At 44.7% G+C, this 57,671-nt stretch carries 49 protein-coding genes and 1 pseudogene (1 of these 50 running past the window's edge); 15 read left to right on the forward strand and 35 right to left on the reverse strand.

The features are described 5' to 3' along the window. Together FZ952_RS04100 and FZ952_RS04105 are read right to left on the reverse strand one after the other, a co-directional pair. The coding region (locus FZ952_RS04100) for a transposase (protein ID WP_148880708.1) at positions 1 to 932 on the reverse strand (932 nt) is incomplete at its 3' end. A 201-nt stretch (positions 933 to 1,133) separates the two neighbouring features. Further along, positions 1,134 to 4,916 (reverse strand): pullulanase, encoded by a 3,783-nt coding sequence (locus tag FZ952_RS04105; protein ID WP_148880709.1) that lies wholly within the window; start codon positions 4,914 to 4,916, stop codon positions 1,134 to 1,136. A gap of 272 nt (positions 4,917 to 5,188) precedes the next feature. Between FZ952_RS04105 and FZ952_RS04110 the strand changes: the two genes are divergently transcribed. Next, positions 5,189 to 5,401 (forward strand): helix-turn-helix domain-containing protein, encoded by a 213-nt coding sequence (locus FZ952_RS04110; RefSeq protein ID WP_262366325.1) that lies wholly within the window; start codon positions 5,189 to 5,191, stop codon positions 5,399 to 5,401. A 42-nt stretch (positions 5,402 to 5,443) separates the two neighbouring features. Beyond that, positions 5,444 to 5,595 (forward strand): annotated as a pseudogene (locus tag FZ952_RS11740) (IS30 family transposase); the annotation flags it as partial. Positions 5,596 to 6,161: 566 nt separating this feature from the next. Here the strand turns inward: FZ952_RS11740 and nusB are convergent. The 5 genes from nusB to uvrA form a co-directional block, all read right to left on the reverse strand. Continuing rightward, positions 6,162 to 6,587 (reverse strand): transcription antitermination factor NusB, encoded by a 426-nt coding sequence (gene nusB / locus FZ952_RS04115; RefSeq protein ID WP_148880710.1) that lies wholly within the window; start codon positions 6,585 to 6,587, stop codon positions 6,162 to 6,164. Continuing rightward, positions 6,580 to 6,969, reverse strand: a complete 390-nt coding sequence (locus FZ952_RS04120; protein WP_148880711.1) for an Asp23/Gls24 family envelope stress response protein — start codon at positions 6,967 to 6,969, stop codon at positions 6,580 to 6,582. Before FZ952_RS04120 ends, nusB begins: the two co-directional genes overlap by 8 nt. 30 nt (positions 6,970 to 6,999) lie before the next feature. Next, entirely contained in the window at positions 7,000 to 7,560 is a 561-nt protein-coding gene (efp, locus tag FZ952_RS04125) for an elongation factor P (RefSeq protein ID WP_037617878.1), read from the reverse strand. Between the two features lie 61 nt (positions 7,561 to 7,621). Beyond that, positions 7,622 to 8,683 carry a M24 family metallopeptidase gene (locus FZ952_RS04130; RefSeq protein ID WP_148880712.1) on the reverse strand — a complete coding sequence of 354 codons (1,062 nt, stop codon included), beginning with the start codon at positions 8,681 to 8,683 and terminating at the stop codon, positions 7,622 to 7,624. A gap of 153 nt (positions 8,684 to 8,836) precedes the next feature. Then, entirely contained in the window at positions 8,837 to 11,668 is a 2,832-nt protein-coding gene (gene uvrA, locus FZ952_RS04135) for an excinuclease ABC subunit UvrA (protein WP_148880713.1), read from the reverse strand. Between the two features lie 122 nt (positions 11,669 to 11,790). Here uvrA and FZ952_RS04140 point away from each other — a divergent pair, with 122 nt between their 5' ends. Next, the gene (locus FZ952_RS04140) at positions 11,791 to 12,735 is read left to right on the forward strand and encodes a magnesium transporter CorA family protein (RefSeq protein ID WP_037617873.1); all 945 of its coding nucleotides are present in this window, start codon (positions 11,791 to 11,793) and stop codon (positions 12,733 to 12,735) included. 18 nt (positions 12,736 to 12,753) lie between these two features. Continuing rightward, positions 12,754 to 13,428, forward strand: coding sequence for a DUF1129 domain-containing protein (locus FZ952_RS04145; protein ID WP_148880714.1), 675 nt, complete (start codon positions 12,754 to 12,756; stop codon positions 13,426 to 13,428). 33 nt (positions 13,429 to 13,461) lie between these two features. Here the strand turns inward: FZ952_RS04145 and FZ952_RS04150 are convergent, their stop codons facing one another. The 7 genes from FZ952_RS04150 to zapA form a co-directional block, all read right to left on the reverse strand. Then, complete coding sequence (locus tag FZ952_RS04150; protein ID WP_148880715.1) at positions 13,462 to 13,971, reverse strand: GNAT family N-acetyltransferase; 510 nt, start codon at positions 13,969 to 13,971, stop codon at positions 13,462 to 13,464. 82 nt (positions 13,972 to 14,053) lie between these two features. Further along, positions 14,054 to 14,368 carry a thioredoxin gene (gene trxA, locus FZ952_RS04155; protein ID WP_148880716.1) on the reverse strand — a complete coding sequence of 105 codons (315 nt, stop codon included), beginning with the start codon at positions 14,366 to 14,368 and terminating at the stop codon, positions 14,054 to 14,056. 84 nt (positions 14,369 to 14,452) lie between these two features. Further along, on the reverse strand, positions 14,453 to 15,871 hold the full coding sequence (locus tag FZ952_RS04160) for a C69 family dipeptidase (RefSeq protein ID WP_148880717.1): 1,419 nt from the start codon (positions 15,869 to 15,871) through the stop codon (positions 14,453 to 14,455). A 100-nt stretch (positions 15,872 to 15,971) separates the two neighbouring features. Then, a complete protein-coding gene (locus tag FZ952_RS04165) occupies positions 15,972 to 16,616 on the reverse strand; it encodes a GNAT family N-acetyltransferase (protein WP_148880718.1) in 645 nt (214 codons plus the stop codon). Between the two features lie 10 nt (positions 16,617 to 16,626). Continuing rightward, positions 16,627 to 18,960 carry an endonuclease MutS2 gene (locus FZ952_RS04170; protein ID WP_148880719.1) on the reverse strand — a complete coding sequence of 778 codons (2,334 nt, stop codon included), beginning with the start codon at positions 18,958 to 18,960 and terminating at the stop codon, positions 16,627 to 16,629. A gap of 60 nt (positions 18,961 to 19,020) precedes the next feature. Further along, a complete protein-coding gene (locus tag FZ952_RS04175) occupies positions 19,021 to 19,572 on the reverse strand; it encodes a CvpA family protein (protein WP_148880720.1) in 552 nt (183 codons plus the stop codon). A gap of 10 nt (positions 19,573 to 19,582) precedes the next feature. Next, a complete protein-coding gene (gene zapA, locus FZ952_RS04180; protein WP_062200136.1) occupies positions 19,583 to 19,873 on the reverse strand; it encodes a cell division protein ZapA in 291 nt (96 codons plus the stop codon). Between the two features lie 140 nt (positions 19,874 to 20,013). On the opposite strand from zapA, the gene rnhC reads away from it, so the two are divergent. The 3 genes from rnhC (at position 20,014) to FZ952_RS04195 (ending at position 23,973) form a co-directional block, all read left to right on the forward strand. Next, positions 20,014 to 20,898 (forward strand): ribonuclease HIII, encoded by an 885-nt coding sequence (rnhC, locus tag FZ952_RS04185; RefSeq protein ID WP_148880721.1) that lies wholly within the window; start codon positions 20,014 to 20,016, stop codon positions 20,896 to 20,898. Positions 20,899 to 20,901: 3 nt separating this feature from the next. Continuing rightward, positions 20,902 to 21,534, forward strand: a complete 633-nt coding sequence (gene lepB, locus FZ952_RS04190; RefSeq protein ID WP_148880722.1) for a signal peptidase I — start codon at positions 20,902 to 20,904, stop codon at positions 21,532 to 21,534. Between the two features lie 78 nt (positions 21,535 to 21,612). Beyond that, positions 21,613 to 23,973 carry an ATP-dependent RecD-like DNA helicase gene (locus FZ952_RS04195; RefSeq protein WP_148880723.1) on the forward strand — a complete coding sequence of 787 codons (2,361 nt, stop codon included), beginning with the start codon at positions 21,613 to 21,615 and terminating at the stop codon, positions 23,971 to 23,973. Positions 23,974 to 24,173: 200 nt separating this feature from the next. Here the strand turns inward: FZ952_RS04195 and dinB are convergent, their stop codons facing one another. Then, complete coding sequence (gene dinB, locus FZ952_RS04200; RefSeq protein WP_148880724.1) at positions 24,174 to 25,238, reverse strand: DNA polymerase IV; 1,065 nt, start codon at positions 25,236 to 25,238, stop codon at positions 24,174 to 24,176. An 18-nt stretch (positions 25,239 to 25,256) separates the two neighbouring features. Then, positions 25,257 to 25,916, reverse strand: a complete 660-nt coding sequence (locus FZ952_RS04205; RefSeq protein WP_148880725.1) for a hypothetical protein — start codon at positions 25,914 to 25,916, stop codon at positions 25,257 to 25,259. A 227-nt stretch (positions 25,917 to 26,143) separates the two neighbouring features. Here FZ952_RS04205 and pflB point away from each other — a divergent pair, with 227 nt between their 5' ends. Further along, entirely contained in the window at positions 26,144 to 28,459 is a 2,316-nt protein-coding gene (gene pflB / locus FZ952_RS04210; protein WP_148880726.1) for a formate C-acetyltransferase, read from the forward strand. Positions 28,460 to 28,539: 80 nt separating this feature from the next. Here the strand turns inward: pflB and FZ952_RS04215 are convergent. Then, a protein-coding gene (locus tag FZ952_RS04215) for an ISL3 family transposase (protein WP_262366326.1) occupies positions 28,540 to 29,821 on the reverse strand; the annotation gives its coding sequence in 2 pieces (ribosomal slippage) (positions 28,540 to 29,350 and positions 29,349 to 29,821; 1,284 coding nt in all). Between the two features lie 221 nt (positions 29,822 to 30,042). Between FZ952_RS04215 and FZ952_RS04220 the strand changes: the two genes are divergently transcribed. The 4 genes from FZ952_RS04220 to FZ952_RS04235 all read left to right on the forward strand — a co-directional run bounded on the left by FZ952_RS04220 (position 30,043) and on the right by FZ952_RS04235 (position 34,003). After that, positions 30,043 to 30,801: a threonine/serine exporter family protein gene (locus FZ952_RS04220; RefSeq protein WP_148880775.1), complete on the forward strand. Its 759-nt coding sequence runs from the start codon at positions 30,043 to 30,045 to the stop codon at positions 30,799 to 30,801. 4 nt (positions 30,802 to 30,805) lie between these two features. Further along, on the forward strand, positions 30,806 to 31,261 hold the full coding sequence (locus FZ952_RS04225; RefSeq protein WP_148880727.1) for a threonine/serine exporter family protein: 456 nt from the start codon (positions 30,806 to 30,808) through the stop codon (positions 31,259 to 31,261). Positions 31,262 to 31,544: 283 nt separating this feature from the next. Then, entirely contained in the window at positions 31,545 to 32,723 is a 1,179-nt protein-coding gene (locus tag FZ952_RS04230) for a hydroxymethylglutaryl-CoA synthase (RefSeq protein WP_062200115.1), read from the forward strand. Continuing rightward, entirely contained in the window at positions 32,720 to 34,003 is a 1,284-nt protein-coding gene (locus FZ952_RS04235; protein WP_148880728.1) for a hydroxymethylglutaryl-CoA reductase, degradative, read from the forward strand. The genes FZ952_RS04230 and FZ952_RS04235 overlap by 4 nt, the downstream gene beginning before the upstream one ends. A gap of 57 nt (positions 34,004 to 34,060) precedes the next feature. Here FZ952_RS04235 and fni read toward each other — a convergent pair whose 3' ends face one another. From fni to gla, 7 genes are all read right to left on the reverse strand, one after another. Continuing rightward, a complete protein-coding gene (gene fni, locus FZ952_RS04240; RefSeq protein ID WP_148880729.1) occupies positions 34,061 to 35,080 on the reverse strand; it encodes a type 2 isopentenyl-diphosphate Delta-isomerase in 1,020 nt (339 codons plus the stop codon). After that, positions 35,064 to 36,083 carry a phosphomevalonate kinase gene (locus tag FZ952_RS04245; protein WP_148880730.1) on the reverse strand — a complete coding sequence of 340 codons (1,020 nt, stop codon included), beginning with the start codon at positions 36,081 to 36,083 and terminating at the stop codon, positions 35,064 to 35,066. Before FZ952_RS04245 ends, fni begins: the two co-directional genes overlap by 17 nt. Then, complete coding sequence (mvaD, locus tag FZ952_RS04250) at positions 36,073 to 37,020, reverse strand: diphosphomevalonate decarboxylase (protein WP_148880731.1); 948 nt, start codon at positions 37,018 to 37,020, stop codon at positions 36,073 to 36,075. The genes FZ952_RS04245 and mvaD overlap by 11 nt, the downstream gene beginning before the upstream one ends. Further along, entirely contained in the window at positions 37,002 to 37,880 is an 879-nt protein-coding gene (gene mvk, locus FZ952_RS04255) for a mevalonate kinase (protein ID WP_148880732.1), read from the reverse strand. The genes mvaD and mvk overlap by 19 nt, the downstream gene beginning before the upstream one ends. A gap of 122 nt (positions 37,881 to 38,002) precedes the next feature. Then, on the reverse strand, positions 38,003 to 38,938 hold the full coding sequence (locus tag FZ952_RS04260; protein WP_148880733.1) for a serine hydrolase domain-containing protein: 936 nt from the start codon (positions 38,936 to 38,938) through the stop codon (positions 38,003 to 38,005). Next, positions 38,935 to 39,669, reverse strand: a complete 735-nt coding sequence (locus FZ952_RS04265; protein ID WP_148880776.1) for a CppA N-terminal domain-containing protein — start codon at positions 39,667 to 39,669, stop codon at positions 38,935 to 38,937. Before FZ952_RS04265 ends, FZ952_RS04260 begins: the two co-directional genes overlap by 4 nt. Before the next feature lie 211 nt (positions 39,670 to 39,880). Beyond that, the gene (gene gla / locus FZ952_RS04270) at positions 39,881 to 40,750 is read right to left on the reverse strand and encodes an aquaglyceroporin Gla (RefSeq protein WP_148880734.1); all 870 of its coding nucleotides are present in this window, start codon (positions 40,748 to 40,750) and stop codon (positions 39,881 to 39,883) included. Between the two features lie 103 nt (positions 40,751 to 40,853). On the opposite strand from gla, the gene FZ952_RS04275 reads away from it, so the two are divergent. Both FZ952_RS04275 and FZ952_RS04280 read left to right on the forward strand, forming a co-directional pair. Then, positions 40,854 to 43,139 carry a Xaa-Pro dipeptidyl-peptidase gene (locus FZ952_RS04275; RefSeq protein ID WP_148880777.1) on the forward strand — a complete coding sequence of 762 codons (2,286 nt, stop codon included), beginning with the start codon at positions 40,854 to 40,856 and terminating at the stop codon, positions 43,137 to 43,139. A gap of 34 nt (positions 43,140 to 43,173) precedes the next feature. After that, positions 43,174 to 43,473 (forward strand): YbaB/EbfC family nucleoid-associated protein, encoded by a 300-nt coding sequence (locus FZ952_RS04280; protein WP_148880735.1) that lies wholly within the window; start codon positions 43,174 to 43,176, stop codon positions 43,471 to 43,473. 138 nt (positions 43,474 to 43,611) lie between these two features. Here FZ952_RS04280 and FZ952_RS04285 read toward each other — a convergent pair whose 3' ends face one another. The 4 genes from FZ952_RS04285 to FZ952_RS04300 form a co-directional block, all read right to left on the reverse strand. Continuing rightward, entirely contained in the window at positions 43,612 to 45,366 is a 1,755-nt protein-coding gene (locus FZ952_RS04285) for a glycerophosphoryl diester phosphodiesterase membrane domain-containing protein (protein ID WP_148880736.1), read from the reverse strand. Between the two features lie 206 nt (positions 45,367 to 45,572). After that, a complete protein-coding gene (locus tag FZ952_RS04290) occupies positions 45,573 to 46,067 on the reverse strand; it encodes a DUF536 domain-containing protein (RefSeq protein WP_037618543.1) in 495 nt (164 codons plus the stop codon). A gap of 113 nt (positions 46,068 to 46,180) precedes the next feature. Continuing rightward, positions 46,181 to 46,909, reverse strand: a complete 729-nt coding sequence (locus FZ952_RS04295; RefSeq protein WP_148880737.1) for a pseudouridine synthase — start codon at positions 46,907 to 46,909, stop codon at positions 46,181 to 46,183. A 9-nt stretch (positions 46,910 to 46,918) separates the two neighbouring features. Further along, positions 46,919 to 48,070 carry an MFS transporter gene (locus FZ952_RS04300; RefSeq protein ID WP_148880738.1) on the reverse strand — a complete coding sequence of 384 codons (1,152 nt, stop codon included), beginning with the start codon at positions 48,068 to 48,070 and terminating at the stop codon, positions 46,919 to 46,921. A 196-nt stretch (positions 48,071 to 48,266) separates the two neighbouring features. On the opposite strand from FZ952_RS04300, the gene def reads away from it, so the two are divergent. Further along, positions 48,267 to 48,899: a peptide deformylase gene (gene def / locus FZ952_RS04305; protein ID WP_148880739.1), complete on the forward strand. Its 633-nt coding sequence runs from the start codon at positions 48,267 to 48,269 to the stop codon at positions 48,897 to 48,899. A gap of 67 nt (positions 48,900 to 48,966) precedes the next feature. Here the strand turns inward: def and FZ952_RS04310 are convergent, their stop codons facing one another. The 7 genes from FZ952_RS04310 to rseP all read right to left on the reverse strand — a co-directional run. Further along, entirely contained in the window at positions 48,967 to 49,197 is a 231-nt protein-coding gene (locus FZ952_RS04310) for a GlsB/YeaQ/YmgE family stress response membrane protein (protein ID WP_148880740.1), read from the reverse strand. 94 nt (positions 49,198 to 49,291) lie between these two features. Next, positions 49,292 to 50,533, reverse strand: a complete 1,242-nt coding sequence (locus FZ952_RS04315; protein ID WP_148880741.1) for an aminopeptidase — start codon at positions 50,531 to 50,533, stop codon at positions 49,292 to 49,294. Positions 50,534 to 50,554: 21 nt separating this feature from the next. After that, positions 50,555 to 50,707: a hypothetical protein gene (locus FZ952_RS11565; RefSeq protein ID WP_187423865.1), complete on the reverse strand. Its 153-nt coding sequence runs from the start codon at positions 50,705 to 50,707 to the stop codon at positions 50,555 to 50,557. A gap of 19 nt (positions 50,708 to 50,726) precedes the next feature. Further along, on the reverse strand, positions 50,727 to 55,115 hold the full coding sequence (locus FZ952_RS04320; RefSeq protein WP_148880742.1) for a PolC-type DNA polymerase III: 4,389 nt from the start codon (positions 55,113 to 55,115) through the stop codon (positions 50,727 to 50,729). Positions 55,116 to 55,232: 117 nt separating this feature from the next. Beyond that, positions 55,233 to 55,616 (reverse strand): PH domain-containing protein, encoded by a 384-nt coding sequence (locus FZ952_RS04325; RefSeq protein WP_187423866.1) that lies wholly within the window; start codon positions 55,614 to 55,616, stop codon positions 55,233 to 55,235. 87 nt (positions 55,617 to 55,703) lie between these two features. Next, the gene (locus FZ952_RS04330) at positions 55,704 to 57,554 is read right to left on the reverse strand and encodes a proline--tRNA ligase (protein ID WP_148880743.1); all 1,851 of its coding nucleotides are present in this window, start codon (positions 57,552 to 57,554) and stop codon (positions 55,704 to 55,706) included. Positions 57,555 to 57,599: 45 nt separating this feature from the next. Continuing rightward, positions 57,600 to 57,671: the end of an RIP metalloprotease RseP gene (gene rseP / locus FZ952_RS04335; RefSeq protein WP_148880744.1), read on the reverse strand. The gene runs 1,185 nt beyond the window's last position; 72 of the gene's 1,257 nt are visible here — the last part of the coding sequence; the start codon falls outside the window, past its right edge — the gene reads right to left on this strand; the stop codon is at positions 57,600 to 57,602.

Below are 57,671 nucleotides of genomic sequence, written 5' to 3' on the forward strand. Positions count from 1 at the left end.
GTCGGATTTGAGAAGACATCATAGTGAAGAACAAATTGGTTTTCAGTAGCGATTTGAAGATTATAACCAGCTTTGAGCTGACCATTCTTCATGTGGTCTTCTTTCATCCGCATAAAAGTGGCATCTGGATCTGTTTTAGAAAAGCTGTTACGCCCGTCAAATGTCTCTTGATAGCTCTCATATTTTCTAGCACGTACTGAAAAATCATCCTTGACTTTACGCAGGACTTTCTTGAGTTTACGACGTTGAGTTTTACGTTCATCCTTTCCTTTAACGGGTATCTCCTCAATGTCTTGGCTCAGTTTTGCCAATTCTTCTTCAAGGACTTGAGCAAACTCGGTCAACTGTTCTGAGGTAATCGATTCTTTTTCATCCAGCGCAATCGCCTGATAGATAAGGGGTGTGATTTCTTCTTGGAAATAGACCTGTATCTGTTCTTGAAGTTTGACGGAAAATTTGTCTGTGGCCTTTTTCCATACGAAACTATACTTGTTGGCGTTGGCTTCAATCTTAGTGCCATCAATAAACAGACAATCTAAAGTCACTAACTCTTCCATTTTCAAACGAAGATTGAGGTCGATGAAAAGATCACGAATGAGGTCTTCCATTCCTTCAGCGACTCGAAAGCGATTGATGGTACGATAGCTGACAACCAACTGCCCTGTTAGGTACTGCATAGCCAGATTTTCAATCATCATTTTTTCGATTTTTCGACCAGAGAAAATCCCTTGTGAATAGGCAAATAGAAGAGCAGATACAAGCATTTTAGGGTGATAAGACGGCCGACCGAAGTTATGATAGAAAGCGTGGAAGTGACGTTCCTCCAATGTATTCACCACTTTTTCAATGGTAAAGACGATGTGGCCTTGTGGTAAAATGCAAGCAAGTTCTAGTGGTAAAGTCGTTTGATTTGTGTTATAGTGAATGTGCATGGGATAGCCTCTCTAAATGGTTTATTGGGCAATTCTATTTTAGCAAGACTATCGCAACCATGCAAAAAGCAACGGCAAATCCGTTGCTTTTTTTGTAGCAAAGGGACTATTGTCCCAGACTCTTCTTTATCTATCGTTTCTTCGAAACAGCGATTTCTCACAAAGCTACACAAGGAAGCATTGTACTGCAGAGTCGAATGGTTACTGTCTCTTTCTAAAAGTTAGCAGGCCGGCTAAGAATATCAGGAAGCCACCTAGAACTGCCAATAGAGAAGCTCTTGTGCCAGTTTTTGGCAAAGTATTTTCGGCCTGACCAGTCTGACCGGTCGCTTCTTTTACCTCTGAAACCCCTGAAGCAAGAGGTTTTTGTCCGTTTGATGATAAAGCTTGGGCGCTGTTTTTAGCTGAAGCAGCAGACTGTTCTTGTTGAATGTCTTTAGCGGTGTCTTGAGGTTTTTCTTCTTGAGCTGGATTCGCCTTTTTAATCCGCAAAATTGTCGCTGTCAGCGGAGCTAGAGTCAAGCCATTACTGTTTCTAGTGACACCAGCTGGATTCGAAATAGCTGTGACTCCTGCGGTATTGCCATCAGCCACAAGCTCTGCGCCTGCTAGATGTTTGTAGGCTTCACCAAAGTTGAAGTTTCGCTCCTTTTTATCCGCATTGACAAAGACTGCATAAATATCGCCATTCGAAGCAACTACTTGGTAGCCAAGGACAAGATCTTCTTTCTCAATGCCATCCTTGCCAGGCTGGGTAATGAGAGTCACATTTTGATCCACTTCTGCTTTGGAGCCGCGGGTAAAGGCATCCGTTGATTTGCGCAGGGCAATCAAGCCTTTCATATAGGCACGGCTCTTGGCATTTTCAGGGAACTTCTCCGCATCAGTCGCCTTGATCCAGTCAAAATGATTGACCGCGTCACTTGAATCATAGGAATCATGAATGAAATACGGGTAGTCAAAGGGCGTGCCGTCCTCATTGGTCAACAAATGCGCTTTATTTGGAACCTTGTCTTCGGAAACAGGATATTTATAGGCAGGATCACGGAATTGCTTGGTCCGGCCGTATTCTTGACCAGAGTGGATGAATGGAGTTCCTTGCGAAGTCAGCATCATCAGATTTCCCAGACGCAGACGGCGATGAATCTCTTGATTATTAGCAGCGACTGCCGGATCTTTCTTGATTGACTGGGCAATGATATCAAAGAGTGTCAGATTATCATGGGCCGCAATGTATTGGATCACGTCCCCTGGGCTATCCGCCTCAAAATTGGTTGGCTGCGCCTTGATGTTTTTGAAGACATTTTCCACATTGCGTTTACCGCCAGTGATAAAGGCTGGTGTTCCCTCATTTGGATAACCCGATTTCAAGGTATTGCGAATATCATCTGAGAAGACCGCTACCGTGTCTGTTGACTTCATCCAAGTTTGGTCAGCAGGTTGGACTGCTTTATTTTCATCACCTGCATAAGTCTTCCAGCCCTCACCCAGCATAATGAGGTTTGGATTGAGCTTTTTAGCTTCTTCAAAGGCTTTTTGGATGGACTCTGCGTCATGGTCCCCCATCATATCAAAGCGGAAACCATCTATCTTGTACTGCTCTGTCAGGTACTTGATCGAATCCACCAAGACCCGTCTGCTCATATAGTGGGTAGTCCCCAAGCGGCCACCACCAAAGCTGGTTCTCGGTGTGCCATCCGCATCCATAAAGTGGTAGTAATTGGGCTCCAAATCTTCAAAGATAGAGGTCTTAGCCGTATGATTATAGACCACATCCATGATGACGCCCATACCACGTTTATGAATTTCATTGACAAGATTTTTAAATTCCTCAATGCGTTTAGCTGGATCTGTCGGTGTGCTGGAGTACATGCCCGTCAGCGAGAAGTAGTTTTGCGGATCATAGCCCCAGTTATAGTTGCTGTTGCTGGAAGCGTACTTGTCCATGCGCTCAGCATTTTTCAGCTCATTTACAAAGTAGTAACTCAGAACTGGCAAGAGCTGAACGTGGGTCACTCCTAGTTCTTTTAAATAATCCAATTTCTCAATGAAAGCTGAGAAGGTTCCAAACTGAGATTTCAAATCCTTGGATATAGTTGGATCTGAAGTAAAATCACGGACATGTGCCTCGTAAATCAAAGCATCTTCCCGCTTCTTAAAGTTCGGAATATTGGCATAAGTTAAGTCTTTTGGTCCATATTCACTTGGATCTACAAAGGCCGCCTTGGCAATCTTGTAGGCATCTCCCTTGTCCGCATCTTCACTGTTCCAAGCGGCTAAAGACTTAGCATAAGGATCCAGCACAAGGAATTTTTTGCCGCCGCGAGTAATTTCATAATGATAGAAGTACCCACGATAGTCAGAAATTCCTAGACCGCTCTCAGGCGTCAGGCTGCTGGTCCATGTGCCAGACTCACCTTTCTGCATAGCCAGGCGACCAACAACCTTATTCTGATTTTCTTTGTCATAGACTACCAAATCAACTTGGTCCGCACTTGGTGACCAGAAGGTTAGGTCCACTTGTTTGCCCGCTTGAGAAACACGCGCTCCCAATTCGCCATCATACTTGTAAATACTGTCCTTCAGTTGCCAATTCATGCTGGTTTTGAATTGGTCGTTGCCATATTTGATGAGATAAGGTGACTGAGCTTGGTTAAAATCACCGATCAATTTTGCGCTTTTATTCTTAGGATCCAGAACCACATCTTTAACAGCGACTTCTCCGCCATCTTTGTTGGTAATTTTTAGGTTTTTCAGAATATCTTCTTTTTTAGCATTTTCTAAGGTAGAGAAGGTCGCCTCAATCTCTGTCAAGCTAACATGCTGGGCTCCTGTCATGCGGATATCATTGACAAAGTAAGGGTTGGTATAAACCGTTGGATCCGCATCACGCAAGAAAATCTGGCTGGTCTTCCCCAAATTTGCAAAATTATAATCCTGATTTTGAATCTTTACATCGTCACCGGACTTGCTTTCATCTAAAAGCAAGAAACCAATCATCTTTGCAGCTTCTTTCAAGGGAACATCAACATAGCGACCGTATTTCCCAGTCTTTTCAAAGTCTACGCCATCTGGCCAATTTTGACCTGGATGTTGCACATCTCCCCAGAGCCAGAGGGATTTCTTATCATACTGACCATCTGTGCGATAGTAGTTAATCCGAAGCATTCCTTCTTTCAAAGGCTCGGAGGTATGAGGATTATAATCTTTGTCAAACCAAACCTCATTCATTTGCGGGCTGAGCAGTTCAACTGTCTTATCACCCGTAATATTCTGACCTGCTGTATTATTGATTAGAAGGCTGATTTTGCTTCTTTTCTCAGCCATTTTAACATCAAGGTAATAGCCATAATCATCTTTTTTGGCTGTTGCAAAGCTGGTCGCTCCGGTCGGCCAGCCTCCCTTTTGACTAGAAGGCGTTTCAACATCATCCCAAGTCCACAGACCTAAGCTATCCAGATTCTGCGATGGTAAGGTTTTGAAATGGAAACGAATATGACCTTCTTCAATAGCAGTTTTTGCAGAAGCTTCCGAAACAAGTGGCTGACTAACAGCCTCTTGTTTGTCTTTTTCACTAGACGCTGCAACTTCCTTTGCTTCCTGCCCAGTTGCTTCTAAAGCTGCACTAGCACCTGTCGACTCCTGTACCTCTGTATTTTCAGGAGACTGACTTGGCATCGCCTCTGCTAAAGCAGCTTGCCCTGAATCTCCCTGTTCTGAACTTTCTTTCTTGGTTGAACTATCCACTTTCTCGGCTTTTGCTTCATCTGCTGACTTAGGCAAAACTTCCGAATCCGCTGCTGAGACTGCTTCTGTTAGTGGGGTTGCTGAAGCACTTGTCTCATCAGCTTTGGCTAACTGGGCACTTCCAAAGAGGAAGCCAGAAGCAATCACAACAGATGCGACTCCGACTTTTAAGCGACGAATCCCAAAATAATGACGCTTTTCACTCGTCCGAGACTGTAGATGATAGTTTCTTTTCATAAATAAAAAAACTCCTTTATTTTTTCCTATAGAAAATACGTATGCAAACGTTTTCTGTATTTATTATACAGATTATCTATTGAAATGTAAAGGTTTTCAGATATTATTTTTTATTCCAAAACTTTATGTATGATTTCAGATTCCTTTCAAAGGATAAGCAAGTATCATTTGAAGTTTTAACTCTTGAATATACAATATAAGTGCACAATAAAACACTCATAAGATTTTCTAGTAAAATAGAATTGAACCAACTAGTTACGAACGGAAATCTTATGAGCTATCACCATTTTACCATAGATGAGCGTGAAATTATTCTGATTTACCGTACAAAAGGACTAAATTTTTCTCAAATCGGAAAATTACTTCATCGTCATCCTTCCAGCATTAGTCGGGAATGGAAACGTCATACTAAACTCCCAACAAAGCATAAGCAGCTTATAAACTTGCAAAATCACATTGTGGACGAAAGAGAAAGCTTGAAATAGATCATCATTTAAGTAATACTGTCAAACACCTTTTTCTCGATCGCCAATAGTCTTCTTCGTGAGTGTTTCCCGAAGAAAACTGATTTGGCAACAATTACTGAAAAATCACTTAATGATACCTACTGGCTATTAATCATCCTCCCAGAAAATGCCTGAGTCACAAGACAGCATTTAAAGCACTTAGAGATAAAGTTTTAAAAAGGTTGTACTTTTTATTTCAATTTATCCCCAAAAAATATATCCTCCTGCTAACTCTTCCTCCTCTCCTTCAAAAGGAAAAGACACAAAATTTTCCCCTCATCCGACACTTACTTTTGACGACAGGTTGACCGAAGAGCGATTTATCCTATAAACAGATATGAAAAGAGTGTTCGAGGTCTAGATTGTCATGAATTTATAGGAAAAGTGACCAGCCAAGACCTAGGTTACCATGAATCTATAGGAAAAGTGAGCAGCCGAGACCTAAGTTACAATGAATCTATAGGAAAAGTGACCAACCGAGGCCTAGATTGCCATGAATCTATAGAAAAAGCGACCAGCTGAGGCCTAGATTGCCATGAAACTATAGGAAAACGGCCAGCCGAGGTCTAGGTTGCCACAAAACTATAGCAAAAGTGCCCAGCCGAGACCTAGGTTGCCGTTAACATATAGCAAGATAGGCTGTTCCAGCCATAGACCTCTATAACGGAAGCTTTTCTACAGTTTGTCTGCAACTACAACTGGCAAAAAGTAAAAAAGACTGAGGCAGGCACCCCAATCTTCATTCTTCAGTTATAAATTGACTCAAAATCCCATTGATAAACTTACTTGATTTTTCATCTGAGAATTTTTTTGCTAATTCAATCGCTTCGTTGACAGCGACAAGCTGCGGAGTTTCATCATATTCCACTAGTTCATACAAACCTAAGCGCAGAATATTTTTTTCTACTAGAGTCAAGCGATCCAGGGTCCAGCCAGCCTTCAAATACCGACCAATCTTGTCATCTAACTCACTCTTGGATTGCATGACGCCATTGACCAGATTGAGCAAGAAGAGAGGGAGTTCAACTTGCTCCTCTTCTTCCTTATCGTGTAGATAAGCAAAGCGGCAAGCCTCAACTGTATCTCCATCATATTCCAAGCTCATTAAAGCCTGAAATGCTCTCTCCCGTAAATCACGTCTTGAATCTACAACTACCTTACTCATTGAGGAAATCCTCATCAAATAGATCTTTCAAATCTGGTTTTGGAGATTTTTCTGGGACAATGCCTGCAACGTGAATATTCACCGCTGACAGTTCCACCTCAGCCATATCATTAACAGCGCTTTTGACCGCTTTTTGAATCGCAACTGCAACTGTTGGCACACTGATACCGTACTCCAGATACAGGTAGATGTCAACCGTCACATCGCCACTTTCATCAGTATGAAGAGCAACACCGCGTCCGAGCGTGCGCATAGAGAGGCTGTCTGACATGCTTTTATTCGCAAAAGAATGAACGCCCTCCACCTTTGCCGTAGAAATGGCAATGATTTTTTCCAAAACTCGTGGCGCAATGACGATTTCGCCTAATTGTTCGTTTGCCATAAGAATTCCTTTCTATCTGAAAGAGTGAAATTACGCACGAGAAACGTAAGTTCCTTCTGCAGTGTTGATAATCAGTTTTTGACCAACTTCGATGAAGTCAGGTACGTTGACGACAAGACCCGTTTCAAGAGTAGCTGGCTTACCAGAACCTGTTACAGTTGCGCCCTTGATTGACGGTTGTGTGTCTGTTACGACCAATTCAACAGTTGTCGGCACTGTTACACCAATCACTTCTGTTCCGTAGAATTGGATTTTCACGTCTGAGTTTTCAAGGATGAATTTCAGCTCTTCTTCTACATTGACTACTGGAATTTCGTATTGGTCATAGGTCTCAGTATTCATGAAATAAGCTGTATCATCCATTTGGTACAAGTATTGTGCTGGTACTGTTTCGATAATCGCTTGTTCAAATTTTTCTTCTGGACGGTAGCTAGTATCAAAAGTAGAGCCTGTACGGACATCACGCAATTTCATACGCATGATTGTATTTCCCTTACCTGGTTTGTGGTGACTTGCTTCCAACACGCGGATGAGTTTTCCATCTGCTGTTTCAAAAGTCATTCCAGCTCTCAGCTTGCTTGCTTCAATCATTTGTTTTTTACCTCTTTAATAAATAATTTACTCTTTATTGTACCATAAAGCCTGACAATTCTCAAATAACAATCAACTCTTTCGGCGCAAGAGTTAGGACTTCGCAGCCTGTTTCGGTGATGAGGAGATCGTCTTCGATGCGGACACCGTATTTCCCATCCAGATAAATCCCTGGCTCATCTGTCAGAACCATGCCCGCTTCAATCGGCTCTTCTGACTTGCCAAAGTAAGGAATCTCATGAATGTCCAGACCGATACCATGGCCAATCCCGTGGCTGAAGTAAGGACCGTAGCCAGCATCGTTAATAATCTGCCGCGGAATCCGGTCAAAATCAATTCGGCTAAGCCCAGCCTTGGCTGCTTCTATCAGGGCTTGATTACTGCGCAGGACAATATCATAAATCTCCCGCTCCTCATCCGTCACCTGCCCCACATGAACAGTCCGCGTCATATCGCTGACATAATGATTGTAGTAGCAGCCAAAGTCCATGGTCAGAGTTTCACCCTTCTGAATCACCTTGTCACTGGCCACACCATGAGGCATAGCAGAGCGGTAACCCGAAGCAATGATAAAGTCAAAGGAGGCACCTGAAGCCCCTAGCTGGCGCATGCGAGCGTCCAAAAAGTTCATGACAGCCAACTCCGTCGTCTCACCAGGCTTGATAAAGTCCAGCACATCCAAGAAGGCTTGGTCCGAAATCTGGCAGGCCTTGCGAATGGTCTCGATTTCCTGGGCATCCTTAATCATGCGCAGCTTTTCAATAAAACCTGTCATCGGCACCAGTTCATGACCAGCAAAAACACTTTCCAGCATTTTAAAGTAAGCATAGGAAATCTCATCATCAAAACCGATTTTTTGCAGCTTGTCGTCCGCAACGATTTTGGCAATTTCCCCAATCGCATCGCGCGTTTCCACAATGTCAAAGCCCTGAACTACTCCTTTAGCAATCAGGGTATAGCGCGCATCCGTCAAGAAAATTCGGCGCTTTTTACTGATGAAAACCGTCGCTTCTGTCCCGCTGAAACCAGTCAGATAGTAAATATTCTTCAGATTTGTCACTAGGACAGCATCACATTCCGTCTGAGCTAATGCAGCTTCAAACTTTTCAACTCTTGATATCATTCAATACCTCCATGAAATAACTAAGCTTATTATATCAAAAAACAAGTCAAATAGGGCATTTTTTATAAGCCTTATCTAGGACTTAGAATCCAACGAGCATTCTCCGACACGGAAAATCCCCGTCTTTAGAAAAGAACAGGGATTTTTGATGAATTATTTTATGTGTAGCTTACCTTTCAAATATTGGCCAGTATAGCTGGCTGGGTTGGCTGCGACTTCCTCTGGTGTACCCGTCGCAATAATTGTACCGCCACCGACACCGCCTTCTGGTCCCAAGTCAATGATATGGTCAGCTGTCTTGATAACATCCAGATTGTGCTCAATGACGAGGACTGTATTGCCATCGTCCACAAAGCGTGATAGCACATGAAGGAGCTTGGCAATGTCTTCGGAATGAAGACCCGTAGTCGGCTCATCCAAGATATAGAAGGACTTGCCAGTTGAGCGCTTGTGAAGCTCACTGGCCAGCTTCATCCGCTGGGCTTCACCACCCGACAAGGTTGTGGCTGGCTGCCCCAGAGTCACATAGCCTAGCCCCACGTCCTTGATAGTCTGGAGTTTGCGGGCAATCTTCGGAATATGCTGGAAGAATTCTACCGCATCATTGACCGTCATGTCTAGAACCTGAGCGATATTCTTCTCCTTGTAGTGGACTTCTAGAGTCTCGCTATTATAACGGGTGCCGTGACAGACCTCGCAGGCCACATAGACGTCAGGCAGGAAGTGCATTTCAATCTTGATAATCCCATCACCCGAGCAGGCCTCACAGCGACCGCCCTTGACATTAAAGCTGAAACGACCCTTCTTGTAGCCACGAATCTTGGCTTCATTGGTCTTGGCAAACAGATCGCGAATATCGTCAAAGACTCCAGTATAGGTAGCCGGATTAGAGCGCGGTGTACGTCCAATTGGGCTCTGGTCAATATCAATCAGCCGATCCACATGTTCAATACCGCAGATTTTCTTGAACTTACCTGGTTTGGCAGAATTGCGGTTGAGTTTTTGTGCAATGGCCTTTTTAAGGATAGAGTTGACCAGCGTTGACTTACCAGACCCAGAAACTCCTGTCACAGCGATAAATTTGCCCAAGGGGAATCTGGCCGTGATATTCTGCAGGTTATTTTCCTGAGCCCCTGTCACTTCAATAAAGCGACCGTTACCTACACGGCGTTCCAATGGTACTGGGATTTCACGTTTACCTGACAGGTATTGGCCTGTGATGGATTTCTTGTTCTTAGCCACTTGTGCAGGAGTGCCGGCTGCGACGATTTCACCACCGAAAACACCGGCTCCTGGTCCCACGTCAATCAGCCAGTCGGCCTCCCGCATGGTGTCCTCATCATGCTCGACCACGATGAGGGTATTGCCCAGGTCGCGCATCTTCTTGAGGCTGGCAATCAGGCGATCATTATCACGCTGGTGCAAGCCAATAGAGGGCTCGTCCAGGATATAAAGGACACCGCTCAGATTAGAGCCAATCTGGGTCGCCAAGCGAATCCGCTGACTCTCACCCCCTGATAGAGTCCCAGCCGAGCGAGACAAAGTCAGGTAATTGAGCCCAACATTATTAAGGAAGGTCAGGCGGTCATGGATTTCCTTTAGAATCGGCCGAGCAATCGTCGCTTCATTGTCAGTCAAGCTAAGCTTGTCCAACCGAAGCAAATGATCTGCAATGGACAAGTCTGAAATCTCACCGATGTGCAATCCATCTTCGCCGCCAACCTTGACAGACAAGGCCTGAGGACTGAGTCGGTAGCCGTGGCAAGCCGCACAAGTCAGCTCATTCATATAAGTCCTCATCTGCGTCCGAGTAAAATCACTATTGGTTTCATGGTAGCGACGGTTGATATTAGTGACAACCCCCTCAAAAGGAATGTCAATATCGCGCACACCGCCAAATTCATTTTCATAGTGGAAATGGAACTCCCGCCCATCTGAACCAAAGAAAATCAGCTGTTTTTCTTCCTCCGTCAGCTCCTCAAAAGGCTTATCCATATCAATGCCAAAGGCTGCCATAGCCTGCTCCAGCATCTGCGGATAGTAGTTGGAGGAGATGGGATTCCAAGGCGCAAGCGCTCCTTCGCGCAAGGTCTTGCCAGCTTCTGGCACAACCACATCTAGATCCACCTCCAGCTTAACCCCCAGACCATCACAGTCCGGACAGGAACCAAAAGGCGCATTAAAAGAAAAGAGGCGCGGCTCTAGCTCTGGCACCGTAAAGCCACAAACTGGACAGGCATAGTGCTCCGAAAAGAGCAGCTCTTGACCGTCCATCGTGTCAATCACCACATAACCCTCAGCAATCCGCAGAGCTGCTTCGACCGAGTCAAAGAGACGGCTGCGCACCCCTTCCTTGATAACAATTCTGTCTACCACGACCTCAATATCATGCTGCTTGCTCTTAGAAAGCTCTGGCACTTCCGTCACATCGTAGACATCCCCATCCACGCGCACACGTACATAACCGTCTCTCTGAATCTTATCAAAAACGGTCTTATGCTGACCCTTTTTCTTGCGGATGACCGGCGCCAAAATCTGCAAACGCTGACGCTCTGGCAATTCCAAAACCTTGTCAACAATCTGCTCAACAGACGAAGCGGTAATAGCTCCGTGACCATTGATACAGTATGGCGTCCCGACACGAGCATAGAGCAGGCGCAGGTAGTCATTGATTTCAGTCGCAGTTCCTACCGTTGAGCGGGGGTTCTTACTGGTCGTCTTCTGGTCAATGGAAATGGCTGGACTAAGACCATCAATCGAGTCCACATCCGGCTTTTCCATATTGCCCAAAAACTGGCGAGCATAGGCCGACAGGCTCTCTACATAGCGGCGCTGCCCTTCGGCATAGAGGGTGTCAAAAGCCAGACTAGACTTGCCCGAACCAGACAAACCGGTCACCACGACCAGCTTGTCCCGCGGAATTTCGACATCAATATTTTTTAAATTATGAGCTCGCGCTCCATGAATCACAATTTTATCTTGCATTTATTCCACACTTTACCTTTAAACTTCCTCTATTATAGCAAAATTTTCTGCAATCTTTTGTCCCAAAAATCGGAATTTGTAGTATAATAAGACGGTGTGTAAAAATAATTCTAGGAGGAGACATGAAACAAGTATTTTTATCAACAACAACCGAATTCAAAGAAATTGATACACTTGAAGCCGGAACTTGGATTAATATGGTCAATCCTTCTCAGAGTGAATCTATAGAAATTGCTAATGCCTTTAACATTGACATTGCAGACCTGCGGGCTCCGCTCGATGCGGAAGAAATGTCTCGGGTTACCATCGAAGATGACTACACACTGATTATCGTAGACGTCCCTATCACAGAGGAAAGAAACAACAAAACCTACTACATCACCATTCCGCTTGGTATTATCATCACCGAAGAGGCCATTATCACCACCTGTTTAGAAAAATTGCCTCTGTTGGATATTTTTATCAGCCGCCGCTTGCGCAACTTCTATACCTTTATGAAGTCACGCTTTATCTTTCAGATTCTTTACCGCAATGCCGAACTATACCTGACAGCCCTGCGCTCCATTGACCGCAAGAGCGAACAGATTGAGAGCCAGCTGCACCAATCCACGCGAAATGAAGAGCTGATTGAGCTCATGGAGCTTGAAAAGACCATCGTCTATTTCAAGGCCTCCCTCAAAACCAATGAGCGCGTGATTAAGAAGCTGACTAGTGCCACCAGTAATATCAAGAAATATCTGGAAGACGAGGACTTGCTGGAAGATACCTTGATTGAGACCCAGCAGGCCATTGAGATGGCCGATATTTACGGAAATATCCTCCACAGCATGACAGATACCTTTGCCTCTATCATCTCCAACAACCAGAACAATATCATGAAAACACTGGCTTTGGTGACGGTTGTCATGTCCATCCCGACTATGATCTTTTCAGCCTACGGCATGAACTTCAAAAACAATGAGCTCCCTCTAAATGGCGAACCGCATGCCTTTTGGATTATCATGTTCATCGCCTTTGCTATGAGCGGTTCTCTAACCCTTTACCTTTTCCATAAAAAATTATTCTAATCATCAGAAAGGATACCTATGTCACAAGTATCATTAGACAAACTCAGTAAGAAAAACAAGGAATTTATCCACATTGCCACCCACCAGTTGCTCAAAGATGGCAAGTCGGACCAAGAAATTAAAACCATCTTAGAAGAAATTATTCCAGAAATTTTGGAAAATCAAACCAAGGGAATCACTGCCCGCGGCCTCTACGGAGCCCCAACTACTTGGGCCTCTTCCCTAACTGAAAAAGAACGTTACGATGCCGAACATCCAAAGGAAAATGACGATCCAAAATGGATGATGTTGGACTCCGTCCTCTTCATCTTCGGTTTCTTCACCGTTCTGACTTCCATCGTCAACTTAGCATCTTCTCAACCATCTGTTTATGGGATGACAACCCTTGTATTTGGAAGCCTTGTCGGTGGCCTCGCTTTCTATGCTCTCTATAATTTTATTTACCGCTTTTATGGACCAAATACAGAGCGCAGCCAAAGACCACATCTGCTAAAGTCTATCTTAATCATGGTAGGAGCCATTGCCCTTTGGACTCTTTCAATCGTTGGTTCTAGCCTGCTCCCTGACTTTCTCAACCCACATTTCTCAAACATCGTAGTTGCTATCATCGGAGGAATCACTCTAGCACTCCGTTTCTACCTCAAAAAGCGCTTCAATATCAAGAGTGCGACGATGGGGCCAGCGAGATATTAATCAGCATATCAAAAAGAGGTTTTACAACCTCTTTTATTTTGCCCTTTTTGAAAAGTATAATACCAACTCATCGTTATTCTCGCATGGAGCATAGGGAGCGAGCGGTTGATTTTGAAACCAAACACCTGAGCCATCTGGAATATAACCGCGGCGTACATACAGCCGTTGCGCCGGACCATAGCCTTTATGCAAACCAACACCCAAGCTAACCACATCTGAATAATTCTGAGCCACTTGCTCTGCTTTTTCCAATAAAGCCGTGCCAATGCCCTGTCTTTGGAAACTTTCAAAAACATTAAAATCAGTTAACTCAGAATAAAGGCCTGCAAAGGACCCATGCTTGGCTGATGGGATGACTGTAATGTAAGCAGCTAGAAATGTCCCATCAACAGCCACCAAAACTTGGCGCTCACCCGTCGCTTGCTCCAGAAAGTAGTTTTTCAGAGTCTCTCTACGGTCTGGCCAGCCTCGCTGAATAAAAGCATTCGCTAACTTTTCTATATCCTCAAAAAGCATTTTCCTGATGATTCGTTCTTCTGTCATGGTGCGTCTCCTATATCTTGACCTTTTTCCTCTATTCTGGCACTTTTGAATAGGCAAAAAAAGAAGCCCTCAGGCTTCTTACTTAGCTCAATTCCGCGATAATAGCCTTGAGCTGGTCTTTGGTGTGAACACCTGCGACTTGCTTAACGACTTGACCGTCTTTCTTAAACAGAAGGGTCGGAATGGACATAATGCCAAATTCACGGGCAGTATTTGGATTTTCATCCACATCCATTTTAAGGATTTTCAATTCGTCCTCATGGACTTCCCCTGCCAGTTGCTCTAAGATAGGCCCCTGCATCCGACATGGACCGCACCAAGCTGCCCAAAAGTCAATCAGAACCAATCCGTCTTTTGTTTCTTCTGCAAATGTTGCATCTGTAACTGCTGCTACCATAAATCTTCTCCTTTTATTGCTTACTTTTGATAACATTTTACACCAAAAGCAAGAGAAAGAAAAATATTTGCTACGGCTAAGACCTCAGTCACTCAGTGAGAAATGATTGGTCATGAGATTGCTGGCATCCAAGAGAACTTTCTCCAAGAGCTGGTCTGTCGCTTCTTGTACCTTGTCGCTCATGGCTTGATTTTCAGCTTCAAAGTCCACATCCTCGCCCTTGGCCAGAGCTCGGTCTACCCGATCGATCATTTCATGGCCCCAAGCCATAGTCTTTTCCTGATAATCATCCAAGTCTCCGACATGGCTGCTAAAATGAGCATCAGCCAACCCAGCAATCAGTCGATTGGCCCAGTAGAAAGAATCCGTCGAAACCTTGTCCATCGTGTTGGCAAAGTAGTCTGGCGTTGTCGAGACTTGAGTAAAGAAAGGAACGGCTGTATTGTAAGGCATAGAGCCGTAGGACAGCCACTGGATCCCTGTTGTTTCCTGCGGTTGATTAGGGCGCAACTGCAAGATAGCCGTCTGACTAGTTCGATTAATACCGATAGTCCGAAAGGCCCGTCTGCTGTGGTGGTCCCCTTCTGCTCCATAAGGATCATAAGGCGAATCCTGATAGTGACTGCTCAGGACATACTTGACATCTTCGATCGTGATCTTGCGGTAAGGCTTGCGACACCATGGAATGAAGAAACTCCTTGGATCTTGCTCCACTTCTGGATTGAGAAAACGCTGGATATCCCAAGCTCGCGGTGTATTGTAATGGCGGTCCTTATCCTTCTGGCTGCCAAAAGCATAGCGTGGATTGAAGCCCTCATCTGAGTAATTCAGATTGAGATGGTTTTCCTTGATAAAGTTTTTGAGATTTGGATGACAGAGGAAATACTCTGGATTGTCAAATTCAAAATAATCACTGCCCAGCTGATTGGGGTTGGTCACATAGGCATCATCTGGCACGCGCCGCGCCATCCAATGGTGGCCACCGATGGTTTCCAGCCACCAGATTTCATTGACATCTGAGATAGCAATCCCATTGGACTCATAAGTGCCGTACTCCTCTAGGATTTTCCCTAAGCGTAGAACCCCTTCTCGAGCTGTTTTGATATAGGGAAGAACCAGCGTAAGGATGTCTTCCTCGCTGATACCTGACTCTACCAAAGGATCAGCTCCCAGTACGCGGCTATTAGTCGTAATCGTTTCCGTTGCGCTGACAGCAACATTGTAGCTGTTAATTCCAGCCGCTCCCCAAATCCCGTCCTTGGGAATTGCATCTGGTACTGCCGTATAACGGACTGGATTGTCCGGCAAATCCATCTCAAAAGAAGTCAAAACTGACTGATAATAGCGGGGCTGGTCTTGTGGCTCCACTACGACAAATTTCTTGGGCGTAAAGACCCCGTTTTGTGAATCCTCTGTACGAGCCACAATGGTTGATCCGTCGTAACTGGCCTTCTTGCCTACCAAAATAGTCGTGCAGGAATCTGATGCATGTTTAAATCTCATTATTTTCCCTCCGAAACACTTTATGCTGCTTCCATTATAGCAAAAAGCAGGCCCTCATAAAAGAACCTGCTACTATCTCTTCGCTGAAACTTCCAATGCCTTATTTGATTTTCAAGACATAGGTATGTTCTTTGTAAAGTTCATCAATCTCAAAATGCTCCAAATCTTCTTTCCTTGAGACAATATAATGCCCTTCTCTTTGATAATAGCCTAAGGAATTTCCTGACTTGTCTGTCAGACAGATTGTCTGCTGTTTCCTATCAACACTGAAAGAAAAGGGTATTTGATCTTTGGGGCGTCCAACAACTAAATAGTCTTGACAAATCAGCTTGCCGCCCCACTTCTGATAGAGGTGATTTGCCTGCTTCCCGTCTCTGGTAAAGATGATCAAGGCCTCAACTTTCTTTTCATGCAGTTTCTCTCGAGCAGTTTGAAAGAGTTGGCCGGCTATCCCTTGATTCTGAAAATCAGGATGGACAGCCAGATTAGCGAAGTAAGCTATCTTTTCTCCTGGATAATATGCATAAGAATGACTTGCTTCTTCGGTGTAAATCCCAATATCCAGAAGCCCCACAACCTGATCATCTTCCACTGCTATGAGCTCAACCGAATCTTGGTAAGGCTCTTCAGTAAACTCATCCTTGCTGCGGCTCATATCATCAAAGAAAGGCGAAAAGAGATAACTCAAAGCTTTTGTATAAACCCAACTTTTCTCATAAGTCGAGTCATAGATTTGTATTTTCATTTCTGGCCTCTTACTTAAAGATCACAATCGTCGCGCCACTGCCGCCGGCATTTTGCGGGGCATAGCCGAAGGACTTGACATGCTTGTTGCGGCGGAGGTATTTAGTCACCCCTTCGCGGATGACGCCGGTCCCGATACCGTGGATAATATCCACCTGAGCCATGTTATTGAGGAGGGCCTGATCGATAAAGGCATCAAGCTCTTCCATAGCCTCTTCATAGCGTTTGCCGCGTAGATCCAGCCTGGCTTTCGGTCCAGCAGTATTGGCTCGCTTGACCACATTGACCTGCTTGCGCTTAGGTTGCTGCTCCTTTTCAGCCTTGAGTAAGTTGAATTCCTGCTCTTCCAGAGTCATCTTGATAAGACCGACCTGAGCTTCCCAGCGGCCGTCCTTGAGCTGCTTGACCAAGGTTCCCCGCTGACCATAGCTGGTGACCAGGATATCATCTCCCACCTTGGGCGCCCGATTTTTCTTGGCTTGCTGCAGCACCTTATTCTTTGATAAATCAACCGTTTCTGGTGCCAACTTTTTAAGCTGAGCCTTGGCTTCAATAATCTCATGCGGTTTAAGACTAGACTTATCATGGAGATTTTTGAGAATACTCTCACTCTCTGACAAAGCCAAATCAACGATTTCCTGGGCTTCCAAGCGCGCCTTATTGAGCTCGGTTTCCTTTTCTCGGTTAAACTCATTGTAAAGCTTTTTGAGGGCTCGGTTAAATTTGAGATTTTCCTGCTCCACCTCGCGGATATTATCCAAGCGCTTGCGGCTTTCCAGTGTCTGCTCCTCTAGGCGCTCAATGATCCGATTGACATCGCTGTCTGTGTTGGTCTGCTCTTGGGCATGGCCAACAATGACTTCCGACAAGCCCAAACGCCGAGCAATTTCAAAGGCATTGGAGCGGCCAGGCACTCCCTGCATAAAGCGATAGGTCGGCCTTAAACTATCTGTATCAAATTCCATGCTGGCATTTTCCACCCAGTCCGTCTCAATCCCATAGGCTTTGAGCTCAGGATAGTGGGTAGTCGCCATGGTTTTAATCTGCCTCAACCGCAAATCTTCCAAGATGGCAATAGCCAGAGCTGCTCCCTCCTGCGGGTCAGTCCCAGCCCCCAGCTCATCCAGCAGAACCAGACTCTCGCTATCGACCTGCTCTAAAATAGAGACGATATTGGTCATGTGACTGGAGAAAGTCGACAAACTCTGCTCAATCGACTGCTCATCACCAATGTCAGCAAAGATTTGGTTAAAAATCCCCACCTGACTACCCTTGTCTGCCAGAATCGGCAGGCCTGACTGGGCCATGAGCTGAGCCAAACCCAAGGTCTTCAGCATAATGGTCTTACCACCCGTATTAGGACCTGTAATGACAATTTCTGTCAAATCCGGCCCGAAATGCAGGTCATTAGCCACCGCATTTTCAATCAAGGGATGGCGGACACTGAGAAGTCGGATATCCTGCTCCTCCGATATGTTTGGCACTACCGATCTTGTCTCCTGCATAAAGCGGACTTTGGCACGCACCAAATCCAGATGCCCGATAATCCAAGCATTGTTGGCAAGTTCAGTCGCATGTGGCCGGATACGGTCAGACAGCTCCTGCAAAATCCGCTGGATTTCATAGCGCTCATCAGCTCGAGCATTGGTGATTTCCTCGTTGAGATTGACAACTGCTCTAGGCTCGATATAGACGGTATTCCCACTGGCTGAAATATCGTGAACCACACCAGAAATGCGGTTGCGATAGGTATTTTTGACCGGCAGCACATTGCGGCCATTTCGACTGGCTACCACTTGGTCCACCAGCATGTCTCCCTTAGTCTTGAGGATTTCCTGCAGAATTTCCCGCACCTGGTTTTCATTTTCTTGAATTTTTCGGCGGATGCGGGCCAGTTCCTCACTGGCAAAGCTTTCAACAAAGCCACCGTCATTAATCGCCTGCAGATTGCCTTGGATGCTGGGAAATTCAACCAGATTGTCAAACAGCCGATTCAAACGTTCCAGTTGGACATTTTCCAAATCCTCGTAGAAAGATATCAGCTCATGGGTCACAGCTAAGACTCGCTTGAGAGCTAGAAATTCCTCAATATTAAGGTCGCTATCTAACTCCAGCCGCTTGGTCAGACCCGTAATATCTTGGATAGCTCCCAGACTAAAATGAGGCTGCTGGACAAAAATTTGCTGCATATCTGTCATTTCTAAAAAAGCGGCAGCAAGGGTCTCTTTTTTACTGGTAGGCTGCAACTGGCTAAGCTCCAAGTGGCCCTGCTCAGTTAGCAGATAGGGGGTGAAAAGCTCTTTAATCTTGCTAAATTCTAAGGTTTCTAAAATTTTTTTATTCATAACTTCTTTTCTAACTATTTCAAAAGAAACTCAGCTAGCTCTGCCAACTGAGTCTTTCTATTATCCGATAACGTTCGTCACCCAGAAATGTTTTAAAACACTGGACGTAATAGGGGTATAGTTGATGATAAATCGGATCAAGGCACTGCTATTGAGCCGTTCTTGAACCTCAGCCAGCGGCATTGTTGCCAAGATTGTCAAGCACATTTCAATCCCAAAAAGAGTAATGAATGCAGCAATCGCTCCGCTGATTACATTATACCGCGGTGTGTCAAGCTTGTTGGGATACGGAACTAGATTAACAAAAATTCCTATAAAGCGCGCAAACACATAAACAACTGTAAAAACAAAGAGATAGGCTAAACCAGCATAAAAAACCTTGTCCAAATGAAACAACTGTGAATTGGGGAAGAAATATGTCGATGAGCCTTGAGTAGCGCTGGCATAAGGAATCCACAGACTGATTGCTTTCGCTACTCCCTTATAAAAATAGCCCGCAATCAGCATCGCCACAAGGGCCGCTGCAGTATAAAATCCTTGTAAAACAATACCTCGTGAATACCCAATATAGAAACTCCAGGCTAAAACTAGCAAAATAATTACTGAAAACATTATTTCTCCTCTATTTAGCCGACTTTTCTCTTAGTTCATTCAGCATTTTGTGCCGGAAATTTTCCAATTCCTTTTCTTTATCATCAAATTCAATCTCGCGGCTCAGCTGAGTTGACAGGCTGTTGATAGCTAAGAGAATGGCCAAAACTTCGTCATCTGCTGCAGGCATCTGCTCTTTGATGGCCTTATATTTTTCCTTTGCAACCCGCTCAACTTCTTCCATAAATAAATTATCATGCTCCGTTGTTAAGGTCAATGTTTTGTTACCAAATGTAAACTTATATCGATTCAAATTTGCCATAAAATCACCTCATGATATTATACCAAAAAAAATACGCTTTGTCAGTCTTAAAGTTACTACTTAAAAACATGAAGAAAATATCTTAAAATCTTACATTCTTATGGCTTTCCTCTTTTCCTTTTTATGGTACAATAGTGACTATGGAAAGTATTACTTTAAGTCCTAAACGAGAAGAAATTCAGGCTTTTATCCAGAAATATCAAGACTGCCTGACACCTAGCAAGAATCAATACATTCAATATCTGCTGAAATTGAATCAGGCAACTGTCAGCATCTATACTTCTGGCAAGGTTCTTTTTCAAGGAGAAAAAGCTGGCCACTATGCTGCTTTTTTCGGCCATCAAGCCGAGGAAACAGTCAACACTTCCCAGAACTTTCCCCTTATTGGTACTGATGAGGTCGGAAACGGCTCTTATTTTGGTGGTTTAGCAGCGGTGGCTTCCTTTGTCAGTCCAGAACAGCATGCTTTCTTGCGCAAGTTGGGTGTAGGCGACTCGAAGGCCTTGACCGACCTTAAGATTCGGCAGCTGGCACCGATTTTGAAAAAAGAAATCCAACATCAGGCCCTACTCTTGTCTCCAGAAAAATATAATGAAGTAATTGCCTCTGGTTACAATGCCGTATCTGTCAAAGTGGCTCTTCACAATCAAGCCATTTATCTGCTACTGCAAAAAGGTTTGACACCGGAAAAAATTGTCATTGATGCCTTTACCAGTCAGCAAAATTATGACAAATACCTGCAAAATGAAAAGAATCATTTCCCAAATCCCATTAGCCTCATTGAAAAAGCTGAAGGGAAGTTTCTAGCTGTCGCTGTCAGCTCCATTATCGCCCGTGACCTCTTTCTGGAAAATCTAGAAAATCTGAGCCAGGAGCTTGGTTACACTCTGCCAAGCGGAGCAGGAAGCAAGAGCGATCAGGTTGCTAGCCAGATTCTCCAAGTATACGGAATGGCCGGTCTCCAGCATTCAGCCAAACTCCATTTCAAAAATACAGAAAAAGCAAAAAAGCTTTTAGAAAGGTAAGCCATGAAAAACAAACACTTTGACTTCCGAGCCTTCCTCAAGGAATGGGGACTCTTTTCCCTGATTATCTCAGCTATCCTAATCTCCCGCTGGCTCCTCTGGGCACCTGTCAAGGTTGACGGTCACTCTATGGACCCGACGCTGGCCAATGGTGAGTATTTATTGGTTCTCAAGCACCAGTCGGTTGATCGCTTCGATATTGTTGTAGCCTCTGAAAAAGATGATAACGGCAAAACGAAAGAAATCGTGAAACGTGTCATCGGCCTGCCTGGTGACACTATCCAATATGAAAACGACACTCTCTATATCAATGGCAAAAAGACTGATGAACCCTATTTAACGGAGTATATCAGGAAATTCCAAGAGGACAAACTTCAGTCCACTTATATCGGTGAGGACTTTGAGGACAATGGGGAATTTTTCCGCAAGCTGGCTTCTCAGGCTCAGGCCTTTACAGTGGATAAAGACGGCAGTCCTGTCTTTACCATCAAGCTCCTAGATGACGAGTACCTGCTTTTAGGTGACGATCGGATTGTTTCCAAAGACAGCCGTCAGGTCGGTGCTTTCAAATCCAGTCAAATTCAAGGCGAAGCCAAATTCCGCTTCTGGCCGCTGCTGCCTTTTAAAACTTATTAATACTTAAGGAGTATAGCCTGTCCAAACTCAGTTGACTTCTCAGCTGGGTTTGATTTTTAGAAATACATGAATGAGGAAATGTTAGAATTTTATTTTTCAGGCACCATTGAGCGCATCATTTTTGAGAATCCCAGCAATTTCTTTCGCATCCTCCTCTTGGACATCCAAGACACGGATTGTGAAAATTTTGATGATTTTGAGATTATCGTTACCGGCACCATGGCCGATGTTATTGAAGGCGAGGACTATACTTTTTGGGGAAATCTAGTTCAGCATCCCAAGTACGGACAGCAGCTCAAAATTTCCCGCTATGAGAGAGCTAAACCGACCAGCAAGGGGCTGGTTAAATATTTTTCCAGTGACCACTTTAAAGGTATCGGGGTCAAGACTGCCCAGAAAATTGTCGAGCTCTATGGAGAAGATACCATTGATAAAATTTTAGCCGAGCCAGAAAAGCTCAAAGAAATCACTAGTCTTTCCGCCAAGAATCGAGAAGCTTTTGTAACCAAGCTGCAACTCAACTATGGAACGGAGCTGGTTCTGGCCAAACTAGCCGCCTACGGGATTCCCAACAAGCTAGCCTTTCAGATCCAAGACACCTACAAGGGAGAAACGCTGGAAATCGTTGAACAGTATCCCTACCAACTGGTTGAGGACATCCAAGGTATCGGCTTTAAAATTGCCGATCAACTAGCCCAGCAGTTGGGCATTGAGAGTGATGCCCCTGAGCGTTTTCGGGCTGGTTTGATTCATACCCTTCTGACCCAGTCCATGGAAACTGGCGATACTTATCTGGAGGCTAGAGACCTATTGGCTCATACCATTGAACTCTTGGAGAATTCGCGCCAAGTAGAGCTAGATCCCAGTCTGGTAGCCGATGAATTAGCTCACCTGATTGAAGAAGACAAGGTCCAAAACGTCGAAACCAAGATTTTTGAAAACAGCCTCTTCTTTGCCGAGGAAGGCATCCGTAGCAATCTAGTCCGTCTCTTGGAAAAAGGCCATCAAGATCGCTTTGAAGAGGAAAAAATCCTCGATGCCATCAGCCAAGCTGAAGATGACCTAGGCATCCACTATGATGGTATTCAGAAACAGGCCATTTTCGACGCTATCACACAAAAAGTCTTTATCCTGACTGGCGGACCAGGAACAGGCAAAACAACCGTCATCAATGGTATCATCGCCGTCTACAGCCAGCTTCGAGGCTTGGATTTGAAAAAGAAGGCAGATTTGCCCATCCTTCTTGCTGCTCCTACTGGTCGGGCTGCTCGCCGTATGAATGAGCTGACTGGACTGCCCAGTGCTACGATCCACCGGCATCTCGGTATGACTGGAGATGATGATACCAGTCATTTGGATGATTATCTGGATGCTGATTTTATCATTGTGGACGAGTTCTCCATGGTAGACACTTGGCTGGCCAACCAGCTCCTCAGCAACATCTCCTCCAATACCAAATTGCTCTTGGTTGGTGATGCGGAGCAGTTGCCCTCTGTCAGTCCTGGTCAGGTATTAGCTGACCTACTGCAAATACCGAGCATTCCCCAAACCAAGCTGGAAAAAATTTACCGTCAGAGTCAAGATTCGACCATTGTCACCTTGGCTAGTCAGATCCAAAAAGGACTGCTGCCAGCAGATTTTACTGAGAAAAAAGCGGATCGCTCTTATTTTGAAGCTCGAAATGAACACATCCCGCCCATGATTGAACGAATTACCAGCGCAGCTATTCGCAGCGGCATCCCAGCTCAGGATGTGCAAGTGCTGGCTCCCATGTACCGCGGACAGGCTGGCATTGACCAGATTAACAGCCTCATGCAAAATCTCATCAATCCTGTGGAAAAAGACCAGCTGACCTTTGAAGCACCTGACTGCCAATATCGACAGGGAGATCGGGTCATCCACCTCGTCAATGACGCTGAAAATAATGTCTTTAACGGTGACTTGGGCTATATCACCGACCTGCTGCCAGCTAAGTACACCGAATCCAAACAGGACGAACTGACCATCAACTTTGACGGCAACGAGATTAGCTATCAGCGCAGCGAATGGTACAAAATCCGCTTAGCCTATGCCATGAGCATCCACAAGTCTCAAGGCAGCGAATTTCCTGTGGTTATCCTCCCTATTACTCGAAGCAGCCACCGCATGCTCCAGCGCAATCTGGTCTACACAGCTATCACCCGAGCCAAGAGCAAACTGATTCTGCTTGGGGAAAAAGCGGCCTTTGACTATGCCGTAAAAAATACCGGAACAGCCCGCAAAACTTATCTGATTGAGCGTTTTGGAGACATAGAGGGTTCTCAAGAACTTATCCACACTCCTGTGGATAATGTAGAAAAGATTGTGGAAAACCATGTCTTATCAACGGAAAATTTCCTGAAAATTGACCCTATGATCGGGCTAACTGAGGAAGATATCCACAGTATCTTCGGCAGCTAAAAGGGACAAAAACAGAAATCGGTAAATCTATCATTTCTATGCAATGGCTGCAAAAGTTCATTTAAGCTGTCTTTGAACCTTTCTCGACAGGCCTATCAACATCGTTCTTTAGGTACATCTGACAAGGACTTCCTTATCAAATATTCCCCTTTAAAACAGTAGGAGTCTGAGACAGTTATGTCCCAGACTCTTTTACATTCTTATCCAAAGCCTGTCACCGTCAGCCCTAGCAGGCGGACCCCTCGTGGTTGTTCCTCCAAACTATCATAAATTTCATGGGCGACCCGCTCAATCAATTCCGCTTCTCTAGTCTGTTGATCCAAGGTCCGCCTTTTGGTTAGAGTTGAAAAATCAGCGTAGCGGATTTTGAGGACAACCGTCTTACCAGCTTTCTGGTGCTTATCTAAGCTGAGAGCTACCTTAGCCGCCAGGCGAGTCAGCTCTTTTTTAATATCCTCTTCGCTATAGAGCAGCTTGGCATAGGTCCTTTCCTTTCCGATAGACTTACGAATACGATTTGTTTTGACAGGAGAATTGCTAATCCCCCGTGCCTTTCGATAAAGGTCAAAGCCAAAGCGGCCGAATTTATCAATCAAGGTCATTTCCGGTATCTTGAGTAGATCCGCTCCAGTATAGACGCCCATCTCATGCAGTTTCTCGACACTCTTCTTGCCAACCCCGTGAAACTTGGCAATGTCCATGGGGGCTAAAAACGCCTCTGCCTCATCAGGCAGGATGACGGTCAGACCATGCGGTTTTTGGTAATCACTGGCAATTTTGGCCAGAAATTTATTGTAAGAAACGCCTGCTGAAGCGGTCAGCTGCAGCTCATTCCAGATATCAAACTGGATCAGTCTAGCAATCTTGACAGCTGATTTGATACCCAGCTTATTTTCCGTCACATCCAGATAAGCCTCATCAATTGACATCGGTTCGACTAGGTCAGTGTAGCGCTTAAAAATTTCGCGAATCTGTAAACCAACAGCCTGGTATTTTTCATAATTCCCCGAGATGAAAATCCCCTGCGGACACCGTTCATAAGCTTCCTTGGAGCTCATGGCCGAATGAACCCCAAACTTTCTGGCTTCATAATTACACGTCGAAACTACGCCACGCCCACCCGTCTGACGAGGATCGCTACCTATGATCACTGGCTTACCCTTAAGCTTGGGATTATCCCGCTCTTCCACCGAAGCAAAAAAAGCATCCATATCAATATGGATGATCTTTCGCGATGTGTCATTGATAAGCGGAAAAATTAACATGCCATCTCCTAGAATCTTTTAAAGCATAAATAAGCAAGTCACAATGACGAGAGTCTTCTTGTAATCTTTATTCACTAGGAGATAAACACTACCGAATAGAAAGCCAGCTAAACAAGTTAATATTCCTGTTAAGACACTTCCCTTTGACAAGATATGCATCAAGCCCCATGTCAAACCTAAGAGAATACCTCCATAGGGAATTTTATCATTTTTAAACCAAGTCTCAAAAGCTTTTTGTCCGAAAACCAATACCAGAGAAATCAGGAAACTTTCAGCAGCATAGTAGATATATTGAAATAGAAATTTCAACCAACCCAAATGCTGAAATTCAAGCAAAATTTTGAAGCCCTTCCAATCCCAGTATTGGACAAGTGTAATAAGGATAAAACTCAAGACAACCGCCAACCATTGCCAAACAGATACAGTTTTTTTCTCCGTTTTCAAAAGGTCAAAGCCAGTTTGTTTTTTAGCTAGAGCAATAATAGCGAATCCTAAACCTAACCAGCCCAGACTAGTTACTATCCAGTGAGCAATCATCTGAAACTTTGTGGCGTGATAAATTGAAATCCCCAAAAATCCTTCCACTGTCACCAGTAATAATTCAAATAAAAAGGCAGCAATAGTATACAAGGCTAACCACAGAAAATCAAAACCCGTAATATTTTTACTTTTTTCCATGATAAGCCCTCCCTTAACTTTGTAAACTATCTAAGTTTATTAGACTCTTTTTCTGTTTTCATTTAATTTTTCAAAATTATAACACAGTTTCCCTCTGTTTGTCAAACTGTATTATAAAAGAATGTCCAATTTCTCTATGAAAATCGTTTGTGAAACCGATTACCTTGTGATATACTTTAAATATAAATGTAACAGATGCTTGTTACTAGAATTAAGAGGAAAATCAAATGGTTGTTAAAACAGTTGTTGAAGCTCAAGATATTTTCGACAAAGCTTGGGAAGGCTTCAAAGGTGTAGACTGGAAAGAAAAAGCAAGTATTTCTCGCTTCGTTCAAGCTAACTATACGCCTTATGATGGTGACGAAAGCTTCCTAGCAGGACCTACTGAGCGTTCTCTTCATATCAAGAAAATTGTTGAAGAAACTAAGGCTCATTACGAAGAAACTCGTTTCCCTATGGACACTCGTCCAACATCAATCGCTGATATCCCTGCTGGTTACATTGATAGAGACAACGAGTTGATCTACGGTATCCAAAACGACGAACTCTTCAAATTGAACTTCATGCCAAAAGGTGGTATCCGTATGGCTGAGACAACTTTGAAGGAAAATGGCTATGAACCTGATCCAGCTGTTCACGAAATCTTCACAAAATACGTGACAACTGTTAACGATGGTATCTTCCGCGCTTACACTTCAAACATCCGTCGCGCTCGTCACGCCCACACTGTAACTGGTCTGCCAGATGCTTACTCACGTGGACGTATCATCGGTGTTTATGCTCGTCTTGCTCTTTATGGTGCAGACTATTTGATGCAAGAAAAAGTAAACGACTGGAATGCAATCAAAGAAATCGACGAAGAAACCATCCGTCTCCGTGAAGAAGTAAACCTTCAATACCAAGCTTTGCAACAAGTTGTTCGCTTGGGTGACCTTTACGGAGTTGACGTTCGTAAACCAGCTATGAACGTGAAAGAAGCGATTCAATGGGTGAACATCGCTTTCATGTCAGTCTGCCGTGTTATTAACGGCGCTGCTACATCACTTGGACGTGTTCCAATCGTATTGGATATCTTTGCAGAACGTGACCTTGCTCGCGGTACATTTACTGAGTCAGAAATCCAAGAATTCGTTGACGATTTCGTTATGAAACTTCGTACAGTGAAATTCGCTCGTACAAAAGCTTATGACCAATTGTACTCTGGTGACCCAACCTTCATCACAACTTCTATGGCAGGTATGGGTAACGACGGTCGTCACCGTGTTACTAAGATGGACTACCGTTTCTTGAACACACTTGACAACATCGGTAACTCTCCAGAGCCAAACTTGACAGTTCTTTGGACCGACAAATTGCCATACTCATTCCGTCGCTACTGTATGCACATGAGCCACAAACACTCTTCTATCCAATATGAAGGCGTAACAACTATGGCAAAAGACGGATACGGTGAAATGAGCTGTATCTCATGCTGTGTATCACCACTCGACCCAGAAAACGAAGACCAACGTCACAACATCCAGTACTTCGGTGCTCGTGTAAACGTATTGAAAGCTCTTCTTACTGGTTTGAACGGTGGTTACGATGATGTTCACAAAGACTATAAAGTATTTGACATTGACCCAATCCGTGACGAAGTTCTTGAATTTGAATCAGTTAAAGCAAACTTTGAAAAATCTCTGGACTGGTTGACTGACACTTATGTAGATGCTTTGAATATCATCCACTACATGACTGATAAGTACAACTACGAAGCTGTTCAAATGGCCTTCTTGCCAACTAAACAACGTGCTAATATGGGATTCGGTATCTGTGGTTTTGCCAACACTGTTGATACATTGTCAGCTATCAAGTACGCTACAGTTAAGCCAATCCGTGACGAAAATGGCTACATCTACGATTACGAAACAATCGGTGAATACCCACGTTGGGGTGAAGATGATCCTCGCTCAAACGAACTGGCTGAATGGTTGGTTGAAGCTTACACAACTCGTCTGCGCAGCCACAAACTCTACAAGAATGCAGAAGCTACTGTATCTCTTCTGACTATCACATCTAACGTTGCTTACTCTAAACAAACTGGTAACTCACCAGTCCATAAAGGAGTGTACCTCAACGAAGACGGTAGCGTGAACTTGTCTAAATTGGAATTCTTCTCACCAGGTGCTAACCCATCTAACAAGGCAAAAGGTGGATGGTTGCAAAACTTGAACTCACTTGCTAGCTTGGACTTCAGTTACGCAGCTGACGGTATCTCATTGACAACTCAAGTATCACCACGCGCTCTTGGTAAGACTCGTGACGAACAAGTTGATAACTTGGTAACAATCCTTGATGGTTACTTCGAAAACGGTGGACAACACGTTAACTTGAACGTTATGGACTTGAACGACGTTTACGAAAAGATCATGAGTGGTGAAGACGTTATTGTTCGTATCTCAGGTTACTGTGTAAATACTAAGTACCTCACTCCAGAACAAAAAACTGAATTGACACAACGTGTCTTCCACGAAGTTCTTTCAATGGATGATGCACTTAGCTAAGCCTCTTTCCTAATCTTAAAACCAGCTGAAAATCAGCTGGTTTTATTGGCTCTTTGTCAACTGTAGTGGGTTGATATCAGCTAACATCTGGAGAGGACAAAATTGGTCCTCTCCTTTTTGATATTCAAAGTGATGAGAATTCTAGTTCTAAAGTTGTCAAAGTTCCGAAAGCCAAAAGCGTTGCGCTTGATAACCTTGATGAGGTTGTTAGTAGCCTCCAGTTTTGCATTTGAGTAAGGGAGTTCAAGAGCGTTGATAATTTTATCTTTGTCCTTGAGAAAGGTTTTAAAAACAGTCTGAAAGATAGGATTTATACAAGAAATTGTTTCTTCAATGAGTCCAAAGAAATGCTCCGCTTGTTTCTCTTGAAAATGAAAGAGTAAGAGTTGGTAGAGCTCATAATGTTCTCTGAGTTCTTGAGAGTAAGAGAGAAGCTTTTCCAGAATCTCTTTGTTGGTCAAATGCATACGAAAAGTCGGACGATAAAAGCGTTTATGACTTAGTTTTCGACTGTCTTGTTGAATGAGTTTCCAGTAACGTTTCAGTGCCTTATATTCGTGCGATTTTCGATCCAATTGATTCATGATTTGAACACGAACACGCCTCATAGCACGGCTCAGGTGTTGGACAATGTGAAAACGATCCAGAACGATTTTAGCGTTTGGAAATAGTTTTCTGGCAATATCGTAATAGGGACTGAACATGTCCATGGTAATGGCTTTAAGGCCGTTTCGGACCTGTCTGGAATAGCGCAGAAAGTGATTGCGAATGGTTGCTTGGGTCCGTCCGTCTAAGATAGCTACGATTTTTCTGGAATCGAAATCCTGTGCAATAAAGCTCATCTTTCCCTTCTTGAAGCCAGCTGAAACAGTCTCTCCCCAGACTGTTTCACTCCCAAGACATGTGTTCTGGAAGCCAGTTGAGGTCAGTCTTGAACTCGAATTCTTTCAATTTGCGAATGACGGTTGACGTGGAAACTGCTAAGCTTTCAGCGATGGCCGTCATAGAGACTTTCTCGATCAATTTTTGAGCGATTTTCTGCTTGACGATGGTTGCAATTTGGTGATTCTTCTTGACCAGAGAAGTCTCAGATACAGCCATTTTTCTACAGTCTTTACAGCGGAAACGTCGTTTCCTTAGACGAATCAATGTCTTGTATCCCGCGCACTCTAGATAGGGAATTTTCGATTCTTTCTGGAAGTCATATTTAGCCATTTTTCCTTGGCAGTGAGGGCATTTAGGTGCGGGATAATCTAGCTTAGCGAGGATTTCTTTACGAGTCCCCGAGTCCTTGTAATCTAGAATGATGATATTTTTGTCTTTAATTTCGAGTAGGTTTGTGATAAAATTTAATTGTTCCATAAGATTCTTTCTAATGATGGTTTCGTTGCTTTTCATTATAGGTCTTATGGGACTTTTTTTCTACAACAAAATAGACTCCATAATCCCTGCGGTGGATTTACCCACTACAGAAATTATAGAGCCGTTTTATTTTGATTTATTGCGATAGCTTTGCCCATTTGTGATATAATAGAGTTATTGTGAAGTGAGGAAAAGGGGATGAAATGGCTGAGAACATTTCTATGAAAGAGGAAAAAGATCTTAATCTGGCCGTGGATGTCATTATGCTAGCGGGCACACTTCTATTGCAAAGTGGCTCAGAGATTTACCGAGTTGAGGACACGATGATCCGCATCGCCCATTCGCAGGGAATCATAGACTGCAATGCCTTAGCTATGCCTGTCGCTATTTTCTTTTCAATTGAAAATACCAATATTTCGCGAATGAAACGTAACATTCATATGAACTATAATATCGAGAAGGTCTGTGATGTCAATCAGGTTTCTCGTCAACTAGTCAGTGGTGCAATCAGTCTCGGAGAGGCTTTTGAGCAGCTGAAGGTACTCAAATCAAAGAAAGTTCCTTATAATAAAAAAGAGCTGATTACGGCTGCAACGCTTAGTGCCCCCTTCTTCTCCATTATGTTCGGTGGAAATTTCTACGATGCTATTGGGGCTGGAGTGGCAACATTATTTGGATTTTCCTTCTCCCTTTATGTCGACAAATATATTCGGATTCCTTTTGTCTCGGCCTTTGCTGGAGCCTTCGTCTTCGGATTATTGGCCCAGATCTGGGCCCGTTACTCAGGTTTCGACTCAACAGCAGATTTGATTATCGCAGGTGCTGTCATGCCCTTCGTCCCAGGAATTGCTCTGACCAACTCGGTACGAGACATTATGACCAACCACATCAACTCCGGAATGAGTAAGCTCTTTGAATCGCTTCTCATTACTCTTGCCCTTGGTGCGGGCACTTCTGTTGCCCTTGTTTTAATGAAATAAAATTATGACACTACTCACATTTATTCTGCAAGCAATCGCTAGTCTGCTTGCCATCATCCTTTTTTTAATCGTTCTAAATGTCCAACGCAGCATGCTCATCCCTGGGGGCATTTTGGGAATGAGTACTTGGCTCCTTTACCTCCTGCTCAAGGGACCGACCAATGTTATTGTGGCAACTTTTATCGCCGCGATCATTGGCTCCTGTTGCAGTCAGATTCTCAGTATCGTCCTCAAAACGCCGGCTGTTGTTTTCATTTTAGCCATTCTGGCTCCCCTGGTTCCCGGCTACATTTCCTATCGAACAACCGCCTTTTTTGTGACAGGTGATTACAGCCAGGCTATGGTTAATGCCACCTTAGTTGTAATTCTAGCTTTGGTTATCTCCATCGGGATGGCCAGCGGGACTGTAGTACTGAAGATTTACAACTATTTGAAGAAACATCAAAAAAAGACTGCTTAGATTACTAGATCTAAGAAAGTCTGCCAAATGCAAGGCGCTTTACCCATCCTTGTAAAATGTATGCAGTCATCTTTGCTGAAACAGGCAAAGATGGCTTTTCTACAGCAGCTCATCAGACTGGATAGAAATCGAGCTCCCTCCGATTTCACGCATTTTTTGTACAAAATCCGTCTTAAGTCTGATTTGGACAGATTAAGCGTTTTTTATAAGAGTTTTACCTCTAAGTATGGTAAAATAGTGTTCAGATAATATTAGATATCAAAGGATTTAAAGAGGTCTTACTATGACAATCGGAATCGATAAAATCGGTTTTGCAACAAGCAATTATGTTTTAAAATTAGATGATTTGGCTGAAAAGCGTGGCATCGACCCTGAAAAATTAAGTAAGGGCCTCCTACTCAAAGAATTGAGTATTGCACCCATTACAGAGGATATTATTACTTTGGGGGCTTCTGCTGCCGAATCTATTTTATCAGAGAAGGACAAGCAAGAAATCGACATGGTCATTGTCGCAACTGAATCTGGGACTGACCAAAGTAAAGCTGCAGCAGTTTTTATTCATGGTTTGCTCGGCATCCAGCCCTTTGCCCGCAGTTTTGAAATCAAAGAGGCTTGCTATGGAGCCACGGCAGCACTTGACTATGCCAAGCTGCATGTTAAACAGTATCCTCAAAGCAAGGTCTTAGTGATTGCTAGCGATATTGCTAAATACGGTGCCCTTACTCCGGGAGAACCGACTCAAGGAGCTGGTTCTATTGCAATGCTCATTAGTCAAAATCCACGGATTTTATCTTTCAACGAAGATAATGTAGCACAAACACGTGATGTTATGGATTTTTGGCGTCCAAATTACTCGACTACGCCATTTGTTAACGGAATCTATTCTACTCAGCAGTATTTGGACAGCTTAAAGTCAACTTGGGCTGAATATCAGCAGCGCCATAAAGTCTCACTCAAAGATTTTGCGGCCTACTGTTTCCACTTGCCTTATCCAAAACTGGCCCTTAAGGGCATGAAAAAAATCATGGATAAAAGCCTGCCAGAAGACCAGCAGCAAATTTTAAAGGATAATTTCGAGAAATCTATTCTTTACAGCCAAAAAGTGGGAAACATCTATACCGGCTCGCTCTTTCTGGGCCTGCTGTCCCTTTTGGAAAACTCTGACAATCTAAAGGCTGGTGATAAGATTGTTCTCTTTAGCTATGGCAGCGGAGCAGTGGCTGAAATTTTCAGCGCCAATGTGGTGGAAGGCTATGAACAGCAACTTTCAACAACACGCCTCCAAGAATTAGATCAACGCCTGCCTGTATCCATCCCTGACTATGAGCAAATGTTTTTTGAAGAAGCCCAGCTAGATGAAAACGGAAATGCTCACTTCAGCGGTTATGAAAATCAGGTCTATGCCCTGACTGAAATTGCTGAGCATCAGCGAAAATATATTAAAGTTGAGAAACCGCTATGAAGCTAAATTGGACTGGATTTTCAAAAAAAACACCCGCTGAACGGCTCGATTTCCTAAAAGAGAAGGAGCTGATTGATCACGAGCATTGGCAGCAACTGGCAGAGCAGCAGACCCTCTCTCTGGAAACAGCAGATCAGATGAGCGAAAATGTCTTGGGCACTCTGGCTCTCCCCTATTCCATCGCGCCTGATTTTCTGGTAGATGGTAAACTTTATCAGGTTCCCTTTGTAACAGAAGAACCTTCTGTTGTTGCCGCTGCCAGCTTTGCGGCCAAGATTATCAAACGCAGCGGGGGCTTTACAACCACTGTCCACAACCGCCAGATGATCGGCCAGATTGCCCTCTACGATATACCGGATGTCAGCTCAGCTCTTCATCAAATCCAAGAAAAGAAGGCTAATTTGCTGGAACTGGCCAACCAAGCCTACCCTTCCATTGTCAAACGAGGGGGCGGTACTTGTGACCTACGGACAGAACTTCTGAAAGGAGAGACCGATTTTCTGGTCGTTTATCTTCTTGTCGATACTCAGGAAGCCATGGGAGCCAATATCCTTAACACTATGCTGGAAGCTCTCAAGGAGCAGCTCGAGTTATTGACTGGCGGGGAGAGTCTGATGGCCATCCTATCCAATTATGCTACAGAAGCTCTGGTCACAACTACCTGTGAGATTAATTTCCGTCTTCTCAGCCGTGACAAGACCGAAGCGGAAAAGATTGCTCGAAAAATGGTCCTAGCCAGCCAATTCGCCAAGGCTGATCCTTATCGCGCCAGTACACACAACAAAGGGATTTTCAATGGCATTGACGCCGTCGTTTTGGCAAGCGGCAATGATTGGCGCGCCATTGAAGCTGGGGCACATGCCTATGCTGCCCGTTCAGGCTCTTATCAAGGCTTGACCAGCTGGACAGCTAACTGGACAAATCGCAAACTGCAAGGTCAACTAACCCTGCCCATGCCTATCGCAACCAAGGGGGGCTCTATCGGTCTCAATCCGACTGTTGCAGCCAGTTTTGACCTTCTAAATCAGCCTACAGCCAAAGAGTTGGCTAGCCTAATCGTTTCTGTCGGCCTGGCACAAAATTTTGCGGCCCTCAAAGCCCTCGTCAGCACAGGCATTCAGGCTGGGCATATGAAACTGCAAGCCAAATCCTTGGCTCTTCTGGCAGGTGCGCAAGAACAGGAAGTTCCACTCTTAGTTAACCGACTAACAGCTGAAAAGAGCTTTAACTTATCTCTTGCCCAAGAGATTTTAAAAGATCTACGCAAAAAAAATCAATAAACATAAAAATCACATGCGGTCTGTTTTTTAACAGACTTTCTGCATGTGATTTTTTGCTTAATTATCCCTTATCTGGCTGAGTTGATCACGGCCTTCTCTCAGACGACCATAAAGCAAATAAGGGACTTGTTTTAACTCTTCTAGATTTCGACAGGAAAGAGCGCACATGAGCAGACGCAGATCAGTCTTCCAACCGTTAAGGATAGCAACAACTTCGTCTACTGAGTGATCTTCGACCAGTTCCAGCATTGTCCGAGATAGACCGACTGCTTTGGCGCCTAGAACCAAGGCCTTGATAATATCTAATGGGTGGCGGACTCCTCCACTGACTAAAAGTTCGGTCTCTTCCCGCAAATCCTGTAGATTGAGCAGAGCCTGCAGGGTGGTCTGACCCCAGTCATTGAGATAATCTCGCTGCCCGCTTCTGCGATTTTCGATGTAGGCAAAGCTAGTTCCTCCGCGGCCAGAAATATCAAAGGTCCTGACTCCCATAGCCCGAGCCGCCTCTAGACTCCTACGATCCAAGCCAAAACCAACCTCTTTTACAACAATTGGCAGAGATAGCCTGTCCGCATAATCTTTGAGATGGTGTTTCCAAGCTCGGAATTCCCGCTCACCTTCTGGCATCAGAAGTTCTTGCATAAGGTTGACATGAAGCTGCAGGAAGATAGGCTGTAAGTCGGACACTGCCTGCTGGCCAGCTTCATAGGGCTTGTCCAATCCAATATTAGTAGCTAGTAATAGAGCAGGCCGCTCCTTAGCTACCCTATAAGAATCATCCGCTGGATTTTTAAGAGCAGCACTGTAGGAGCCCGTCACGAAAAGAATGCCACAGGTCTCTGCTATCTGAGCCAACTTCTCATTGATTACTTTGCCTTTTGGACTGCCACCGGTCATTGCATTGATATAAAAGGGGAACTCCCAGTCGCGACCAGCAAAATGAGTCGACAAATCAATTTCGTCTAAATCATATTCTGGGAGCGAGCGATGAATCAACTCCATTTCATCAAAGCTATTGTAGCCCGGAGTCTGCTCCAAAGCGTATTTTATATGGTCATCTTTACGATTCTGACTCATACTCGCCCATCCTTTCTTGGTGTAATAATTCAATCCCTGCTAACTGCCAGCGCTGCAGCAGAACCTGCTTATCTTTAGGATTAAAAACCAGCGCAATTCCACAATCTCCACCCCCGGCACCGCTGCTTTTTGCTACACAGTCCAGCCCCTCGGCTGCCACTTTCAATTGGCTTAATTTCACTGTATAAATAGCTGGACTGAGTCCTGCTAAAAGACTGCTGACTTCTTCCAGACTGGCCTTTACAGCCGTCTTATCCCCGCCTGTCAGAGCCGCAGCCAGAAGATTCACCTGTTGCTGAGTCTGTGATAAAAAGTGATCGTCAATAGCTGACTTAACCTGCTCAACCAAGTCTTTGGAAATAGCTGGCTCCTTGGTCCAACCAACCAAAAAATCACAGGCTAAAGCAGGCTGAATACGACGAATCTGGTAGCCCCAATCCTGAGCAAGAATGGTCATCATATCCATTACTGCCAGCTGTTTTCGAATGTGCGCTCGGTCAAAAGAGCGATAATAGACCAAGTCTTCATAGGCAATGCAAGCCAAATCGCCCATAGAGCCGTTGTCTCCCCGCCTCAGTAGAACAAAAGCGGCCAGCTTAAAAAGCAGCTCCGCATCTACATTCAACTGATAAAATGCAGCCATCGCTTTCAGGGTCAAAATCACTACACTACCACTGGAGCCAATCCCAAACTTTCTCCCTTCCCTTTCCATCTTTCCACTGATAGTCAGAGAAAAGGGCTGGGAAGCGACCCCCTGCGCCAGTAGCCAATCGTTCATGACAGCAATTGTCTCCTGAATCAGGGCATAGTCTGCATCCGGCTCCAGAGAAGCCTGATGATTAAACATATCCGAAGCCAAATGATAAGCAACAGCGGGCTGAATTCTCCCCGTCATAAAAATAGGAATGTTTTTAATCAGGGCTGCTTGACCAGGGCTAAGCACAGCATACTCACCCGCCAGATAAAGTTTTCCACAGGTTTTTACAATTCGTTCAAACTTCATCAGGTAAATCCTTTGCTTTAGAAACAATCAGTCGGTATCTTTCTTCAAATATCGGAACCAGGTGATCCAGATCTTCTTCTAAACAAAGAACCTTGACATTCGGCCCAGCATCCATGGTGAAATAACAGCGCTCTCCTTTTTGACGCAACTCCTTGATAAAGTCCATTGCAGCATAGGATTGGTCAGTTAAATAGCTAAAGGGCGGCTGTGCTGTCTGGGTAGTCGAGTGCATGAGCAGGGCATTGCTTTCTGCCAGCCGACCGACCCTATCAAAATCGTTGTCCTTGAGGTAGGCCAGCATATGCCTATAATCCTGCGCAGACTGCTCAACCCATTCCTTAAAATTGCTGGACGTTGCTTGGCAGATCCTCATGCCTTCCCGACTGGAGATGGGTTTCCTTTCATCATAAAGGACCAGCATAATCATAGCCAGTTTTAGATCCGTTTGGACGGGGTAAATAGCACCACTATCCTTATCCCAAGCTGACAAAGGGCCAAAAAAGGAGCGAGCTGAGGAGCCGGAAGCAAATTTAGCCAGTTGAGCCAGCTCTTCTGTTTCATAGCCCGTTTCAAAATAAGCATTACAGGCTTTAACTAGAGCAGACAAGCCACTGGAACTAGAAGAAAGCCCTGCTGCTGTTGGCATATTGTTGCGGGTGTCAATACGGACAAAATCAGCTGAATCCTGTCTGAAGCGATCAATAATGCGCGACATCTTCTCATGCTCGGCTTCATTCTGCAGCTGATCATTAATATAAAATTCATCTCTCGTCGCACCAGCTGGCAGGGGACTCAATCTAGTCTCGGTGTACATGTTTTCTAAGGTTAGGGAAATACTGCTGGTTGATGGAATCATCTCTTTGGCATTTTCTTTTCCCCAATACTTAATAATGGCAATACTAGCATAGGATTTGACGCTTACAGGCTTTCTATCCATGTGTTTACCGCACCTTTCTCTCTCAGTAGGACGGCTAATTTTTCCGCCTCACCTTTTTCTTTTACAAGGGCAATGATACAGCCACCTAAACCGCCCCCACTCATTTTGGCGCCTAAGGCACCATTTTCGACAGCCAGGCTAACCAGAGCATCTGCTTTGGGACAGGAAACACCCAGCTGAGTCAATTTCTCGTGCGCTTTGGTCATAGTTAGCCCCATAGTTAGCAGATCTTTTGCAGCGATGGCCTTTTCTACAATTTTAGTCAAATTACCCAGCTCCTGCAGTAGAGGCAAGGCTTTTTGTCCTTGATTCTCCACAACTTTGATAGCCTCGCGGGTATGCCCGTAAATACCGGTATCAGCAATCAGCAGATGAGCATTCAGATTCAGCTCAATCTCGCTAAAGCCCAGATTGCGGATGAATTTGATGGCTACATCGCTAAGACAAGTTTTAGCATCTAGACCACTAGGATTCATATGAGCAATCATCTCTGCTCGATTGACTAAGATTTCTAGAGTCTGATCATCCAGCTCCTCTTCAAAATAATCAAAGACAGCTCGAATAGCCGCAATACTGACCGCCGCAGACGAGCCCATCCCTCTTTTCTCAGGAACCATAGAATCCACCTGACAGCGAATTCTGGCTTCCTGTTTCCCCAAATGTTCCAGACTCGCAAAAACAGCCATGGACAGGGTATCGTCTTTGTAGAGAGTCCAGGTGGATTCAGATGGAAATACTCGGCAAGTGACCTCAATATTATTCAGTGGCAGGGAGATAGCTGGATAGCCATACACGACCGAGTGTTCCCCCATTAAAATTATCTTACTATGTGCCGTCCCGACACCTATTTCTTTTGTCATTTTTCTTCTCGATAAATCTTTCTCTCCTTTTTATTTTAATATACTTTTACAAAAAAAGCGATTATTATCTTTGTTTTTCCACGACAAAAAAACTCCAGCATTTCCAGTCTGGAGTTCCTATTTTATAATTCTTTTTTGATCAGGTCCATTAGCTGGTTGCGATCCAAAATCCACTGAGCTCGCTCATCTTTTTCATAAGTTCTGTTAGATAGAAAAATAACAGCCTTTTGCTCAATTCGGTTATACATAATAAAAGTACCCGTATAGCCTGTATGATCCAGCCAATTTCCATCTATATTCCAGCCCAAACTGCGAGCCTTCCCTGCTTCTCTGGAAAAATTCTGGGTCAATTCGGAAGCAAAATCATCCTGTAGATAATGTTCCAAGAAACATTGTAAATCCTTTACAGTAGAAAACAGTCCTGCACTGCCAGCATGAATTCCCAACACACGCGCCTTAGGATCGTGCACTAAGCCCCCCTCTACACCTCGCACCGTCGGTACTGCTTCTTTTACAGGACCAAAACCAGTTTCTGAAAGCTGCCAAGGCTCAAAAATTTCCTGCCGAAAGAGAGCATCTAAGGACTTGTCAAACATCTCTTCTAACATAAAACCTAATAGCAGAAAATTGACATCCGTATAGCGAAATGACCTATCCTCAAGGACAGTTAGATGGTTAAGTGCTGCCTTCAGCTCTTGAGCATTCAACTCATTACGACGGGGAATATAAGGATCCAGCCCAGAGGTATGGGTCAACAGCTGCCGCACCGTGACCTGATTATCATGAAAAGCAGGATAATAATGCCTCAAAGGCCGATCCAGCTCTAGAGAACTGCTATGAAACAAAAAAGCAGCTACAGTCCCAACACCAACCACCTTACTGACGCTGGCCAAATCATAGACCAGTCCTGGCCGTGTTTCCTCCTTGCGACTGGGATCTGCCAGCCCAAGGTAAAAGTCCTGCCATTGTCCATCCCGATACAAAGCCAAACTGGCGCCAGGATAAATTCCCGCCCTCAGCTGTTCATCAATTTTCCCAAGAATCATTTCGATACTCATGCTTCAAACCACAGTTCAATCTTATTCGGGTCTTGACTGAGTAAAAATTTATCAGACTTAGGTATGAAGATTTCCTGATTTTGAAAAACTTCTTTCAGAAGATTGGTATCCAAGGTGACTAGTTTACATTTCAGCATCGCCAAATCCCAAGTTTTTTCATTACTCACTGACAAGTCTGGCCCAAACGCCTCCTTAAAAACCAGAAAATCACAAGCATTCTCAATCTTTTGATAAAAGGCTTCCGCTTTTTCAACATCAGAAACATGGAGTTCCACTGACTCAACATCAAACTGGCTGAGCCCAATAAAATCCTCTTGCTTTTTAAACAACGGCACTTCTGCCACTTCTTTAAGAGAAGAAATCTCTTTCTCAGCATGTAGCAAAATCCGATCGCCTTCTGGTGATAAAACTTCAAAAGCGTAACCGACTTTTCCTCGGTAAAGTTTGAGACATTCTGGTTTTTGAGCTAATAGAGCCTCTATTTCTTTAGACTCCTGCACTTTAATAATGAGCCTTGATAATTTTTTAGGCCCTTTTACACGACGCGAGCGCATGCTTGGAGATTCTTCTAAAATTAATTTTTCTGTTTTAGTCTGATCTCCCAAAGATAATAGAGCAGCTTCTTCCAACAAGGATTTCATCCCTAGAGTTTTTACATAAAAATCTTGATTAAGATTGCGATTATTTACTTTTATTACCGGAATAATCCTTGTAATATGATTTATACTCATAACTTCCTCCAAACCATTTCATTGTAATAGATTTTCAATTTTTTTACAAGAAATTATGCGCAAATCAACAATTTTTTAAACATTTTATCCTGACCTAATTGGAAGACTGAACGAGACTAAAACAGTCGAGGATTCTTCGACCATTCAGACGATTAAGTGGACAGCTGCCAAATAAAAAAGACCGAGATTTCTCTCAGCCTTTGAATGTTTATTATCCATAAATAGCTTTAAACAGAGCAACTGCTGCAATCCCTGCAAGAATCGGAGCTGCAACGGGTACCCAAGCATACCACCATTTTGAATCACCCTTGTGTTCACCAAGGACTGATTTTGGCAAAATAGCGTGCAAGATACGTGGTCCGAGGTCACGGGCAGGGTTGAGACCTGGGCCAGTAGGACCACCAAGTGAAGTTACCAATGCCATAACTAGGAAGCCAAGCGCCAAGTGAGCGACAGAAAGACCAGCTGCTGTGTGAGGCGCAATTTGTGCTTTAAGAGCCAATTGAGAAAAATCAGCTTTTTGACCTGTTTGTTCAGCTAATTGCTTCATGTATTGAAGAGCTTCTGCTCCGAAGTAGTGTTTTGTCAAGCCCATTGCTGCAAAGAAAAGAACAAAGGAACCAACAAACTCATTGATAAATCCATTGATTGTTGCTGCTTTACGAGATTCAGACGTTCCATGATCCAGACTTGAAATTGTTGAGAAAGTACCTAAAATATTATTAGGTTTTTCTGTTTTTAAGTAGTAAGGATGATGTGTTGCCACAACCAAAGCCTGTCCAAAGATCGCACCCAAAACTTGTGCAACGATATATGGAGCCACTTGTCCCCATGGGAAGTATCCGCTAATTGCAAGCCCTAAAGTGAAAGCAGGATTGATGTGGTTACCTGAGACATTTCCAAACATCAGAGCTGGGATCATAACCCCCATACCATAACCAACAGCGATGACCAACCAACCACTTTGATGACCTTTGGTGCCCTTTAATTCAACATTGGCTACAGCACCATTCCCCAAAATGATGAGGATAGCTGTTCCTAGAAATTCTGTGGCATATTTAATAGCCCAATTGAAATCCATTTAATTTCTCCTTAAAAAATTTTTTAGACAATCTATATTTTATCAAGTATAATGGATAATGTAAAGGTCATTTTAAATAAAAACAAGAAAAAGAGGAAAAATGATGCATTTTAATCAGTATAGTTACAGTAAGACAGCGCCTGAGCAAATGAAAGAGGAGTTGTCCCAGCTGGGCTTTTCTTTTGATCCGCAGCAGCCGAACAAGAAAAATTTTGAACATTTTCTGCGTCGCTGTTTCTTTCTCTATCAGAATACCGATTACCTGCTCCAAGCCTGGGCTGCAGATAGCGAAACAGACCTGCTGAGCTTCTTCCAGTCTGATCGAGAACTGACGGCTGAGGTCTTCTACATGACTGCCTTGCAGCTCTTGGATTTTGTACCTTTTGTTGATTTCACAGATCTTGAGAAATTCCGAACAGAGGTCAACTTCCCTATCGTTTACGGCGATCTATTGGAAAACCTCTACCAGCTGCTCAACACTCGAACCAAAAACGGCAATCTGCTGGTTGATAAGCTAGTCAGCGAGGGTTTGATCCCCGAGGACAATACCCACCACTACTTCAACGGCAAGAGTCTGGCAACCTTTTCCAGCCACGATGCTATCCGTGAGGTAGTCTATGTGGAAAGCCGAATTGATACTGATGGAGACGGCCTGCCAGATCTAGTCAAGGTTAGCATTATCCGTCCTCGTTACCAAGGAAAAATCCCTGCCGTCATGACCGCTTCTCCTTATCATCAGGGAACCAACGACCCGGCCAGCGACAAGGCTCTACACAATATGAATGTAGACTTAGCAAAAAAAGACCCCCATCAAATCACAGTCCAAGATCCTGAGCTCAAACTGCTCCAGCTGGATTCGCCAGCGCCAGCTCAAGAAGTCTCTGAAGCCGAGGAAAAACTAGGTCATATCGGCACCTACACGCTCAATGACTACTTGCTGCCCCGCGGCTTTGCCAATCTCTACGTGTCTGGAGTGGGAACCAAGGACTCTGAAGGTTTGATGACCAGCGGCGACTATCAGCAGATCGAGGCCTACAAGAATGTCATTGACTGGCTCAACGGCCGCTGCCGAGCCTTCACCGACCACACACGCCAGCGGGAAATCAAGGCCACTTGGTCCAACGGCAAAGTCGCAACGACCGGCATTTCCTATCTGGGCACCATGTCCAATGGATTGGCTACAACTGGTGTAGATGGACTGGAGGTCATCATTGCCGAAGCTGGTATTTCTTCTTGGTACAACTACTACCGCGAAAACGGCCTAGTCACCAGTCCCGGTGGCTACCCAGGAGAGGATTTTGAATCTCTGACTGAACTGACCTACTCCCGCAACCTGAGGGCTGGTGACTACCTGCGCCACAACGACGCTTATCAGCAAAGTCTAGAGCAACAGCGCAAGGACCTAGACAGGCAAACTGGAGATTACAATCAATTTTGGCATGACCGCAACTACCTGCTCCATACAGATAAGGTCAAGGCCGAAGTCGTCTTCACCCACGGCTCTCAAGACTGGAATGTCAAGCCTCTCCATGTCTATAATATGTTCCGAGCCTTGCCAGCCCACATCAAAAAGCACCTCTTCTTCCACAATGGCGCCCATGTTTACATGAACAACTGGCAGTCCATTGACTTCCGCGAGGCTATCAATGCTCTGCTGAGCAAGAAACTGCTGGGATGTGAATCGGACTTCGAACTGCCAGCAGTCATCTGGCAGGACAACAGCCAAGCTCAAAACTGGCTGACTCTGGAAGACTTTGGCGGACAAGAGCACTACTCTCATTTCCACCTAGGTAAAGGCTCTCAAGAGATTCAAAACCAATATCCAGAAGAAGAATATAATCGTTTTGCTAAAAATTACCAAAGCTTTAAAAACGAACTCTTTGACGGCAAGGTCAATCAGATTACTCTGGACTGGACCTTGGAAAAGGACCTCTTCCTCAACGGAACCACCCAGCTCAATCTTCGTCTCAAATCCAGCACTGACAAGGGGCTGATTTCTGCTCAACTGCTAGACTTCGGACCAGCTAAACGCCTTACTCCGATTCCCACACCGATTGAGCCTAGAGTCATGGACAACGGCCGCTACTATATGCTGGACAATCTGGTTGAACTCCCCCATACTGAAACGCCACACCGTGTCATTACCAAAGGCTTCCTCAACCTGCAAAATCGGACAGATTTACTGACGGTCGAAGAAATCACTCCTGACCAATGGATGGAATGTTCCTTCGAGCTACAGCCAACCATCTACAAGATGAAAAAAGGCGACCAACTGCGCCTCGTCCTCTACACCACTGATTTCGAACACACCGTCCGTGATAAGACCGACTATCAGCTGACCGTTGATTTAGAAAATTCTAGCTTAGAATTGCCAAATATGGTAGAATAATAGTTGAATTTAAATACTGAGGAGAATTTCTATTATGATGAACATGCAATCCATGATGAAGCAAGCTCAAAAGCTTCAGAAGCAAATGGAAAAAGGCCAAGAAGAGCTGGCTGCGACAGAATTTACTGGCAAATCTACCCAAGATTTAGTTGTAGCGACTTTAACCGGCGATAAAAAAGTTGTAAAATTGGAATTTCAAGAAGCAGTTGTCGATCCAGAGGATTTGGAAACTTTATCAGATATGACCATTCAGGCCATCAACAGCGCTCTTGAGCAGATTGATGAAGCAACCAAAAAGAAATTGGGAGCATTTGCAGGAAAATTACCATTCTAACTTTGGCTAATAAACTTATTCACCAGCTATAAAGAAAACTCTAGGCAGAAATTTTACACTGCTTAGAGTTTTTTTGTGACTTCATTTGTCTTTATTGTATCAGCTATATTTTAGCATGATTGCTAAAATCAGCATTTTTTATGTAAAATTAAATAAATCTACTGCTTTATTCATGAGGAGGATGGCATACTCTGGATTATCTCTCAGTCTTTTGATTGAATTTTGAACCAGTTCTAAATCATCTGTGATAATCCCATCAACTCCTAGCCGGAAGGACTTGGCCACTGCATCCTCGCTATTAATCGTCCAATCATACAAGAGTTTGTCCGAAGTCCAAAGTTTAAAAACGAAGTTTTCATCTAAGGTTGAATACTCCATGGTGTAGCCTGAGGCCTTTGTCCTTGGGAAAATCGTATTATAAGGTAGGATGAAAAAGGTTGGGATTGACGCATCATATTTACGCACCTTATCAATCACGCGATAGTCTAAGGACTGAATTTGATGCCCGTAAATTTTAATCTTGGCTCCATAACGAGTCAGGAAGCGCTCCATCATATCTTCAGAATCTAAATGACTGGTCTTAATTTCAATCAAAAGTCGTTGCCCTAATTGGTCGGCCCGCTCCAAATAGCTATCAAAACTGGAAATTTTTGCTGAATAGCCATTTTCAAAAATGTCTAAAGAAGTAAGCTCATCCAAAGTCAGCTCTTGTGGCTTGGCATTGACACCAGCCAGCTGGCGCAGATTGGCATCGTGCATCATGACAAATTGACCATCCTTGGTTTCTTGCACATCCATTTCAATATAATCTGGTTTGAGAAGGGCAGTTTTTTCTAGTGATTCAACCGTATTCTGGACACCATTAGCTTGGGAAACTCCTCGATGAGAAATCGTAAGCGGGATGTTTTCCAGCGGGAAATTTAAATAGACAAAGCTTTCAATCGCAAATACAGCACTGGTGGACAACAGTACAAACCAACGCATTAGGGGCAACCCTTTTCTATGTTGGTATTCCGCGAAAGAACTATCTGTCAAAAAGGCAATAAATTTAAGCAGGAAATAGGACAACATGAAGTAATAAGCCAGCTTAATCAAAACATAATTGACCATGGCACTGGCAAAAGAGATGGCATTCGACTGGCTATCGGCATATTGCTGAATCACTAAAATTGGGACCGTGATAAGAAGAAATAGTAAAAAACTTTTAATGAGTAGCCAAAAGAGACTCCAAGAATAATAGAGGACTCGTTTTTGGGTTTTCTGCAAACTGTAGCGAATGGCCTCTCGTAAAGGGACATGCTCAAAAAATAACTGAGGTAGAGCAAACATGAGCCGAACGGCTGTCAAATATATGAGAATACCAAGAACTGAAATCAGTCCCTTCATCCAAACTGTATTCTGCAAATAGGTGACAATAAACTCCGGAATTAGAATTTTATTAAGATAATAAATCTTTAGGACATGGCGCAAAAAGGGAAAGAGAAATCCTGCATAAAGCGCTATAAACAGAATCTTACTGGGACGAGCATATTTAATCAAACTCCAACTATCTTTGAAAGTTTGCTTGATAAATTGAAAAATGCTTCGCTCCTGCTTGTCTAAAAGATTGCGCACCCCCATAAAAATAAGGCCAATTTGGTAATAAGCTACTAAAAGATTGGCCACAAATAGGCTCACAAATCCTAAAGAAGCCAGCCAATTAGAAGTTAAAACTCCCAGAGCGTTGTTATAAGAAAAAAAGAGATAGCCTGTCTGCTTGAGCAAGGTCTCAGCTGAAAATGAATTAAAAGGGATCCATGCGTATTCCATCAGCATAAAATCCAAAAAGAAGAGCACCAATAATTTATCAAGGTTCCGATAAAGTCTTAAAATTCCTAATCTTTGTGATTTCATTTCTTTTCCTTTATTATTTTTTAGAAGTGTAGATAGTCTGGACCAGCCAACATCATACTTGGTCTGGAGGGCTGCCTGGCTGAGTTAAGGAAAAATCTGGCGGTCACAAAATGGCTCCAGAAAATCAATGCTTGCTGCTTTTTTATATTGATTCTGACCCTTTTTTCACAAATAAATCTCAGCCTGTTCAACTGAGATTTTCTTTATTATCTTCCAAATAAACGGGCGAAGAAACCTTTGCTCTCTTGCTCCTGCACCTTCTCCTTGGCTTCATCCAGCTCCAAGAGGAGAGTTTCACGCTCACTCATAGCCTTGGCCGTCAGCTGCTGCTGCTGGTCCAGCTGTTTGTCTTTTTCTGCAATCTGCACATCCTTGATACGGAGCTGCTCGTCTTTTTTAGCTAGCTGGCTATCTTTGGCCTTGAGTTGTTCATAAAGACGCAAAATCTCAGCATTTTTCTCATCCACTAAAATTTCCATCAGCTCGCGCTGCTTGACTTCTTCACTGACCGGCTCGTCTTCAAAAATCGTCTTTTTGTAAATTTCTTCTAACTTAATCAGGCCACTGCGAGTCACAACTGTGACTCCTTTTTCATTTTTTTCTGTATCCTCCGGCGGCAAGGCCTTGACACGGTTATTGATTGCCTGACGGCTGATTCCTAAGATCTCGGCCAGCTCGCTGACTGTCTTTTCAATTGCCATAATTTCCTCTGAAACTTTTTCTAGATATAGTTACCTAAATCTTATCATATCAAGGCTTAACTGTCAAATAGAGTAAAAGTGAAGCGATCAATCTGCTCCACTTTCCCAATTTTCTATAGTTCAACTTGAAAGATTTCCAAGCTCTGTAATTCTTCTTTGGTCAAGCGCCGCCATTGACCTAGCTCTAGACTTTCATTTAGCTGCAAAGGCCCCATGGATAAGCGCTGGAGGTCGGTGACTTCCTTCCCACAAGCTAAAACCATGCGCTTCACCTGGTGAAACTTACCTTCTGAAAGGGTAATCTGCACCCGACTGGTCTCAGTTGTTTCATCCGCTTCTAAGATTTTTAGCTGGGCTGGCTGACAGGTAAAGTCTTTGAGTTCGATGCCGCTCTCAAAACGCTCAATATCCGCCTGATCCATCAGACCAGCAACCTGAGCCTGATAAAGCTTAGGCACATGACGCTTGGGTGACAGCATAGCGTGCGATAATGGGCCGTTATTGGTTAGAAGCAGGAGTCCATGCGTGTCTATATCCAGTCGCCCAACAGGGAAGACTTCCTTTTGACGGGCAGTATCATCAAGCAAATCCAGAACCGTTCGATGCTGGTCATCCGTCGTGGCTGAAATGACTCCTTTGGGTTTGTTTAGTAGGTAATAGACAAACTTTTCATATTTTAATTTCTGGCCATCCACCATAATCTGGTCAGATTGTTCATCAATCTGAGTCTTGGCTGATGTTACTACTGCGCCATTGACCCAAACTTGACGCTTTTTCAACAATTGTTTGACTTGACTGCGCGAGCCAAGGCCGCTTTCGACTAAAAATTTATCCAGACGCATCTTTTCCTCCTAAACGGCCGTTTTCTTGACGATACTAAAGGCCAACACTGCTATCAAAACCATCAGCGCTCCCAAGATACCAAAGATAAAAGAGGCCTGACTTGAGAAATTGCCAATCAAACTCAACACGAAGGTTGTAGAAGTGGCTCCGCTACTGCAGCCCAGAATCGCAATCGAAGTTGCTTGATTGAGGGACTTGCTGGGAATCCTCTCAGAAAGAATATGGAAAATTGCTATCAGACTGATATTATAGGCAAAGCCGGCAGCAATGGTAGTCATGCTCAACAGAAACAGATTGGGTGCAAGACCAATCATGATAAGAGTCAGACCGAACACCGCTCCTGCAAGAGTCAGCAAATTTTCCTTAAAATGATGCAGCAGGGGTGAAAAAGATAGACCTGCTACAATCCCGATTAACTGCATGGCTGAGAGAATCAGACCAGCTGTCTGAACACTTCCCATACCAGACTTCTCAACAATTCCAGGCACGCGCAGATTAATCACGACATTGCTAAAAACGATCACGGCCGCCACAAATGCCAGACCGATTGTCAAAAACCACTGTGAAGCTGTCAAACGTCTTCCTGCCTGATGAGTCTTGTGCTGCTTTTCCTCCTTGCCATAGGGGACAAAGAGCAAATAGAGTGCCAAAACAATCAGACCTGACGCATAGACCAAGAAAGCGACTTCCCAACCAAAACGAAGCAGCTGGCTGACCCCCAGTGTCAACAAGGCTGTTCCAACAACTTCTGCCGAACCGCGCAAACCCAAAGTCTGAATCCGTTCCTTACCTCTATAACGCTCACTAATGATTGAAATCGCTTTGGCATTAAGCAGACCGACTCCCATACCAAAGATGAAACGCGAGGCAAAAATCACCCAATAATCCTGATTTAAGAGAGGAACAAAACCGCAGAGAGAAAAAATCAGGAGCCCCGCCACAATCATCTGTCGTTCGGATAAATATTTCTCAACTCGGCCGTTTAAGAGCAGCATCAGCATAATACCGGCCGAAGGCAGAGAAACAAGCAACTCCACCCAGCTTTCTGGCAGGTCTTTATAGAAAGCAAACATGGCTGATTGAGCACTGGAAACCGAAAATGCTGTAGTCAAAACTAAAGAAAGTGAGAGGATACTCACTTTTTCCATAAACTTTTTCATTCTATTTTCCTTTAAAAATCACACTTCTTTTATCATACAGTTTTTTAGAAAAAGACGCAATCATCTTTTCTTAAAAAATCAGAAATCCGTCCACCTGTCTCCATTAACGCCACACTGACCACAATAAAAATGTAGCATCTTCCTTTATTTCTTCTTCAATTTGTGTTATGATGAAGAGTAGAAAAAGGAGAGAATCATGTCTGTTATTGAAAAAACATCTGTTATTGATAAATTAACCAAAGCAGCTCATTTGATTGATATGAGCGATATTATTCGCGAGGGCAACCCGACCCTGCGTGCGGTGGCTGAGGAAGTCAGCTTTCCCTTATCTGATCAGGAAATCATTTTAGGTGAGAAAATGATGCAGTTTTTGAAACATTCTCAAGATCCTGTCATGGCGGAAAAAATGGGGCTCCGTGGCGGAGTCGGTCTAGCAGCTCCCCAGCTGGATATTTCCAAGCGGATTATCGCTGTTTTAGTCCCCAATCCAGAAGACGAGGAAGGCAATCCACCGAAGGAAGCTTATTCATTGGCTCAAGTCATGTACAATCCCAAAGTTGTTGCCCACTCCATCCAAGATGCTGCTCTGGCTGATGGTGAAGGCTGCCTGTCCGTTGACCGAGAAGTGCCAGGCTATGTCGTGCGTCATGCACGGGTGACCGTGGATTACTTTGACAAGGACGGTCAAAAGCACCGTATCAAACTCAAAGGCTACAATTCTATCGTGGTCCAACACGAGATTGACCACACCAACGGCATTATGTTCTACGACCGCATTAATGAAAAAGATCCATTTGCAGTGCAAGATGGCATGCTGGTGCTAGAATAAAGAACTCACATATATCAAACAAAAATACCTAGACGCCTTCACGTCTAGGTATTTCTTTTACATTATTCTAAGTACCTCGATCCCAGAAAAGAGCCAAGAGGATCACAGCACCCAAGACTGAGGGAAGAATGGCTGTGTCCGCTAACATCGGTCCCCAGTGGCCAAAAAGCAATTGCCCAAGCCAGGAACCAAACCAGCCCAAAAGGATTTTTCCGATACAGCCCATACGCTCCCCGCGGCTGGTAATAGCCCCAGCGATGAGGCCGATAACAAAGCCAACAAACATACTACCAATCATATATGCCCCCTCTTTCTATGTTTCTAGCAAGGCTTCTCAAGAAGCAGGCGGAAGCTGTCACTATTGAAAGTGCCATTCAAAGCAGCTTAAAATCTTAGATTGCCCAATCTCCATTGCGGAAGATTGGCACACGGCTGCCATCTTCGCGGATACCGTCAATATCCATCTGGTTAGAGCCAATCATAAAGTCCACATGGACATCCGAGCGGTTGAGACCTGCTGCTTCTAGCTCTTCTTCAGAGAAATTCTCTCCGCCGACCACATTAGTCGCATAGGCTGCACCAATAGCCAAGTGGTTAGAAGCATTTTCATCAAAAAGAGTGTTAAAGAAAGTAATGCCTGACTGAGAAATCGGGCTTGGATCGGGTACAAGAGCTACTTCACCCAAAGCACGCGCACCAGCATTTTCAAAGACAAGATCCTTCATAACCTGATCGCCCTTTTCAGCAGTAATGTCCACAATCTGGCCATCCTTGAAGGTCACCTTGATGCCTTCGATGATGTTGCCATTGTAGCTGAGAGGCTTGGTGCTGGTCACATAGCCATCGGCCCGGCGGAAGTCTGGTGCTGAAAAGACCTCCTCTGTCGGCATATTGGCAATAAAATATTCACCCTGAGCATTAAGACTGCCTGCTGACTCCCAGTGATGGTTCTTAGGCATGCCCAGTATCAAGTCTGTTCCCGGTGCTGTGTAGTGCAAGGCAGTGAATTGCTCCTCATTCAAGATCTTAGCTTTTGAGCCAAGCTTTTCTTCATGAGCCTTCCAAGCTGCAACTGGATCATCCTCATAGACACGGCAGGTTTTGAAAATCTGATCCCAGAGCAAATCTACTGCCTCTTCATCGCTGGCTGCATTTGGGAAGACCTTCTTAGCCCACTCTGTACCCGCTGCTGCAGCGACTGTCCAGCTAACTTTATTGGATTGGGTTGCAATCCGCATCGGCTTCATGGCCAGTCCCATAGCTTTAGCAGAAGCTGATAGTTTCTCAGCATCCACGCCATTCAAAGCTCCTGGGTCAGATGAACGAACGCCCAAGCGGCTGGCTTTCTTTTCAAGGAGATAGTTCATCTCAGCAATCTTATAGTCTGGGACATTGTCCAAGCGCTCCATCGGTGCATGGAGGAATTTTTCCCGCGTACTCAAATCATCCGCCCACTGGACGACAACCTCGTGAGCTCCCAGAGCATAGGCTTCCTTGACAATCAAGTGAGCCAACTCACGCTGCTCCACATCGATATTGAGTGCCACCGTGTGACCCGGCTGCACATTGATACCATTGGCAACCAATAGTTTAGCGTATTTTTCTAAGTTTTCTTTAAAATTTGGCAGAACCATTCTGCTTCTCCTTTTCTCTTTTTATTTCTCTTTAAACAAAGACAGCAGGCTTACTGCTGCCACAGTACCGCAAATCAAAGCGGTCATTTTCAAAATCGTGTCTGGATCTAGGTCCAGCTGGTAATCAAAAATCTTTTGCGCTGGCTTATCCTGAGCGGAAATGGTCAATTTCATAAAAATACCTTTCTTTATTTTAGAAAAACTCATCAAACAAACTCAACTGGTTATCCTCTGGCATATTACCTAGAATACCCATGTCGTCCATTTTTTCGACCAGGGTACTAGAGAGGCCGCCGCGTTTGCGGAGCTCTGTCTTGGAAAGGAATTCGCCTTCTTCCCGTGCTCTGACCACTTGGCGGGCAACGTTGTCACCTAGGCCGTCCATGGTAGAGAAAGGTGGGATAAGGGTATCCCCTTCGATGAGAAACTCGGTCGCATGGCTCTTATAGAGATCCAACTTCCCAAACTTGAAGCCTCGCTCCAGCATTTCATTGACGATTTCCAAGGTCGTATAAAGGTCAATTTCTACATTGGAGGCTTCGTTGTTCTTGCGCTTTTCAGCGATTTCGCTCATCCGGCGTTTGACAGCATCTAGACCACCACTCATGGTCTTGATGTCAAAGGCCTTAGCCCGGATAGAGAAGTAGGCACAGTAGTAATAAAGCGGATGATGCACCTTGAAGTAGGCTACCCGCAGGGCCATCATAACATAGGCTGCCGCATGGGCCTTGGGGAACATGTACTTGATCTTTCCACAGGACTCGATGTACCACTCTGGCACATTGTTTTCCTTCATGGCTGCGATATAGCCGTTACGCTCTTCTTCAGAAATCTTTAGCCAGAGGCCCTTCCGCACGCGCTCCATGATCGTAAAGGCCATCTTAGGATCCAAGCCCTTGTGCATGAGGTAAACCATGATGTCGTCCCGACAGCCGATAACGGTCGATAGGTCAGCAATCCCTTGCTTGATCAAGTCCTGAGCATTGCCTAGCCAAACGTCCGTACCATGAGAGAGACCAGATAGCTGTAAGAGCTCCGCAAAGGTGGTCGGATGGGTCTCATCAACCATGCCCCGTACAAAGTTGGTCCCAAACTCCGGAATTCCCAGCATACCAGTCGGCGTGCCAATTTGCTCCTCAGTCACCCCCAGAATATCTGTCCCAGAAAAGAGGGCCATGACGCCAGCATCATCCATAGGAATATCATTAGGATCAATGCCAGACAAGTCCTGGAGTTTCCGAATCATGGTTGGATCATCGTGTCCCAGAACGTCTAGCTTGAGGACATTTTCATCGATATCGTGGAAGTTAAAGTGGGTGGTCTGCCACTCGGCCGTCACATCGTCAGCTGGATATTGGACCGGTGTAAAGTCATAAACATCCATGTAGTTAGGGATAACAACGATTCCACCCGGGTGCTGTCCGGTCGTCCGCTTGACTCCGGCAGCTCCCTGCGCCAGACGCTCAACTTCGGCGTCCCGATAAAACTTCCCGTAGTCGCGCTCGTAGCCTTTGACAAATCCATAGGCCGTCTTAGCCGCAACGGTACCAACTGTACCAGCCCGAAAGGCATACTCCGAACCAAAGATATCCCGCACGTCCAAATGGGCGCTCGGCTGATCCTCTCCGGAGAAGTTCAAGTCAATATCGGGTACCTTGTCGCCGTCAAATCCAAGGAAGGTCTCAAAGGGAATATCCTGACCATTTTTACTCAGCTTGTGGCCACACTCTGGACAGTCCTTATCCGGCATATCAAAACCAGAACCATAGGAGCCGTCCGTGATGAACTCGCTGTATTGGCATTTCCCACAGACATAGTGAGGCGACAAAGGATTAACCTCGGTAATCCCAATCATGGTCGCGACAAAGCTGGATCCAACAGACCCCCGCGAGCCTACCAGATAGCCCCGCTCATTGGAGCGTTGCACCAGCATCTGCGAAGCCAGATAAATCACGGCAAAACCATTCCCCAAGATGGAGGTCAGCTCTTTTTCAATTCGCAAGTCCACGATATCTGGCAGCGGATTGCCATAAATCTCAAAGGCTTTTTGATAAGTCAGCTCGGCAACTGTCTCCTCAGCCTTGTCAATGAAAGGCGTATAGAGGTCCCCCTTGACCACCTCTACCGGCTCAAAGGTCTCCGCCAGCTGATTCGGATTGGTGATAACCAGCTTCTTAGCCAAATCCTCGCCTAGGAAGGCAAATTCGTCCAGCATCTCATTAGTGGTCCGGAAGTGAGCCTTAGGAAGCGGAGCCGGCTGGGCATTTTCACCGTGACCAATAGTCCGGTTAATCATAGCTCCCTGACCGAGACTCCGGACGATAATCTCCCGATAGATTTCTTCTTCTGGCTCGATATAGTGGACGTTCCCCGTCGCAAGGACAGGCTTGCCCAAGCGGTCTCCGACCTCAATCAGATTGCGAATAATGGTCTGCAGTTCTTCCTGATCCTTGATCTGCTCCTTTGCAATCAGTGGCTCATAGATAGCCGGCGGCATGACCTCGATAAAGTCATAATACTTGGCTACTTCGACAGCCGCATCCACCCCCTGAGAGACAACGGCATCATAGACTTCGCCTTCTGAACAGGCTGAGCCCAGAATCAGGCCTTCACGATGGGCATCCAGTACGGTCCGGGGAATCCGCGGGACACCTTCGAAATACTTGGTATTGGACAGACTGACTAACTTGAAAATATTCTTGAGTCCCGTCTGATTTTTCACATAAATAGTCGCATGCTTGACCCGCGCCTTCTTGTAGGAATTCTCATCGACCAGATCCGTATTGAGATCCTTGAGATTGGTCACACCATGCTTTTCAGCCACATCCTTGATAAAGATAAAGAGGAGACGGCCCGTCGCTTCTGCGTCATAGTTGGCCATGTGGTGGTGCTCCAGAGCAATCTGGAAACGCTTGGTCAAAGGCCCCAGACCATGACGCTTGTACTCTGGATAGAGATTGCGGGCAAATTCCAGCGTGTCAATAACTGGCTGGGTAATTTTCGGCAGGCCATGCCGCTCATAATTGACATTCATAAAGCCCACGTCAAAGGTAGCATTATGGGCAACAAGGACACTGTCCTTGCAAAATTCCTGAAATTCTTTCAGCACTTGCTCTAGCGGTTTGGCATTGCGGACATGCTCATCTGTAATCCCAGTCAGATCCGTCGTAAAGGCCGAAAGAGGATGGCCAGGGTTGATAAACTCATCAAACTCAGCGATGATATTGCCCTTGTGCATCTTGCTGGCAGCGACCTGAATCAAGTCATTGTAAACCGCCGAAAGCCCCGTCGTTTCAACGTCAAAGACTACATAGGTCGCATCGCTCAGCTCCATGTCTACTTCATTGTAGACGATGGGCACCCGGTCTTCTACAATATTGGCCTCCATACCGTAAATCAGCTGAATACCAGCTTTCTTGGCAGCCTTGTAGCCGTGGGGAAAGCTCTGCACATTGCCATGGTCGGTAATGGCGACAGCCTTGTGGCCCCACTTGGCTGCCGTTGCAACGATTTCCTCTACCTCAGGCAGGGCGTCCATCGTAGACATATTGGTATGGGCGTGAAATTCAACCCGCTTCTGGCCCTCAGGCATCAAATCCTTGCGCTTATAGTGGGTAACAGCCTGCACATCCTGCACATTCATGGCCAGGTCGCGGGTGAAATTGTTCATCTCCACATTTCCCCGCACGCGCAGCCAAGCACCTTTCTTAATCATGTCAAACTTCTTGGCTTCTTCTTCGTTTTTCATCCATTTCTGCAAGGAGAAGCTGGAAGTATAGTCTGTCATCTTGAAATTGAGCAGAACCCGGCCTGTCCGAGTGACCTTCTGCTCCAGGTCAAAGACCATTCCCTCAAAGACCAGACGGTTTTCCTCAGTCTGAACTTCGATCATCGGGGTAATCTCTGCCTTGTCTAGATTTGGCTTTGCTGCAGCCTTGCGAGCTTGAAAGTCGTAGGTCGGCTTTTCTTCTGGCGGTGGCGCCATCTGCTGCAGGGATTCCATAGCTTTGAGCGCCTCTTCATTGGCCGCCTGAACAATCTTGTCATTCTCAGCTTGGAAATTCTCGGCTTGCTGCTGGGTCAGCTCATCGCTGTGCTGAACCTGACAGATCAGCTGAGGAAAGCCGTACTTGACCAGCTGCTGGCTGAGATTAGGCAGGTGATTCTTACGAAAATGCTCCGTATCAATGGTCGAAGCCCCCTCAATCAGCAGCTTGTCCTCATCCAAATGAACCCGCAAATCCTGATACAGGCTCTTGAAGCCATGACTGGCACAAGGCCCCTCCTCAAAGGCCAGCTGGTAATAAGCCTGCAAGAGGTCATCAGTCACTTGCGGAGCCTGACAGTGGATTTCAAAAACAGCTTGATTGCCCGTCTTAGAAAACTCTTGAGCTAAGCGCTTCTGCAATTCCCGAAAAATCTCAATAGGCAGAATATTCGCAAAAGAAAAATGAAACTCCCAGACCCGACTGACCTTGTGGACCAGAACCTTCTCAATTTCTGCATTCAAAAAGGCCTCTGAATTTCTCATTTCCAGTGGCATATCCAGCTGATGCATTAAAATTTCAAACTTGTTTGACATGACATTTCCTCGTACAGTAGTGACCCTATTTTACCATAAATCAGCACTTTTTTCGACAGAAAAAGAGTCAGACAAACTTGTCTGCTCTTCGTTCATACTACAAGAAAGTCCAGAGTTTTACCTCAGCACCGCCTCTGCCAAGGCTTTTTGGATAGCAATGACACTTTTATCACTCCGGAAGGTCAGAGTTTCAGCTGGATCCTCAGCGCTAGAAACCCAGATTTTCAGCTCAGCGTCTAGATCAAAGTGACCAGCCGTTTCCACTGAAAAGCGACTAATAGAACGATAAGGATAAGACTTATAAGCCGTTTTCTTGCCTGTCACTCCCTGCTTGTCCACCAAAATCAAGCGTCCGTCTGTAAAAACAATCAAATCGCGAATGAGACTGAAAGCCAGTTCCACATTTTCTGTTGGCGTCAGAATATTCTCCAATTCTCTTTCAACTTTGTCAATATCTTTCTGAGAGGCATTGCCTAATAAACCACTGAATAATCCCATCATTCGGTCCTCCAATCCGTTTTCCCTTACTATAGCATTTTCAAGGCCATTAAGCAAAAGAAAACTGCCAGACAAAACTGGCAGTTGATTTTATTTTGTCAAAATGGACAGAGTTTCCAGCAGATTATCAGCGTGGACTTCAATGGTATCGCCAGTAGCTTTGATCTTGACTTCAATAATGCCTTCTGCGGCTTTTTTACCAACCGTCACGCGGATTGGAAGACCAATCAAATCGCTGTCGCTGAACTTGACACCAGCGCGCTCATTGCGATCGTCCACCAAGACTTCATAACCAGCATTTAGCAAGTTAGCCTCGATTTGATCAGTCAGAGCCAGAGCTTCCTTGTCCTTGACATTGACTGGAATCAGATGCACATCAAACGGTGCCAGCTCTTTAGGAAAGTTGATTCCCCAAGCATAGCGGAATTCACCCTTAGGCGTTTTATTGACAAAGAGGCGGGCATGTTGCTCCATAACAGCAGAAAGGAGACGGCTGACGCCGATACCGTAGCAGCCCATAATCATCGGCACTGCTCGACCATTTTCGTCCAAGACATTGGCGTTCATGCTGTCAGAATAGCGAGTTCCCAGCTTGAAGATGTGCCCAATCTCAATACCACGAGCAAACTTGAGGATGCCTTGGCCGTCCGGCGACACTTCTCCTTCACGAACTTCGCGGATATCCACATACTCAGGGCTAAAGTCACGGCCTGGATTAACACCAGTCAGGTGGTAACCATCTTCGTTAGCGCCAACCACAGTGTTAGCCAGGTCTTGCACCTTGCGGTCAGCGATGATTCTCACGCCTTCTGGCAGATTGACTGGGCCTAGTGAGCCAAAGCCTGCCCCCAAGAGCTGACGAACATCCTCTTCACTAGCGACTTCAAAGAAATCAGCTCCCAGATGATTTTTCAGTTTAACTTCGTTGAGTTGGTCATTGCCGACAAGGAGGGCTACGATAGGCTTGTCATCAGCCATGTAAACCAAGGTCTTGATTGTTTCTTCTGTATCAATTTGTAGGAAAGCCGCCACCTCGTCAATAGTCTTGCAGTCAGGAGTTGCCACACGCGCCAACTCTGCTTCAGCTACTACCTTTTGGCTTGGTTTATAAGCATTGGTTGCCATTTCTAGGTTGGCTGCATAGCTAGACTCGCTAGAGTAAGCAATCGTGTCTTCACCAGAAACCATCCATTTGAGCAATTCTGCCTTGATTTCTTCTTGCACTTCTGCCGGAATCTCATCAAATGAGGCAACTGACTTGTCCAAAACAACCCAACGGTCAAGGTCTGTACGAGAAGGCGTAATGGCCATAAATTCCTGACTGTCCTTACCACCCATAGCCCCACCGTCACCGATAATGGCTTTGAAATCTAGTTCGCTGCGAGTAAAGATTTTTTCATAGGCAGATTTGTATTCATCATAAGTTACATCCAAACTATCATAGTTGGCATGGAAACTATAACCGTCTTTCATGATAAACTCACGGGTACGAAGAAGTCCATTACGTGGACGCTTTTCATCACGGTACTTAGGTTGGATTTGATAAAGGTTGAGCGGTAATTGCTTGTAAGATTTAACAGAGTCACGAACAATGGAAGTGAAAGTCTCTTCGTGTGTCGGACCCAGGATGAAGTCTGATTTTTCGCGATTTTTCAGCTTGTAGAGGTCTTCACCATAGGTCTCGTAACGACCTGACTCGCGCCAGAGGTCCGCACTGAGCAGAGCAGGCGCCAGCATTTCAACCGCACCAATCTTATCAAACTCTTCCCGCATGATTTTTTTCGCTTTTTCAATGACGTGGTTGGCCAGTGGCAGATAAGAGTAAACTCCCGCAGAAACTTGGCGAACATAGCCAGCCCGCAACATAAGGGCATGGCTGATAACCTGAGCATCGCTTGGCATTTCACGCAGCGTTGGGATTAGCATTTTACTTTGTTTCATAAAAACAAAACTCCTTCATAGAATATTTTTCAGTCTTTTAAAATGTTAGAAGAACAATTTCATAATATCATTCCAAGTCACAGCGATCATGAGAACAACCATGACAGCCACCCCCGC

The organism is Streptococcus sp. Marseille-P7376 (genome assembly GCF_902460385.1).
GTDB lineage: Bacteria > Bacillota > Bacilli > Lactobacillales > Streptococcaceae > Streptococcus > Streptococcus sinensis.

What these genes read in the sequence shown, in the direction of transcription:
- FZ952_RS04105 (WP_148880709.1), bottom strand. Translation starts at nt 4,916, where the DNA reads ATGAAAAGAAACTATCATCTACAGTCTCGGACGAGTGAAAAGCGTCAT.
- FZ952_RS04110 (WP_262366325.1), top strand. Translation starts at nt 5,189, where the DNA reads ATGAGCTATCACCATTTTACCATAGATGAGCGTGAAATTATTCTGATT.
- nusB (WP_148880710.1), bottom strand. Translation starts at nt 6,587, where the DNA reads ATGAGTAAGGTAGTTGTAGATTCAAGACGTGATTTACGGGAGAGAGCA.
- FZ952_RS04120 (WP_148880711.1), bottom strand. Translation starts at nt 6,969, where the DNA reads ATGGCAAACGAACAATTAGGCGAAATCGTCATTGCGCCACGAGTTTTG.
- efp (WP_037617878.1), bottom strand. Translation starts at nt 7,560, where the DNA reads ATGATTGAAGCAAGCAAGCTGAGAGCTGGAATGACTTTTGAAACAGCA.
- FZ952_RS04130 (WP_148880712.1), bottom strand. Translation starts at nt 8,683, where the DNA reads ATGATATCAAGAGTTGAAAAGTTTGAAGCTGCATTAGCTCAGACGGAA.
- uvrA (WP_148880713.1), bottom strand. Translation starts at nt 11,668, where the DNA reads ATGCAAGATAAAATTGTGATTCATGGAGCGCGAGCTCATAATTTAAAA.
- FZ952_RS04140 (WP_037617873.1), top strand. Translation starts at nt 11,791, where the DNA reads ATGAAACAAGTATTTTTATCAACAACAACCGAATTCAAAGAAATTGAT.
- FZ952_RS04145 (WP_148880714.1), top strand. Translation starts at nt 12,754, where the DNA reads ATGTCACAAGTATCATTAGACAAACTCAGTAAGAAAAACAAGGAATTT.
- FZ952_RS04150 (WP_148880715.1), bottom strand. Translation starts at nt 13,971, where the DNA reads ATGACAGAAGAACGAATCATCAGGAAAATGCTTTTTGAGGATATAGAA.
- trxA (WP_148880716.1), bottom strand. Translation starts at nt 14,368, where the DNA reads ATGGTAGCAGCAGTTACAGATGCAACATTTGCAGAAGAAACAAAAGAC.
- FZ952_RS04160 (WP_148880717.1), bottom strand. Translation starts at nt 15,871, where the DNA reads ATGAGATTTAAACATGCATCAGATTCCTGCACGACTATTTTGGTAGGC.
- FZ952_RS04165 (WP_148880718.1), bottom strand. Translation starts at nt 16,616, where the DNA reads ATGAAAATACAAATCTATGACTCGACTTATGAGAAAAGTTGGGTTTAT.
- FZ952_RS04170 (WP_148880719.1), bottom strand. Translation starts at nt 18,960, where the DNA reads ATGAATAAAAAAATTTTAGAAACCTTAGAATTTAGCAAGATTAAAGAG.
- FZ952_RS04175 (WP_148880720.1), bottom strand. Translation starts at nt 19,572, where the DNA reads ATGTTTTCAGTAATTATTTTGCTAGTTTTAGCCTGGAGTTTCTATATT.
- zapA (WP_062200136.1), bottom strand. Translation starts at nt 19,873, where the DNA reads ATGGCAAATTTGAATCGATATAAGTTTACATTTGGTAACAAAACATTG.
- rnhC (WP_148880721.1), top strand. Translation starts at nt 20,014, where the DNA reads ATGGAAAGTATTACTTTAAGTCCTAAACGAGAAGAAATTCAGGCTTTT.
- lepB (WP_148880722.1), top strand. Translation starts at nt 20,902, where the DNA reads ATGAAAAACAAACACTTTGACTTCCGAGCCTTCCTCAAGGAATGGGGA.
- FZ952_RS04195 (WP_148880723.1), top strand. Translation starts at nt 21,613, where the DNA reads ATGTTAGAATTTTATTTTTCAGGCACCATTGAGCGCATCATTTTTGAG.
- dinB (WP_148880724.1), bottom strand. Translation starts at nt 25,238, where the DNA reads ATGTTAATTTTTCCGCTTATCAATGACACATCGCGAAAGATCATCCAT.
- FZ952_RS04205 (WP_148880725.1), bottom strand. Translation starts at nt 25,916, where the DNA reads ATGGAAAAAAGTAAAAATATTACGGGTTTTGATTTTCTGTGGTTAGCC.
- pflB (WP_148880726.1), top strand. Translation starts at nt 26,144, where the DNA reads ATGGTTGTTAAAACAGTTGTTGAAGCTCAAGATATTTTCGACAAAGCT.
- FZ952_RS04220 (WP_148880775.1), top strand. Translation starts at nt 30,043, where the DNA reads ATGAAAGAGGAAAAAGATCTTAATCTGGCCGTGGATGTCATTATGCTA.
- FZ952_RS04225 (WP_148880727.1), top strand. Translation starts at nt 30,806, where the DNA reads ATGACACTACTCACATTTATTCTGCAAGCAATCGCTAGTCTGCTTGCC.
- FZ952_RS04230 (WP_062200115.1), top strand. Translation starts at nt 31,545, where the DNA reads ATGACAATCGGAATCGATAAAATCGGTTTTGCAACAAGCAATTATGTT.
- FZ952_RS04235 (WP_148880728.1), top strand. Translation starts at nt 32,720, where the DNA reads ATGAAGCTAAATTGGACTGGATTTTCAAAAAAAACACCCGCTGAACGG.
- fni (WP_148880729.1), bottom strand. Translation starts at nt 35,080, where the DNA reads ATGAGTCAGAATCGTAAAGATGACCATATAAAATACGCTTTGGAGCAG.
- FZ952_RS04245 (WP_148880730.1), bottom strand. Translation starts at nt 36,083, where the DNA reads ATGAAGTTTGAACGAATTGTAAAAACCTGTGGAAAACTTTATCTGGCG.
- mvaD (WP_148880731.1), bottom strand. Translation starts at nt 37,020, where the DNA reads ATGGATAGAAAGCCTGTAAGCGTCAAATCCTATGCTAGTATTGCCATT.
- mvk (WP_148880732.1), bottom strand. Translation starts at nt 37,880, where the DNA reads ATGACAAAAGAAATAGGTGTCGGGACGGCACATAGTAAGATAATTTTA.
- FZ952_RS04260 (WP_148880733.1), bottom strand. Translation starts at nt 38,938, where the DNA reads ATGAGTATCGAAATGATTCTTGGGAAAATTGATGAACAGCTGAGGGCG.
- FZ952_RS04265 (WP_148880776.1), bottom strand. Translation starts at nt 39,669, where the DNA reads ATGAGTATAAATCATATTACAAGGATTATTCCGGTAATAAAAGTAAAT.
- gla (WP_148880734.1), bottom strand. Translation starts at nt 40,750, where the DNA reads ATGGATTTCAATTGGGCTATTAAATATGCCACAGAATTTCTAGGAACA.
- FZ952_RS04275 (WP_148880777.1), top strand. Translation starts at nt 40,854, where the DNA reads ATGCATTTTAATCAGTATAGTTACAGTAAGACAGCGCCTGAGCAAATG.
- FZ952_RS04280 (WP_148880735.1), top strand. Translation starts at nt 43,174, where the DNA reads ATGATGAACATGCAATCCATGATGAAGCAAGCTCAAAAGCTTCAGAAG.
- FZ952_RS04285 (WP_148880736.1), bottom strand. Translation starts at nt 45,366, where the DNA reads ATGAAATCACAAAGATTAGGAATTTTAAGACTTTATCGGAACCTTGAT.
- FZ952_RS04290 (WP_037618543.1), bottom strand. Translation starts at nt 46,067, where the DNA reads ATGGCAATTGAAAAGACAGTCAGCGAGCTGGCCGAGATCTTAGGAATC.
- FZ952_RS04295 (WP_148880737.1), bottom strand. Translation starts at nt 46,909, where the DNA reads ATGCGTCTGGATAAATTTTTAGTCGAAAGCGGCCTTGGCTCGCGCAGT.
- FZ952_RS04300 (WP_148880738.1), bottom strand. Translation starts at nt 48,070, where the DNA reads ATGAAAAAGTTTATGGAAAAAGTGAGTATCCTCTCACTTTCTTTAGTT.
- def (WP_148880739.1), top strand. Translation starts at nt 48,267, where the DNA reads ATGTCTGTTATTGAAAAAACATCTGTTATTGATAAATTAACCAAAGCA.
- FZ952_RS04310 (WP_148880740.1), bottom strand. Translation starts at nt 49,197, where the DNA reads ATGATTGGTAGTATGTTTGTTGGCTTTGTTATCGGCCTCATCGCTGGG.
- FZ952_RS04315 (WP_148880741.1), bottom strand. Translation starts at nt 50,533, where the DNA reads ATGGTTCTGCCAAATTTTAAAGAAAACTTAGAAAAATACGCTAAACTA.
- FZ952_RS11565 (WP_187423865.1), bottom strand. Translation starts at nt 50,707, where the DNA reads ATGAAATTGACCATTTCCGCTCAGGATAAGCCAGCGCAAAAGATTTTT.
- FZ952_RS04320 (WP_148880742.1), bottom strand. Translation starts at nt 55,115, where the DNA reads ATGTCAAACAAGTTTGAAATTTTAATGCATCAGCTGGATATGCCACTG.
- FZ952_RS04325 (WP_187423866.1), bottom strand. Translation starts at nt 55,616, where the DNA reads ATGATGGGATTATTCAGTGGTTTATTAGGCAATGCCTCTCAGAAAGAT.
- FZ952_RS04330 (WP_148880743.1), bottom strand. Translation starts at nt 57,554, where the DNA reads ATGAAACAAAGTAAAATGCTAATCCCAACGCTGCGTGAAATGCCAAGC.